At 56.2% G+C, this 54,669-nt stretch carries 58 protein-coding genes, 1 tRNA gene, 1 other RNA gene and 2 pseudogenes (1 of these 62 only partly in view); 33 read left to right on the forward strand and 29 right to left on the reverse strand.

The genetic code is table 11. From position 1 onward, the window contains the following. Positions 1 to 449: pseudogene (locus tag ACVWY8_RS00005) on the reverse strand (photosystem II D2 protein (photosystem q(a) protein)); the annotation flags it as partial. Between the two features lie 477 nt (positions 450 to 926). On the opposite strand from ACVWY8_RS00005, the gene petM reads away from it, so the two are divergent. The 6 genes from petM to ACVWY8_RS00035 all read left to right on the forward strand — a co-directional run bounded on the left by petM (position 927) and on the right by ACVWY8_RS00035 (position 5,378). After that, complete coding sequence (gene petM / locus ACVWY8_RS00010) at positions 927 to 1,034, forward strand: cytochrome b6-f complex subunit PetM (protein ID WP_414329137.1); 108 nt, start codon at positions 927 to 929, stop codon at positions 1,032 to 1,034. A gap of 113 nt (positions 1,035 to 1,147) precedes the next feature. Then, on the forward strand, positions 1,148 to 2,122 hold the full coding sequence (locus ACVWY8_RS00015; RefSeq protein ID WP_457392665.1) for a ketopantoate reductase family protein: 975 nt from the start codon (positions 1,148 to 1,150) through the stop codon (positions 2,120 to 2,122). Positions 2,123 to 2,318: 196 nt separating this feature from the next. Further along, the gene (locus tag ACVWY8_RS00020; protein WP_457392662.1) at positions 2,319 to 3,086 is read left to right on the forward strand and encodes an SDR family oxidoreductase; all 768 of its coding nucleotides are present in this window, start codon (positions 2,319 to 2,321) and stop codon (positions 3,084 to 3,086) included. Positions 3,087 to 3,158: 72 nt separating this feature from the next. Then, positions 3,159 to 4,418, forward strand: a complete 1,260-nt coding sequence (locus ACVWY8_RS00025) for a sensor histidine kinase (RefSeq protein WP_457392659.1) — start codon at positions 3,159 to 3,161, stop codon at positions 4,416 to 4,418. A gap of 154 nt (positions 4,419 to 4,572) precedes the next feature. Continuing rightward, entirely contained in the window at positions 4,573 to 4,836 is a 264-nt protein-coding gene (gene pedR / locus ACVWY8_RS00030) for a photosynthetic electron transport-dependent transcriptional regulator PedR (protein ID WP_011432496.1), read from the forward strand. Positions 4,837 to 5,117: 281 nt separating this feature from the next. After that, a complete protein-coding gene (locus tag ACVWY8_RS00035; RefSeq protein ID WP_414343320.1) occupies positions 5,118 to 5,378 on the forward strand; it encodes a hypothetical protein in 261 nt (86 codons plus the stop codon). Positions 5,379 to 5,457: 79 nt separating this feature from the next. Here the strand turns inward: ACVWY8_RS00035 and ACVWY8_RS00040 are convergent, their stop codons facing one another. Further along, complete coding sequence (locus tag ACVWY8_RS00040) at positions 5,458 to 6,342, reverse strand: acyl-CoA desaturase (RefSeq protein WP_414421965.1); 885 nt, start codon at positions 6,340 to 6,342, stop codon at positions 5,458 to 5,460. Between the two features lie 370 nt (positions 6,343 to 6,712). Between ACVWY8_RS00040 and ACVWY8_RS00045 the strand changes: the two genes are divergently transcribed. Next, complete coding sequence (locus tag ACVWY8_RS00045) at positions 6,713 to 7,930, forward strand: RNA-guided endonuclease InsQ/TnpB family protein (RefSeq protein ID WP_457392656.1); 1,218 nt, start codon at positions 6,713 to 6,715, stop codon at positions 7,928 to 7,930. A 36-nt stretch (positions 7,931 to 7,966) separates the two neighbouring features. After that, on the forward strand, positions 7,967 to 8,668 hold the full coding sequence (locus ACVWY8_RS00050; RefSeq protein WP_414329131.1) for a TetR/AcrR family transcriptional regulator: 702 nt from the start codon (positions 7,967 to 7,969) through the stop codon (positions 8,666 to 8,668). A 200-nt stretch (positions 8,669 to 8,868) separates the two neighbouring features. Here ACVWY8_RS00050 and rnpB read toward each other — a convergent pair. From rnpB to ACVWY8_RS00065, 3 genes are all read right to left on the reverse strand, one after another. Then, positions 8,869 to 9,298: RNase P RNA component class A (gene rnpB, locus ACVWY8_RS00055), an RNA gene on the reverse strand. Positions 9,299 to 9,330: 32 nt separating this feature from the next. Beyond that, entirely contained in the window at positions 9,331 to 10,554 is a 1,224-nt protein-coding gene (locus tag ACVWY8_RS00060) for a C45 family autoproteolytic acyltransferase/hydolase (protein ID WP_457392653.1), read from the reverse strand. Between the two features lie 21 nt (positions 10,555 to 10,575). Then, entirely contained in the window at positions 10,576 to 10,929 is a 354-nt protein-coding gene (locus ACVWY8_RS00065) for a rhodanese-like domain-containing protein (protein WP_414343313.1), read from the reverse strand. A 220-nt stretch (positions 10,930 to 11,149) separates the two neighbouring features. Here ACVWY8_RS00065 and ACVWY8_RS00070 point away from each other — a divergent pair. Both ACVWY8_RS00070 and ACVWY8_RS00075 read left to right on the forward strand, forming a co-directional pair. Next, positions 11,150 to 11,550, forward strand: a pseudogene (locus ACVWY8_RS00070) (BMP family lipoprotein); the annotation flags it as partial. 249 nt (positions 11,551 to 11,799) lie between these two features. Continuing rightward, the gene (locus ACVWY8_RS00075) at positions 11,800 to 13,353 is read left to right on the forward strand and encodes a right-handed parallel beta-helix repeat-containing protein (RefSeq protein WP_457392650.1); all 1,554 of its coding nucleotides are present in this window, start codon (positions 11,800 to 11,802) and stop codon (positions 13,351 to 13,353) included. A gap of 583 nt (positions 13,354 to 13,936) precedes the next feature. Here ACVWY8_RS00075 and ndhI read toward each other — a convergent pair. From ndhI to ACVWY8_RS00095, 4 genes are read right to left on the reverse strand one after another with little or no spacing between them, the layout of a single operon-like run. Continuing rightward, on the reverse strand, positions 13,937 to 14,560 hold the full coding sequence (gene ndhI, locus ACVWY8_RS00080; RefSeq protein WP_414344323.1) for an NAD(P)H-quinone oxidoreductase subunit I: 624 nt from the start codon (positions 14,558 to 14,560) through the stop codon (positions 13,937 to 13,939). Between the two features lie 38 nt (positions 14,561 to 14,598). Next, positions 14,599 to 15,720 (reverse strand): NADH-quinone oxidoreductase subunit NuoH, encoded by a 1,122-nt coding sequence (gene nuoH / locus ACVWY8_RS00085; protein WP_414331864.1) that lies wholly within the window; start codon positions 15,718 to 15,720, stop codon positions 14,599 to 14,601. 56 nt (positions 15,721 to 15,776) lie between these two features. Further along, entirely contained in the window at positions 15,777 to 15,980 is a 204-nt protein-coding gene (locus tag ACVWY8_RS00090) for a hypothetical protein (RefSeq protein ID WP_457392648.1), read from the reverse strand. A 39-nt stretch (positions 15,981 to 16,019) separates the two neighbouring features. Next, on the reverse strand, positions 16,020 to 17,204 hold the full coding sequence (locus tag ACVWY8_RS00095) for an NAD(P)H-quinone oxidoreductase subunit H (RefSeq protein WP_041437160.1): 1,185 nt from the start codon (positions 17,202 to 17,204) through the stop codon (positions 16,020 to 16,022). 169 nt (positions 17,205 to 17,373) lie between these two features. Here ACVWY8_RS00095 and ACVWY8_RS00100 point away from each other — a divergent pair, with 169 nt between their 5' ends. Then, a complete protein-coding gene (locus ACVWY8_RS00100) occupies positions 17,374 to 17,697 on the forward strand; it encodes a DUF3288 family protein (protein ID WP_414424124.1) in 324 nt (107 codons plus the stop codon). Positions 17,698 to 17,754: 57 nt separating this feature from the next. Here ACVWY8_RS00100 and ACVWY8_RS00105 read toward each other — a convergent pair whose 3' ends face one another. Together ACVWY8_RS00105 and ACVWY8_RS00110 are read right to left on the reverse strand one after the other, a co-directional pair. Beyond that, positions 17,755 to 18,312 (reverse strand): carboxymuconolactone decarboxylase family protein, encoded by a 558-nt coding sequence (locus ACVWY8_RS00105; protein WP_414331869.1) that lies wholly within the window; start codon positions 18,310 to 18,312, stop codon positions 17,755 to 17,757. Positions 18,313 to 18,476: 164 nt separating this feature from the next. Next, positions 18,477 to 18,731 (reverse strand): hypothetical protein, encoded by a 255-nt coding sequence (locus tag ACVWY8_RS00110; protein WP_041436298.1) that lies wholly within the window; start codon positions 18,729 to 18,731, stop codon positions 18,477 to 18,479. A gap of 59 nt (positions 18,732 to 18,790) precedes the next feature. On the opposite strand from ACVWY8_RS00110, the gene ureG reads away from it, so the two are divergent. From ureG to ACVWY8_RS00135, 5 genes are all read left to right on the forward strand, one after another. Next, positions 18,791 to 19,453 (forward strand): urease accessory protein UreG, encoded by a 663-nt coding sequence (gene ureG / locus ACVWY8_RS00115; protein WP_011432513.1) that lies wholly within the window; start codon positions 18,791 to 18,793, stop codon positions 19,451 to 19,453. Then, a complete protein-coding gene (locus ACVWY8_RS00120) occupies positions 19,450 to 20,253 on the forward strand; it encodes an urease accessory protein UreD (RefSeq protein WP_457392646.1) in 804 nt (267 codons plus the stop codon). The genes ureG and ACVWY8_RS00120 overlap by 4 nt, the downstream gene beginning before the upstream one ends. A gap of 51 nt (positions 20,254 to 20,304) precedes the next feature. Continuing rightward, a complete protein-coding gene (locus tag ACVWY8_RS00125; RefSeq protein ID WP_457392645.1) occupies positions 20,305 to 21,819 on the forward strand; it encodes a hypothetical protein in 1,515 nt (504 codons plus the stop codon). 58 nt (positions 21,820 to 21,877) lie between these two features. Then, a tRNA-Leu gene (locus ACVWY8_RS00130) sits at positions 21,878 to 21,957 on the forward strand. A gap of 216 nt (positions 21,958 to 22,173) precedes the next feature. Beyond that, on the forward strand, positions 22,174 to 22,785 hold the full coding sequence (locus tag ACVWY8_RS00135; protein WP_414343408.1) for a Ycf51 family protein: 612 nt from the start codon (positions 22,174 to 22,176) through the stop codon (positions 22,783 to 22,785). On the opposite strand, the gene ACVWY8_RS00140 is transcribed toward ACVWY8_RS00135, so the two are convergent. Beyond that, positions 22,713 to 23,630 (reverse strand): alpha/beta fold hydrolase, encoded by a 918-nt coding sequence (locus tag ACVWY8_RS00140; protein ID WP_457392643.1) that lies wholly within the window; start codon positions 23,628 to 23,630, stop codon positions 22,713 to 22,715. The genes ACVWY8_RS00135 and ACVWY8_RS00140 overlap by 73 nt on opposite strands. 30 nt (positions 23,631 to 23,660) lie before the next feature. Next, positions 23,661 to 24,326: a Crp/Fnr family transcriptional regulator gene (locus tag ACVWY8_RS00145; RefSeq protein WP_011432518.1), complete on the reverse strand. Its 666-nt coding sequence runs from the start codon at positions 24,324 to 24,326 to the stop codon at positions 23,661 to 23,663. Positions 24,327 to 24,742: 416 nt separating this feature from the next. Here ACVWY8_RS00145 and surE point away from each other — a divergent pair, with 416 nt between their 5' ends. Then, a complete protein-coding gene (gene surE / locus ACVWY8_RS00150; RefSeq protein ID WP_414328916.1) occupies positions 24,743 to 25,522 on the forward strand; it encodes a 5'/3'-nucleotidase SurE in 780 nt (259 codons plus the stop codon). 22 nt (positions 25,523 to 25,544) lie between these two features. Here the strand turns inward: surE and ACVWY8_RS00155 are convergent, their stop codons facing one another. The 3 genes from ACVWY8_RS00155 to hisH are packed head-to-tail and all read right to left on the reverse strand — an operon-like array spanning position 25,545 to position 26,887. Then, positions 25,545 to 25,754: a pentapeptide repeat-containing protein gene (locus ACVWY8_RS00155; protein ID WP_414328915.1), complete on the reverse strand. Its 210-nt coding sequence runs from the start codon at positions 25,752 to 25,754 to the stop codon at positions 25,545 to 25,547. After that, complete coding sequence (locus tag ACVWY8_RS00160) at positions 25,751 to 26,224, reverse strand: EVE domain-containing protein (protein WP_457392641.1); 474 nt, start codon at positions 26,222 to 26,224, stop codon at positions 25,751 to 25,753. The genes ACVWY8_RS00155 and ACVWY8_RS00160 overlap by 4 nt, the downstream gene beginning before the upstream one ends. Positions 26,225 to 26,230: 6 nt before the next feature. Beyond that, positions 26,231 to 26,887 carry an imidazole glycerol phosphate synthase subunit HisH gene (hisH, locus tag ACVWY8_RS00165; protein ID WP_457392638.1) on the reverse strand — a complete coding sequence of 219 codons (657 nt, stop codon included), beginning with the start codon at positions 26,885 to 26,887 and terminating at the stop codon, positions 26,231 to 26,233. Positions 26,888 to 26,955: 68 nt separating this feature from the next. On the opposite strand from hisH, the gene hemW reads away from it, so the two are divergent. After that, positions 26,956 to 28,173 (forward strand): radical SAM family heme chaperone HemW, encoded by a 1,218-nt coding sequence (hemW, locus tag ACVWY8_RS00170; protein WP_457392635.1) that lies wholly within the window; start codon positions 26,956 to 26,958, stop codon positions 28,171 to 28,173. A gap of 187 nt (positions 28,174 to 28,360) precedes the next feature. Here the strand turns inward: hemW and ACVWY8_RS00175 are convergent, their stop codons facing one another. Further along, positions 28,361 to 28,852, reverse strand: a complete 492-nt coding sequence (locus ACVWY8_RS00175; protein WP_011432526.1) for a YajQ family cyclic di-GMP-binding protein — start codon at positions 28,850 to 28,852, stop codon at positions 28,361 to 28,363. A gap of 117 nt (positions 28,853 to 28,969) precedes the next feature. Here ACVWY8_RS00175 and ACVWY8_RS00180 point away from each other — a divergent pair, with 117 nt between their 5' ends. Together ACVWY8_RS00180 and ACVWY8_RS00185 are read left to right on the forward strand one after the other, a co-directional pair. Further along, the gene (locus tag ACVWY8_RS00180; RefSeq protein WP_414328908.1) at positions 28,970 to 29,806 is read left to right on the forward strand and encodes an SDR family oxidoreductase; all 837 of its coding nucleotides are present in this window, start codon (positions 28,970 to 28,972) and stop codon (positions 29,804 to 29,806) included. A 117-nt stretch (positions 29,807 to 29,923) separates the two neighbouring features. Then, positions 29,924 to 30,289 (forward strand): FHA domain-containing protein, encoded by a 366-nt coding sequence (locus ACVWY8_RS00185; protein ID WP_457392632.1) that lies wholly within the window; start codon positions 29,924 to 29,926, stop codon positions 30,287 to 30,289. Here ACVWY8_RS00185 and ACVWY8_RS00190 read toward each other — a convergent pair. Further along, a complete protein-coding gene (locus tag ACVWY8_RS00190) occupies positions 30,276 to 31,544 on the reverse strand; it encodes a lipopolysaccharide biosynthesis protein (protein WP_457396697.1) in 1,269 nt (422 codons plus the stop codon). The two genes, ACVWY8_RS00185 and ACVWY8_RS00190, sit on opposite strands and share 14 nt — an antisense overlap. Before the next feature lie 125 nt (positions 31,545 to 31,669). On the opposite strand from ACVWY8_RS00190, the gene mrdA reads away from it, so the two are divergent. The 5 genes from mrdA to ACVWY8_RS00215 all read left to right on the forward strand — a co-directional run bounded on the left by mrdA (position 31,670) and on the right by ACVWY8_RS00215 (position 37,210). Then, positions 31,670 to 33,571 carry a penicillin-binding protein 2 gene (gene mrdA / locus ACVWY8_RS00195; RefSeq protein ID WP_457392626.1) on the forward strand — a complete coding sequence of 634 codons (1,902 nt, stop codon included), beginning with the start codon at positions 31,670 to 31,672 and terminating at the stop codon, positions 33,569 to 33,571. Positions 33,572 to 33,886: 315 nt separating this feature from the next. Continuing rightward, positions 33,887 to 34,192, forward strand: coding sequence for an HU family DNA-binding protein (locus ACVWY8_RS00200; protein ID WP_414352206.1), 306 nt, complete (start codon positions 33,887 to 33,889; stop codon positions 34,190 to 34,192). 35 nt (positions 34,193 to 34,227) lie between these two features. After that, complete coding sequence (gene cobD / locus ACVWY8_RS00205; protein ID WP_457392623.1) at positions 34,228 to 35,361, forward strand: threonine-phosphate decarboxylase CobD; 1,134 nt, start codon at positions 34,228 to 34,230, stop codon at positions 35,359 to 35,361. Positions 35,362 to 35,386: 25 nt separating this feature from the next. Then, positions 35,387 to 36,046 (forward strand): hypothetical protein, encoded by a 660-nt coding sequence (locus ACVWY8_RS00210; RefSeq protein WP_457392621.1) that lies wholly within the window; start codon positions 35,387 to 35,389, stop codon positions 36,044 to 36,046. 282 nt (positions 36,047 to 36,328) lie between these two features. Next, positions 36,329 to 37,210 (forward strand): hypothetical protein, encoded by an 882-nt coding sequence (locus ACVWY8_RS00215; RefSeq protein ID WP_414424117.1) that lies wholly within the window; start codon positions 36,329 to 36,331, stop codon positions 37,208 to 37,210. Positions 37,211 to 37,664: 454 nt separating this feature from the next. Here the strand turns inward: ACVWY8_RS00215 and ACVWY8_RS00220 are convergent, their stop codons facing one another. Beyond that, the gene (locus ACVWY8_RS00220; RefSeq protein WP_414343432.1) at positions 37,665 to 38,468 is read right to left on the reverse strand and encodes a PIN domain-containing protein; all 804 of its coding nucleotides are present in this window, start codon (positions 38,466 to 38,468) and stop codon (positions 37,665 to 37,667) included. A gap of 26 nt (positions 38,469 to 38,494) precedes the next feature. After that, positions 38,495 to 39,157, reverse strand: coding sequence for a phosphoribosylglycinamide formyltransferase (gene purN, locus ACVWY8_RS00225; protein WP_457392618.1), 663 nt, complete (start codon positions 39,155 to 39,157; stop codon positions 38,495 to 38,497). Positions 39,158 to 39,558: 401 nt separating this feature from the next. Here purN and ACVWY8_RS00230 point away from each other — a divergent pair, with 401 nt between their 5' ends. The 3 genes from ACVWY8_RS00230 to ACVWY8_RS00240 all read left to right on the forward strand — a co-directional run bounded on the left by ACVWY8_RS00230 (position 39,559) and on the right by ACVWY8_RS00240 (position 41,245). After that, positions 39,559 to 40,011 carry a hypothetical protein gene (locus ACVWY8_RS00230; protein WP_457396699.1) on the forward strand — a complete coding sequence of 151 codons (453 nt, stop codon included), beginning with the start codon at positions 39,559 to 39,561 and terminating at the stop codon, positions 40,009 to 40,011. Positions 40,012 to 40,028: 17 nt separating this feature from the next. After that, on the forward strand, positions 40,029 to 40,607 hold the full coding sequence (gene aat, locus ACVWY8_RS00235) for a leucyl/phenylalanyl-tRNA--protein transferase (protein ID WP_457392612.1): 579 nt from the start codon (positions 40,029 to 40,031) through the stop codon (positions 40,605 to 40,607). Positions 40,608 to 40,744: 137 nt separating this feature from the next. Continuing rightward, the gene (locus tag ACVWY8_RS00240; RefSeq protein WP_011432541.1) at positions 40,745 to 41,245 is read left to right on the forward strand and encodes a low molecular weight protein-tyrosine-phosphatase; all 501 of its coding nucleotides are present in this window, start codon (positions 40,745 to 40,747) and stop codon (positions 41,243 to 41,245) included. 359 nt (positions 41,246 to 41,604) lie between these two features. On the opposite strand, the gene ACVWY8_RS00245 is transcribed toward ACVWY8_RS00240, so the two are convergent. The 7 genes from ACVWY8_RS00245 to ACVWY8_RS00275 form a co-directional block, all read right to left on the reverse strand. Continuing rightward, a complete protein-coding gene (locus tag ACVWY8_RS00245; RefSeq protein WP_414347213.1) occupies positions 41,605 to 41,877 on the reverse strand; it encodes a hypothetical protein in 273 nt (90 codons plus the stop codon). Between the two features lie 47 nt (positions 41,878 to 41,924). Beyond that, on the reverse strand, positions 41,925 to 42,176 hold the full coding sequence (locus ACVWY8_RS00250) for a HepT-like ribonuclease domain-containing protein (protein ID WP_457392609.1): 252 nt from the start codon (positions 42,174 to 42,176) through the stop codon (positions 41,925 to 41,927). Continuing rightward, positions 42,112 to 42,264 (reverse strand): HepT-like ribonuclease domain-containing protein, encoded by a 153-nt coding sequence (locus ACVWY8_RS00255; protein WP_457392606.1) that lies wholly within the window; start codon positions 42,262 to 42,264, stop codon positions 42,112 to 42,114. The genes ACVWY8_RS00250 and ACVWY8_RS00255 overlap by 65 nt, the downstream gene beginning before the upstream one ends. Continuing rightward, the gene (locus tag ACVWY8_RS00260) at positions 42,254 to 42,544 is read right to left on the reverse strand and encodes a nucleotidyltransferase family protein (protein WP_414329506.1); all 291 of its coding nucleotides are present in this window, start codon (positions 42,542 to 42,544) and stop codon (positions 42,254 to 42,256) included. The genes ACVWY8_RS00255 and ACVWY8_RS00260 overlap by 11 nt, the downstream gene beginning before the upstream one ends. Positions 42,545 to 42,747: 203 nt before the next feature. Beyond that, positions 42,748 to 43,083, reverse strand: a complete 336-nt coding sequence (locus ACVWY8_RS00265; RefSeq protein WP_414329508.1) for a putative toxin-antitoxin system toxin component, PIN family — start codon at positions 43,081 to 43,083, stop codon at positions 42,748 to 42,750. Further along, the gene (locus ACVWY8_RS00270; protein WP_414329510.1) at positions 43,073 to 43,297 is read right to left on the reverse strand and encodes a hypothetical protein; all 225 of its coding nucleotides are present in this window, start codon (positions 43,295 to 43,297) and stop codon (positions 43,073 to 43,075) included. The genes ACVWY8_RS00265 and ACVWY8_RS00270 overlap by 11 nt, the downstream gene beginning before the upstream one ends. Before the next feature lie 136 nt (positions 43,298 to 43,433). After that, on the reverse strand, positions 43,434 to 44,633 hold the full coding sequence (locus ACVWY8_RS00275; RefSeq protein ID WP_457392603.1) for an alpha/beta hydrolase family protein: 1,200 nt from the start codon (positions 44,631 to 44,633) through the stop codon (positions 43,434 to 43,436). Between the two features lie 220 nt (positions 44,634 to 44,853). On the opposite strand from ACVWY8_RS00275, the gene ACVWY8_RS00280 reads away from it, so the two are divergent. From ACVWY8_RS00280 to ACVWY8_RS00290, 3 genes are read left to right on the forward strand one after another with little or no spacing between them, the layout of a single operon-like run. Then, positions 44,854 to 45,276: a heavy metal-responsive transcriptional regulator gene (locus tag ACVWY8_RS00280; RefSeq protein ID WP_457392712.1), complete on the forward strand. Its 423-nt coding sequence runs from the start codon at positions 44,854 to 44,856 to the stop codon at positions 45,274 to 45,276. Between the two features lie 41 nt (positions 45,277 to 45,317). After that, positions 45,318 to 45,560: a thioredoxin family protein gene (locus tag ACVWY8_RS00285; RefSeq protein ID WP_457392600.1), complete on the forward strand. Its 243-nt coding sequence runs from the start codon at positions 45,318 to 45,320 to the stop codon at positions 45,558 to 45,560. Between the two features lie 15 nt (positions 45,561 to 45,575). Next, a complete protein-coding gene (locus ACVWY8_RS00290; RefSeq protein ID WP_457392597.1) occupies positions 45,576 to 46,568 on the forward strand; it encodes a permease in 993 nt (330 codons plus the stop codon). Positions 46,569 to 46,857: 289 nt separating this feature from the next. On the opposite strand, the gene ACVWY8_RS00295 is transcribed toward ACVWY8_RS00290, so the two are convergent. Then, a complete protein-coding gene (locus tag ACVWY8_RS00295; protein WP_457392594.1) occupies positions 46,858 to 49,041 on the reverse strand; it encodes a DEAD/DEAH box helicase in 2,184 nt (727 codons plus the stop codon). Positions 49,042 to 49,176: 135 nt separating this feature from the next. Further along, complete coding sequence (locus ACVWY8_RS00300; RefSeq protein WP_457392591.1) at positions 49,177 to 50,310, reverse strand: putative CRISPR-associated protein; 1,134 nt, start codon at positions 50,308 to 50,310, stop codon at positions 49,177 to 49,179. 178 nt (positions 50,311 to 50,488) lie between these two features. Here ACVWY8_RS00300 and ACVWY8_RS00305 point away from each other — a divergent pair, with 178 nt between their 5' ends. Further along, positions 50,489 to 51,469: an integron integrase gene (locus ACVWY8_RS00305; protein ID WP_414343089.1), complete on the forward strand. Its 981-nt coding sequence runs from the start codon at positions 50,489 to 50,491 to the stop codon at positions 51,467 to 51,469. A gap of 218 nt (positions 51,470 to 51,687) precedes the next feature. Then, positions 51,688 to 54,669, forward strand: partial view of a magnesium chelatase subunit H gene (locus ACVWY8_RS00310; protein ID WP_457392589.1) — the 5' portion only. 981 nt of this gene lie beyond the right edge of the window; the window shows 2,982 of its 3,963 coding nt (coding positions 1-2,982); the start codon lies at positions 51,688 to 51,690; its stop codon lies beyond the right edge, outside the window.

The raw sequence follows: 54,669 nt of genomic DNA on the forward strand, positions 1-54,669 counted from the left end.
ATCGGCGCGCTAAACGCAATGGCGTTGTAGGGCCGCACCCCCACCAGCCGGGCAATCTCAAATTGCCGCAGCATAAAGCCAATCAGCCCCAGCGCTCCGTGCAGGGCCACAAAGGTCCACAGCCCCCCAATCTGGCACCAGCGGGTGAAGTCCCCCTGGGCTTCCGGGCCCCACAGCAGCAGCAGGCTGTGCCCCATGCTGTCGGCGGGGGTGGAGACGGCTACGGTCAAAAAGTTGCACCCTTCCAGGTAGGAGCTGGCCAACCCGTGGGTGTACCAGGAAGTTACAAAGGTGGTGCCGGTGAGCCAGCCGCCCAGGGCTAGGTAAGCGCAGGGGAACAGCAGCAGCCCGGACCAGCCGATAAACACGAATCTGTCGCGCTTGAGCCAGTCATCGACGATGTCGAACCATCCTCGCTCCTGACGCACGCGCCCTACCGCTATGGTCATCTGAACTACTCCTTAAAGACATCTAAATGAATGAGGACGTTAATGAAACTACAAAGTTTGCTTCTTCGAAGCAAGAGCGGAGCCTAGGTATAAAGACTCAACTCCTGGGTCTTTTGCCTCAGTTTCCTTGAACGGCTCTTTGGCAAGAACTGCTCAGGAGTTTCCCGTTAAGTCAGGATCCCTAGCGCTTCAAGACCCTACTTAGAACCGTTTCCACAACTCGCGAGGCCCAACGGGCCATTCGAGAGCCAACAAACAAGCTTTACGGCTGTAGGCATTACAATTTAGCCTATGCCGGTAAAGACTTGTAAATTGCTTTCATTATAGAGGCGGATAGCCGGATCTCATCAAGTCTGGGAGAACGACTGTTTTTCGAGGAGTTGGGTTTGGGCCGCTACACCCTTGGAGTGAAGGCCAGGGCTTGGGATCCGATATCCTGAGAAGGCGATGTATCCCATTTGCGAGGAAGCTGAATCTATGGCTGGCGAGATCTTCACCATTGCTGGACTCTGCATTGTGCTGACCCTGGTGGGCGTGGCACTTGGATATGGGATCCTAAGGGTGACCCAAGGGGGGGCAGAGTAAAGCTGTCGAGGATTTCTCCCGGGCCCGGTATCGGGCCTTGTTACAGCTCCATGTCAATTCCATGTCAATTGGCCACCTGGATATGAGGTGGGTGGCGGAAAGATGATAAACTCATGAAGATTTGTATCGTTGGCGCTGGGGCGGTGGGAAGTCACTTGGCCATATGCCTGGCTCGGTCTGGCTTTCCCGTCAGTGTCGTGGCCCGTGGAGCTCACCTGCAGGCCATCCGCACCCAAGGTCTAAAGCTGATCCGGCAGGGGGATCCCTCCCAAACCTGGGTAGAGCGGTTGACAGCCACCGACGATCCGGCTGCCCTGGGCCCACAGGACTGGCTGATAGTGACGGTCAAGGCCCACAGCTTGCCGCAGCTTGCCCCTCGGCTGGGATCCCTGTGTGGCCCCGACACCCCCATTGTGATTGCCCAGAATGGTATCCCCTGGTGGTACTTTTACCGGCATGGGGGCGAGTTTGAGGGGCATTCCCTGACTTCCGTGGATCCAGAAGGGGTTATCGCTGCTCATTTGCCGATAGAGCGGGTGATCGGCTGTGTGGTGTATATCGCCGTGCAGTTGGCAGAGCCAGGAGTGGTCTTGCACACAGGGGGTGGGCGCTACATTCTGGGGGAACCGGATGGATCTCTGTCAGGGCGGCTGCAGTCCTTGGCCGCCATCTTTGAACAGGCGCAGCTTTCCACCACCCTCACCTCGCAGATTCGGGCCGAGATCTGGCAGAAACTGTGGGGCAACGCCGCCTTCAATCCCATCAGCGCCCTCACCCGAGCTGCTCAAGATGAGATCGCTCAGTACCCACCCACCCATGCTTTGGTTCGGTCGGTGATGCGGGAAGTTGAGGCTGTGGCCCAAGCTCTGGGGATCCGGCTGCCGGTCTCTTTGGAAGAGCGGCTAGAAGATGCAGCCCGCGTGGGATCCCATCGCACCTCGATGCTGCAGGATGTTGAGCTGGGGCGACGGACGGAGATCGAGGCCATTGTGGGAGCCATCACCGAGTTGGGGCGTTTGGTGGGGGTGCCCACTCCCCATTTGGATACTCTGTATGCTTGCGTCAAGCTGCTGGAGCGCTCTCTTTAAGGAGCTTTTGCAGGAAGCGGTAGCGTCGCTACCGAACAGCAGCGAAACGATTCGTTTGCTGGATCCCAGACTCCCCTTGGGGAAGTGGCTCGAACTCCTAGAATGGCTGTAGCCTCCCACTGAGGAGGAAGCTGGGGGCGGCTGTCCACTTTTCGCCGACTGCACTCAATTGAAATCACAGCATTTGAATTAGCAAATGATGATCGAAAACTCCATCGTGCTCATCACCGGAGCCAGTAGCGGCATTGGGGCCGCTTGTGCCACCCTTTTTGCCCGTTCTGGAGCCCGCCTGATTCTGGTGGCCCGCCGTCAGGATCGGCTGCAGGAACTGGCTGGGGAATTGCAGCAGGCTTACGGCACTCCTTCCTACCTGCTGGCTTTGGATGTGCGGGATGGGGCAGCCGTGCAGCAGGCGCTTCAATCTTTGCCCTCGCCGTGGGCCAACATCGACATCTTGATCAACAATGCCGGTTTAAGTCGTGGCTTGGACAAGCTCCACATGGGGGCCTTGCAAGATTGGGAAGAGATGATCGATACCAACCTCAAGGGTCTGCTCTATGTTACCCGCGCCGTTTTGCCCGGCATGGTGGAGCGAGGTCGAGGCCATGTGGTGAACATCGGCTCCATTGCCGGTCGGCAGACCTACCCAGGTGGCGCTGTGTATTGCGCTTCTAAGGCCGCCGTGCGGGCCATCTCCGAGGGGCTGAAGCTGGATTTACTGGGCACCCCCATTCGCGTCACCGAGATTCAGCCGGGCCTGGTGGAAACCGAGTTCAGCCAAGTGCGCTTCCGTGGGGATCGCGCCCGTGCGGCAGCAGTGTATCAGGGCCTCACCCCCTTGACGGCGATGGATGTGGCTGAAGTGGTGGTGTTTGCGGCAACCCGTCCCCCCCACGTGAACATCAGCGAGATCTTGCTTGTGCCCACCGACCAAGCCAGTACCACCCTCGTACATCGTCGATAAGAGGCCGGCAACCGGGCTTTCGCCTCCACTCTTGCTTCCCTGAGCGACAATGGCAGCAAAGGTGGTGGGAACATGGGACTGGAAGCCGGGATCCTGATCGGGTTGGGAATCGGTTTGCTTTGCACGTTGCTCCTGCTGTGGCAGACTCGGCGCCGTTTCAGATGCGAATTGCAGCGGTTGGGATCCCTGGTGCATCTGGCCATGCCCCTCCACTCCCTGGAACAGATGCTCAGCTTGCTCAGCCGTTATCTTCGCCAACAAGATCTGGATTGGGCCAACCAAAAACAGCAACTGCAAAACTGGCAATACCTGAGCCAGCGGCTCCCTTGGGGATATCTGCGGGTAGACGAAAACAACGTGGTGCTGGAGTGCAATCCTGCCGCCCAGCGCCTGCTGCGCATCAGCCAATGGCAGCCGGGCATCAAGCTCTTGCTGGAATGGGTGCGCTCCTATGAGTTGGATCAGCTCATCGAGGCTACCCGCCGACAGGAGACCGCTGCTCCTGTCCAAAGTCGCGAATGGATTTTCTACCCTTCCGGTGGGGATGGCAAACCGATTCCGCTGCGGGCTTGGGGGTTGCTCCTGCCGCAAGCGCACGTGGCCATTTTTTTAGAAGACCGGCTGGAAGCAAAAATGCTGGCCCAACAGCGGGATCGCTGGGCTTCGGATGTGGCTCACGAGCTGAAAACCCCCCTCACCTCCATTCGCTTGCTGGCCGAAACTTTACAAAGCCGGGTCGATGCCGCTCAAGCAGTCTGGGTGGAACGATTGCTAAATGAAACTCTGCGCCTGAGCCATTTGGTTCAAGACTTGCTCGAACTCAGCGCCCTCAATTTGGGAGCCGCATCCCGCTCCCAATGGCGTTGGGTGGATCTGGCAAGTTTGGTGCGCGAGGCCTGGCAAAGTGTAGAGCCGTTGGCCAAGCCTCGACACCAGGAACTGCACCTGAGCGGATTGTCCCAGATTTACCTCTGGGGAGATGAGCAACGCCTATACCGCCTCATCCTCAATCTCTTGGACAACGCCGTCAAGTATGGCAAGCCCGACTCTCCTATCCATGTGGTGCTTTCGGAGCAGGGATCCCAGGTGCGGCTAGAGGTGTACGACCACGGCCCCGGCCTGCCAGAGGATCAATTTGAGTTGGTCTTCCAGCCCTTTTACCGCACCGACACTGCGCGGGCCCGCAGCAAAGGCGGAACTGGCCTAGGGCTGGCAATTGTGCGACAAATTGTCGAAGTTCACGGGGGCACCATCCAACTGCGCAATCACCCGCAAACCGGTGGGCTGTGGGTTCAGGTGGAACTGCCCCGGAAGCACCTGGATCCCTTGTGAAGCCTATCCGAAAACGCTCGCATCAGTGGCCTGCAGCCAGAATCTGGACGAGAATCGCCTAAGATTTCCTTTCTTCAGGGCTGTCCATCTCAGGGGTGATCCCCTAGAATTGGGGTAGGTAATCTTTACAGTTCATCTTAAGCAGGCATTCGGAATGGGTACTGACTATCATTCCGCAGACTTGTTGTCCGAACGGGAGCTGCAGGTCATTGAGTTGATTGCAGCAGGACTGACCAATCAGGACATCGCGGAACGCCTAGAGATCAGCAAGCGCACCGTTGACAATCACATCAGCAATATTTTGAGCAAGACCCGAACGGCAAATCGGGTGGCCTTAGTACGCTGGGCCTTGCAGTGGGGAAAGATTTGCCTGGATCAGGTAAACTGCTGCACTTTGGTCGATGACAAAATTGCTTAGTCCCATCCCATTTTGCCGGTCAAGTGTCCAGCAAAGAGTGTTGAGCGGGGGGGTTTTGGTGACTGTATTGCCCAGAAGTTATAGTCATTTCAATGAGGAATGAAACTGTTCCGTTGCAGTGCTTCCTAGCTCTTCTCTCTCTTAGGGAGAGGGATTGGGGGGCTCGCGGAAGTGATGCGGAGCATTTGGGCGACACCACGGAGTAGTTAGGAAGCGTCTTAATCTAACTTGAAGTGACTATACTTGAGTTGTTTTGAGCTACGTTGATTGGGTTGTCATACGTGAGCGTCCCCAAGCTGAAACGCTACGCTGTTCGCTACGATTCTATGCCCCTGATGGTTTATCGGGAATTGGCTGCCCATTTGGCTTGTGTTTCAGGGGTGAAAACGGAGCTGGAGTGGAAAAAAAACTCCACCTTCCGCTACCAAGACAGCCAAATAGAGGCATTGCATATTCATCAAGAACCCGATGCCGACATAGAACAAATTAAGCGTATTCTTGACCACTATGGAGCGTGGCAGTATAGCCCCTTAGAAGACTAGCTCTCTCTGCAACCCAAAAGGGATCCCTAGGGATAGGGATCCCCGGATGATTCCTCTGCAAGGTCTGGGAAAAACCAGTTCAGCGAGCAGCTTGGCCTTGGGCAGGCAGGTGCAGCTTACGAGCCAGGCCCAATCTCGCCAACAGCCAAATGGCCCAGTAGGTCATGTCGATCTCCCACCAACGCAAACCGGCCTTAACGCACTTCGGGTCGGCATGATGGTTGTTGTGCCACCCTTCACCATAGGTCAGAATCGCCGCCCACCAAAGGTTACGAGCATTGTCATTGCTCTCGAAAGTCCGGTAACCCCAGAAGTGGCTGGCCGAGTTGATTAACCAGGTGCAATGCAGTAGCAGCACTGTCCGCACGAAGATACCGTACACGACGAATGACCAGCCCCCCAGCAGGTAGAGTATCGCGGCCAATGGCAGCTGCAGAAGCAGGGCGTACCTATCCAGCCAGCGGTAGAAGGGATCCCGAGCCAAGTCGGGCGCAAAGGCAAAATACTTCTCAGGGTTAAAAAATTCTTCGCGGTGGTAGATCAGCCAGAGCACATGGCTCCACCAAAAGCCCTTACGAGCAGAATAGGGATCCTTCTCCTCGTCTTCGGTGAAGGCGTGGTGCTGACGATGGCCGCCCACCCAAAAGATCGGCCCCCCTTGAACGGCCAGGGCACCGAGAGTCGTGAAGACATATTCCAGCCACTTGGGCACCTGGAAACTACGATGGCTGAGCAGGCGGTGGTACCCCAAGCAGATGCCTAAGCTGCCGAAACACCAGTGGAGAAATAGGGCTACTCCCAGAGCGGGCCAGGAGAAGAAGAAAATGCCTCCCACCAAAGCCACCACGTGAAAAATGGCAAAGAAGAGCACATGTTCCCAAGCAAACCGAAAGGACTCTTGGGGCTCGGGCCGATTGAGCGGAGCGGGATGATTCAGCGATTGGCGAGAAAAAGAAGTGGTCATGAACCCACAAAACCTCAGAAGAAGAAGTAGACTAGACTGACTAGGAAAGAGCCAAAACACAAAGCCCAAGTTAAGGCCGCCGGATAACAGCGGCCCAACGTGAAAACGGAGTCAAACCCCTGAAGACACCGCCATAGCCAGCGGTGACTTGCTATGTGCTCCGCTGTGATGAACTTGGCTACACAGGAAGAAGAGGAGCAGAGGCAACGCTGCCGACATCCTCTCGCTTGACATTAAGCCTAGCGGTATTCCACCGTAAATGCAAGCGTCACTTGCAGCCCGCCGCAATTCTTCAGCTAGAAATCGCAGGAGCCCCGCACTGTACCCGTAGGGTCAGTGCCGGGAGGAATGCGGAAGTTATGATAGAACCATGACCCAAGTCCTGACCGTCTCCTGCAAGCTCAAGGCGTCCCAGTCGCAGGCCGCCAAATTGGACGCGACTTTGGAGGCTTTTGGCCAAGCCTTGAATTGGGTCAACCAGAACACACCCGAGAAAGTCGCCAACGCCGTTAAGCTCCAGTCTCTGTGCTACCGCGAAATCCGCGCCCGGTTCGGCTTGTCCAGTAACTTGGCTCAGCAGGTCTGCAGACGGCTGGCCGGCGCCCGTAAAGTTGCCCGACAGAAAAACCGCCCCGTCAAAACGTTCAAGGGTGGCTTCGCTACCTACGATGCACGTATCTTTTCGTTCCGCGAGAAAGACTGGACGGTGTCGCTCACCACGGTGGAAGGGAGAGAACGCTTTGAACTGGCCATTGGCAACTACCAGCGTGGGATGCTGGCTGGCTCTAACCCCAAATCGGCCACCCTGGTCAAGCGCAAAGATGGCTCCTACTACATCCAGATTTGCGTAGAGAAAAAGCCACCCAAGCAACAAGATACCGACAAGGTGATCGGGGTGGACTTGGGAAGGACAGATATTGCCCATACGTCAGAGGGGGACAACTGGAATGGACAGCAGTTGAACAGAGTCCGCGACCACTACTCCCGGTTGAGGGCGGTACTCCAACGCAAAGCCAGTAAGGGCACACGCAGTTCGCGGCGCAGATGCCGTCAACTGCTGCAACGGCTGTCTGGCAAGGAGAGACGCTTTCAGTCGCGTCAGCGTTGCATAGCAAAAACGTGGGTCAATCATCGCATCTCTAAAGCTATTGTCTCCAGGGCAAAGGCTACCAACAGCGCTATCGCCCTGGAAGACCTGACAGGGATCCGGGAAAGGGTCAATCAACAGCCGCGCAGCAAAGCCGAAAGGCGCAGGGCCAACAGTTGGGCGTTCTACCAACTACGTCAATTTCTGGAATACAAGGCGAGGGTTGCAGGGGTTTCTCTGGTTCTTGTGCCGCCTGCTTACACGTCGCAGACCTGTCACAAGTGTTTACACATCCATCCCGACCCTGCGCAATCCTACCGCAGTGGTAAGTCGTTCAAGTGTGGGCACTGTGGATGGGAAGGGGATGCGGATTTGAATGGTGCGAATGTGATTGCGCTCTTGGGGGCTGTCGTAAACCAGCCTAGAGGTTCGGGCCTGTTTTGTTCTCTGGTAGGGCAGAGCAGGCTCAGGGCTACTGAAAGCCCGCTCCGTACCGCTTAGCGGTCGGAGCCGGGTAGTTTACGTTTTCTCCTCACTATGGCACGTCCTTCTTCTCGGCAAAGGCTGCTGAATGCGGCTCGGGAGCTGTTCGTTCGTCAGGGCATCACCCAGACCACCACCCGTCAAATTGCGGATTTGGCCGGAGTGAATGAGGTCACCCTGTTTCGGCACTTCGGCACCAAGCAAGGGTTACTCCTGGCCGTATTTGGGGAGCTGGGGGTCTTTTCCGGCATAGCCGATCTGCCCCTGAAGGCGGATCCCGCCCCCTCTCAAGGTTCTGGGTTGCAAGCCATTCTCCTGCGCTATGTCCACACCTGTTTTCGGGCTTTGGCCGATAATCCTGAACTGGTGCGCTCCCTGGTCGGGGAGGCTGGCCTTTATTCTGAGGAACATCGTCGCGCCTTGCGGATGGGTTTTTCTCAGGCCCAAGAACAGCTGACAGAGTATTTGCGGCGATTTCCCAACTCTGAGTTGCAATCTGTCGAGCCAGATCGCCTTTATGCAGCCGTTGGGGTTTTGCATGTAATGATTTTGGGAGCAGCAATGTTGGCGGTAACTGCCGAGTTGCCTTCCGTTGGCGCCGACGGAACCGAGCCCTCTGTTGAGGGGCAGCTATCGGATGAAAAATCTAAAAAATCAGAGAAAGGCGCCGAAACCGCCAGGATCCCCCCCCTTCTGCAAGCCTGCGTGGAGCTGTGGATGGCAGGCGTGACCAGAATGACAGAACCTACGCCGTAGCGCAGCCACCCACAATTGGACAAGGCTCTCCAAGTGCCCTAGGTGGGCATGCGATACAGCTTCTCCCAGCGACACACTGACTACGGCCAATAAATAGCCCCAGACCACAGGGATCCCGGCAACCTGCAGAACTCCCGTGAGCTCAGAACAAACTCTCTCTGTGTGCAAATAGATGTGCAAACAGGTAGATGTGCAAGTAGAAAAGAGAGGAGGTTGTAAGCCGGGTTCTGTAGTGCAGAGTTGCACTGGCGATCATCCATCTGGGAGTGATGTTGCCATCACCCTCTAGCGGCTCACCACCATCGAGAGCACCCTTCCCCGCTTTGGGTACCGTGATCTCGATGCAGCCAACAGGGGCGAAGAACAGCCATGATCCTGCGGCTGCGGCCTTGCTTTCCACCGGGGTTTACCGAGCCAACGCCTCACGACGTTGCTGGTGGGCTCTTACCCCACCTTTGCACCCTTACCTGTGCTGGGATCCCAGCCATCGGCGGTATGTTTCTGTGGCACTATCCTCGCGGTTACCCGCACTGGGCTTTCCCCAGCGGTGTGTTCTTCTGAAAGCCCGGACTTTCCTCATCCCGCTGTCTGGTGGCGACAGCAAGGACGCGATCGCCTGCCCCTCCTCTCTCTTCAGCTCGATCCTACTGCATCTTCCAAACCTAGAAAATCCCGGAAATCGGTACAAACTCCACTTGATCGGGAATGTTGGGGGCCACATGCAGGATTTGTTGGTTCAGATCCATCACCACAGCCGCTACGCTTTCGGTGCGATCCCAGGCGGGCAGATGGGGATCCGGATAGCGGCAGATGCAGTGGGGGGCATTCGTCCGGTCCTGTAGGATTTTTTGAAGAGTGACCGCCTCTAGGGTTCCCGTTTGAGCACTCTGGCGAAGCAAATGATAGGCCCGTTCTAGCCTTGTGGAGGATCCTATATGGGGGGGCAGCTCATCTTCTCGCAAGGCCGGATCCAGGAAATGATTGGTGTGGGCGAGGATCCCTCCTTGAGGGAGATGCAGGCCAATTCCTCGTGGACTGATTTCAAAGCTGATTGCACTAGCGGGCTGTAGGCCTACCGCCTGTCCTGCGGTACCCGCAACGCTGACACAAGAGGACGCGGTGTAAGGATAGGATCTCACCCTCTCCACAGCTTGCTGCCACTCCTCACACTCCAACAACAAGCGCAATAGCAAATGCACCGGCATTCCCTCGGTTTGCCCATCTAGGGTAGAGCGCAAGAGGTTGAGGGCCACGGCCAACCCTGCTCGGTTGAGGCCGATTTTGGCCAGGATCCCAGCTTCGGTCAGGGTGAGGTAGGCAGGGTGGTTATCGGAGCGAACGCACAACAGCACACAGGCCCTGCGCTGCTCCCCAAGCCAATCCCAGGTTTGGGCCAAGTAGGTGTGGTGGGTGGAGGTAACCTGGGGCAAGGCCGCCAGGGTGGTGCATTCTCCCCCATCCGGGTTGGCTTGGGCTGGATCGATGAGATCAATCCCCTTGAATTCATGAGCAGGATCCGGTGGGTGCTGGGGCACCCCGTTTTGGAGATTGTGTTCCAGAGCAGCGGCGCAGTTGGGATGGGATCCCCTGGGAACCGATCTGGATAAAATTTCGGTGCGCAAATTGAGGGCCAGAATCTCGGCGAAACGAAAGCCACTCCCCGCAGCAATTCCTTGGATTTCTTCCAGCAGGTGGGGCACGTGGCGCTCTAGCCAGGGCAGGGATCCCTCTGCTTGGGTCTGGGCCTGCTGCCAGGTGAGACCACAGCGGTAGGCAAATTGGCGGGCGTAGCTGGCAATGCTGTGGCGAATGAGTTGGGCCGCCTGGGATCCATACTGTTGGCCTCGTTGTTGGGGATCCCCCTGCAGATGAAGAATGGGGAACATGGTGCTGGTTTGCCCGTGACCTCAATAGGTGGGCAGGGAGGGATCCACCTCACAAGCCCAAGCGTGAATGCCGCCGCTGATGTTATGAACCTGAGTGAACCCGTTGGCCTGTAGCCACTGGCTCATCTGGGCAGAGCGGAGGCCATGATGACAGAGCACAAAAGTTGGCTGATCTGGATCCAGCTCTGTGAGGATCCGTTCCCTCCATTCCTCGTACTGGCTCAAGGGGTAGTTGCGAAAGCCCAGGGCATTTAAATTCACCAGCTCCAGCTCTGCCGGTTCCCGCACATCGATCAATTGCAGAGGGCCGGCCTCGGGATCCTGTAGGTATTGGGCCATCTGTTGTGGTGTAATGGAGCGGATGGAGAAGGACATCGCCAACTCTGGTCTACAGGGATCCCTTTTCAAGATACACCGGCTCAGCGGCTGCCCTGAGACTGCCCGCAAAGGTTAAGATGTCACCCTGATTTGGGCTTAGCCTGGGTATGGCTGTGCAACGCTTTTTGATCGACACGGATACGGCGGGAGATGATGTTACCTCGCTGCTCTTTGGGCTGCTCTGGCCCAACAGCATCCTACAGGGCTGCCCGCCGGGGTGAGTTTCATTCGAGATCCCTTTGCGGAAGTGCCCAAACCCGCCGATTATGCCAGCATCTGCAGCGGAGATACCCGTCCGCTGTTCTTTATCGGTGTGGATGCTAACCAAAACTACCTGGGGGATACCGATAACAACCCTGCCACCCTCAACCACGGTCTCACCTCGATGCTGAAGCGGGTGGATATGGCCACCTATGAAGTGATTCGCAGCGTGGTGGAAGGCAACTTTAAGGCAACTTTGTCGGCGGCATTCAAACCTTTGGCCTGGAGAACGAGGGTGTGGGCTATGCCCTGGATGAATACAACCAAGCCTTGCTCTCAGCGGATTTGGTGGCTGCTGTGGAAGCGGTGAAGCAAGACATCCTCGCCGGAACCCTCGAAGTACCTGAAGAGCGCTAGATTTTTGAGATTTTTGTTGCCGATTGATTGCGGATCCCTGGCGAAGCCTTGACTAAACAGAGGATCCATCAGAGGATGCTTTTGCTGAGGGCATTGGATCGCAACTTGGCCACCTGCACTTTGACCTCGTGGCAGTTGCTTGTTGTTCTTGTTTGTTGCTGTAACAACCTTAACCGCTAAGCGCTTGTAAGGAGCTTTCCACCTATGCTTGGCCAAGTATCCAAGTCTGGTTGGGGGATCTGTTCAGCCTTGCTGCCTCTGTTGGCAGGGATCGCTTTCGGCTGTGGAGGAGGCACAGGCAACTCTCCCCCTCTGCCGTCGCCAGGTAGTGGATCTGTCGTCCTGCAAGTGGATCCGGCCAGGGGCCCCTTTACCAAGGTGGCTGATGCCGTTGCAGAAGCGCAGCGGCTGCAAAATGCCACAGCAGGACTAGAGGTGCTGATCCAGATTTTGGGGGCGGGCAAGGAGAGACTGGAGAAGAACCTCGCCCTGGATGGAGGTGACGGCACCAATGGCGGGCGGATTCGGATTACCAGCTCTGCTGCCTACGAGATCCTAGCGGGGTTGTTCGATGTGGTTGTAGCCAGCCAAACTAGCCTGCAAGGGGTAGAGGTCGTGTTGGAAGGTGGAAAGATTCAGGTCAACGGTGGCACCTTTCAGCCGAGCAAGGTCACCCTCAACGACCCTCGCTCCAACATCTTGGTCAACGGCAATGCTGCGGTTCTAGAGGGAGCCTTGAACCAATTGGCCGAGATTTTGTGCCAGCAATTTTTGGATCCCTGTGTGCAGATCTCCGGAAACAGTCGAGTCAGCGGCATTTCGTCAATCGTTAGCAAAACAGGCGGGGTGGGCATAGGCACAACACCAGGAAGTAACCCAACCCTCGAGAACAACACGATTCTCTTACAAGCTTTAGGGACTTTGGCTGTTCGCTACAGCGACAACTCCGGCGGGATCTTCCGCAACAACCAAATCGAAGGGGATCCACCTACCGCTGGGGCTGGCTTAGTGCTGCAGGCTCGGCAAGCAGGTAGGAGCGGCACTACCGGGATTCAACTGGATGGGGCAGGCTCAATTCCATCCATTCAATCCAACAGGATCGGCGTGGGTGGGATAGCCGGGAGCGTCGGCATTCGCATCTTGCAAGGAACACAAGCCCGTACCCTTTCTGGAAATACATTTCTGGCTCGGGGCGAGGGCAGAGGGATAGCAATTCAAGCGGCCCCCGGCACCCCAGATGTGGTGATTGCAGCCTACCTAGCCGGCAATGCCTTCCAGGGGAACTTTGCTGAGAGAGTTGCTGTGGGACTCTTCACACCCACACCTGAGCCAACGCCTTCTCCCACCCCGACACCTACACCCGTGCCCACACTTAGGCCGACGCCTTCTCCCACCCCGACGCCTACACCCGTGCCCACACCTGAGCCAACGCCTTCTCCCACCCCGACACCTACACCCGTGCCCACACTTAGGCCGACGCCTCCTTCCACCCCGACGCCTACACCCACGCCCATACCTTCTGGCCCAAGGATCACAATCCCTAGCTTACCTGCAGCTGCAACGGTAACTATTACTCAGGCAGACGGCACAGTTATTGCCACTTCCACATCGGTGTCTGGGGATGTCGTCACCTTCCCGGCTCCGTTTATCCTTCCCTTTGGCGGTCAGGTTCGTATCACCCCTGCTGTCCCTTCCCCAGCGCCCATCACAGTGGGAACCATCACCCTTAGCACCTTCGACAACACAACTAACCCTGGCAGCACGACTTATTTCAACCTTGGACCTAGCATTCCCGTAAACTAGCTTTTGTCTGTGTTTAGGCGATTGGTTTTCCTTTGGCTCAAGGTTGCTCAGGCGTGGAAGGCTACCCTTTTGAAATGTGAGGATGCTATGGGTATTTCTGCCGTTTCTTCCCCTGGAGACTTAGCAGTTGCCCTGCCGCCGGGTTTTGATGTCCCTTTGGGTACCTACCATATGGGTGACCCTGCCTTTCGGTTTCCCTGAAGGGGGGTTGGCAAACCTTGCAAGCAGCTTTGGCTCTTAATTTCGTTTTCTTGTTAGAGATTTGCGATGGCTACCTACAACCCTAGTTGCAGCCAGCGTTCTTCGCTAGCCTCCGTGCTTCCAGCCTCCTTCCTAGTAAGAGGGGGCGGCTGCCTGTTCTTTTTCTTCCGAACCCTATGATGAAACTGTTTGAACGTTGCTCCCAGTCAACTGCTTCCATTCGCTTTACCATAACACTTCGCAAACAGTTCGCAGGAGCGGAATTGTCGCCCAAGCCTTTAGCGGGTTAGCCGCCTCAGGGGAATCTGCGGGTAAGTTCACACTCTCTTTGCCCCTAGGGATAGGTCTCTCCACCAGCAATCTAGGCCGTTGGCTGTTCCGACTACTCCACTGCAGCTTTGGCTTCCTTCTCTTTGGCTGCCTTGGCAGCGCGCATTTCCGCCAAAATCTCTTCGGGTCGTTTACCGGCACGCTGGGATCCAGCAGGCAAGTCGTGGGGATCGATTACCCCTTTGGGCAGATAGGCAAATTCTCGCAAGGGGGTCACCATCGGGTCTTCGGTAACTTTAGAGGGCAGACGGCCCATCGCCACTTGGTGGTAGTTGAGGTCATGGCGGTCGTAAGTAGCCAACTCATAATCCTCAGTTACCGAGAGGCAGTTGGTGGGGCAAAACTCCACACAATTGGCACAGAAAATGCACACCCCAAAATCAATGCTGTAGCTGTAAAGCTCTTTTTTCTTCAGCTCTGGGTTGTAGGCCCAATCCACCACCGGCAGATCAATGGGGCAAACCCGAACGCAGATCTCGCAGGCAATACACTTATCGAACTCGAAGTGGATGCGTCCCCGAAAGCGCTCAGAGGGGATCAGCTTTTCGAAGGGGTATTGCACGGTTACCGGGCGCCGACCCATGTGGTCGAAAACCACTCCCATGCCTTGGCCGATGTACTTGGCGGCTCGAAAGGCATCACCCACATATTCTTTGACACGCTTGAGAAACGTCATGGCCTCTGTTCTCCCTCTCTTGCCTGTTTACTTCTCATTCAACCCCCAAAAAAGGTGGGGAAGGCGAGCTTTAGGGCTGCCGTCAGCAGCAAGTTAACAAAGGATACGGGCAGCAAAAACTTCCACCCCAAGTCCAGCAGTTGGTCAATGCGCACCCGCGGCAAGGTCCAGCGCAGCAGGATGGCCAAGAAGATGAAGATAAAAGCTTTGACCATCGTCATGACAATGCCTAAGGCCGCCGCGCCGATCTGCAAGAAAGGGTTATCCAAAGGAATCCCGGCAAGTGCAGCAATCGTTTCCACCGGCACCACAAACGACCAGCCCCCCAAGTACAGCACTGCCGCAATCAGAGAAGCCAGCAGCAAGTTGGCGTAGGATCCCAGATAAAACAGGGCAAACTTCATGCCGGAGTACTCCGTTTGGTAGCCGGCCACCAGCTCTTCTTCTGCTTCCGGCAGATCGAACGGGATCCGCTCCGTTTCCGCCAGCGCCGAGATCAAGAAAATCACAAAGCCAATGGGCTGCCGCCAGACGTTCCAGCTCAGGATGCCCAGGCCACTCTGTTGCTCGACGATCCCCACGGTGTCCAGGCCATTGCTCATCAGCACCACGGCCAACACCGACAGGGCCAACGGCAGCTCATAGCTAATCGACTGGGCCGCCGCGCGTAGCCCCCCCAGCAAAGAGTACTTGTTGTTGGAGCCGTAGCCGGACATCAACAGACCGATGGGTTGCACGCTGGAGGTGGCGATCAGGAAGAACACACCGATGGCAATGTTGGAGATCAACAGGTTTTGGCCGAAGGGAACCACCAGGTAGCACAGGAAGACCGGCAGGAAAACCAATATCGGCCCTAGTGTGAACAAAACCGGGTCGGCCAAGATGGGCAGAACATCTTCTTTGGTCAGCAGCTTGATGCCATCGGCAATCGGGATCAGCACCCCCTGAGGGCCGGCCATGTTGGGGCCAATCCGCTGTTGGGCTGCTGCCGAGATCTTGCGCTCCAGCCAAGTCATGACCATCACCCCCAAGGTGGCGGCGATGATCAGCAGCAACATGGGCAGGGGCATCCAGAGAGCATGGGCTGCACCCGCTCCCAAGCCCAAGTTCTGTAGAGCAGTCTCAAAGCCAAGCTGTAGGTCGATACCGGCGTTTGTCATGGGGGTGAGTAGCTCCCTAGAGACGGTGGGTCAGGTAAGGTTTGGGATCCCTGTAACTAGGCCTTCCCGTTGGGATCTGACTGGGGAGGGCGGTTACGGCGGCGTAGCTCCTGCTGGATGATGGCCTGAAGGCGAGCATCGGATAGCTCTTCCGCGCGGCGGCGCCTTTCCTCTTGGTACTTAGCCCATTGCTTGGGGCCGATAATCGCAGCAATGGTAGACACAATCAACAGCGGCAGAATCAAGATCGCCCAGGCCATCGCCTTTGTCCTCACGTTCCGTAAGCATCTTAGCGATTCCTAGCGATCCACCTCGCCCATGATGATGTCAATGCTGCCGAGGATGGCGATCATGTCGGCTACCTTCATGCCGCGAATGAGCTGAGGCAACACTTGCAAATTGACAAAGCCGGGGGGGCGGATCTTCCAGCGCCAGGGGCAAACGTTGTCGTCTCCCACGATGTAAATGCCCAGCTCTCCTTTGGCGCTCTCCACCCGCACGTAGGCTTCCCCCTTGGGGATCTTGAAGTTGGCCGAAGGCTTTTTGCTGATGAACTGGTAGTCGCCTTTGTTCCACTCCGACTTCGGCCCCTCCAGCATGCGCTTGGCTTCTAGGTTTTCAAAGGGGCCGCCCGGCAGAGCCTTCACCGCTTGCTGCACGATCTTGCAGGACTCGCGCATCTCTTTCATGCGCACCCGATAGCGGGCTAGGCAATCCCCTTCGGGATAAACGGCCACCTCCCAGTCGAAGTCGTCGTAGCATTCGTAGTGATCCACTTTGCGCAGATCCCAGTTGACGCCGCAGGCCCGCAACATGGGGCCGGACAGACCCCAGTTGATGGCGTCTTGCTTGGAGATGGCTCCCACCCCTTCCAGCCGTCGGCGGAAAATCGGGTTGTCGGTAACCAGCCGCTCGTATTCATCCACTTTGGGCAAGAAATACTCGCAAAAGTCTAGGCATTTTTCCGTCCAGCCGTAGGGCAAATCCACTGCTACGCCGCCTACCCGGAAATAGTTGTTGTTGATCAGGCGCATGCCGGTGACGGCTTCAAACAAGTCTAGGATCCACTCCCGCTCCCGCATGGCGTAGAGGAAGGGGGTTTGGGCGCCCAAATCCGCCAAGAAGGGACCAAACCAAAGCAGGTGGTTGGTGATGCGGGTCAGCTCCAGCATGATCACCCGTAGGTAGCTGGCCCGTCTGGGCACGCTGATCCCGGCCAGTTTCTCAACGGCATTGACGGTGATGGCCTCGTTGAACATGCCGGCCCCGTAGTCCCAACGGGAGACGTAGGGCAGGTATTGCACCACCGTGCGGTTTTCGGCGATTTTTTCCATGCCGCGGTGCAAGTAGCCGATCACCGGTTCGCAATCGACGATGTTTTCGCCATCTAGGGTGACCAGCAAACGCAAAACCCCATGCATAGAGGGATGGTGCGGCCCAAAGTTGAGCAACATCCGGTCGGTACGGGTCTCGATCATGGGCATGGGCATAGCCGCCGCCTCCGCAACTGAAGAATGTTCATGGTCTGCAACATTTGCAGTATAGCGGTTTTCTTCTGCCTTCTCGGGATCCCATGCCATCAGGGATCCCAATCCTCGATATTGAAAGTCTCCAGGGGAACTCAGCTAGAGTGAGAAAAAAGGAGGGAGGCCGATGGCTGTATCCCGTTCACCCGCGAATGGCTCATCCCGACGAGAGCAGCAACATCCGCAATATGCCACCGACCGAGCTGCGCTCGATGAGCTGATGGTGCAGGCTCAGGAGAGGCCCCTCTCCGAGTGGGTGCTGGCGGAAGTCGCCCGTTTGCGCATCCGTTACCACGGCTTCCCCGGCGCCTGGGATCTGCAGCGGGATTTGGATCAAATCCTGGAACAGTGGGGCCTGAGCGAAGAAGAGCTGTTCGCCCAGACCCGCCAGATCCATGCCCGCGGCCAGGTGTACGACCGCAGCTTTAGCACGCGAGACGACTGGGCCTAGTGGAGGGTTTGGGTCGGGATCCCTTACCCCCCTGAGAGAGGGGAGTTTGCCGGTTGTTCATGAGACGTGAAGCTGCTCGGCAAAGATGGGATCCAAAGGCACATCCAGGGCGGCAATCACCTTAGTCCAGAAGTTCATGAAGCCAATCCAAGCCGATAGCTCCACCAGATCTTCATCTGACCAAATGGCTTTTAGCTGGGCAAAGAAGCTGTCGGTCACCACCATGCTGGGCACGGTCATCCGCTCAGCGTACTCGATGGCCAGCTTTTCCGCCTCGGTGTAGAGGGTGCTGGTACGGGCCTGGGCCACCGCCGCAATTTTGGCAGGGGAGGCGCCGTACTTTTGCGCCTGCAGGGTGTGGTAGGGAAGGCAGTAGTGGCGGCAGCCGTTGATTTGGGCAATGCGGATGCTGACCAGCTCCTTCAGCTCTTCAGGCAAGTTGGGGTTTTGGGTGTGCAGCGCCCCGTAGAGGTTCATCACGGCTCGCATCAGTTGGGGCTTGTGGGCCATCACCTGCAGGGGGTTGAGGGCGGTGCCGTAGGTTTTCTCCAGGCTTTCGTAAACCTTTTGCAGTTGCTTATCGGCTTTCTCTGGGGTAACAGGAGGGATCCGCATGGACAGTCTGTAAAATTGCAGCATTCTCGACTTTAGCGCGTCTGGGGGATCCGCCCAAGCCTAAGGGGGATTCACAGCCTTGGTGAGTGATCCCTTCTCCCGTTGAGAAGGGGGCCTTGGTCTTTTGGTTTCGTTCCAGACACTCCTGCAGGGCTTGCAACCTGTCAAGGATTGCCCAAGGATTGCTCAACGGCTTCCACCTGCTGCTGGGTGGCGGTAGCCCCTTGGTTGAGGGTTTGCTGGATCTGTTCCCGAGATTGGTAAATCTGCAGCGGCCCACCTTGAGGGATCCCTTGCTGGGCAGCTTCTGGGCTGGCTTGCTCTGGTCTCGGCTCCGAACTCAGCGGGTTGCGATAGAGGCGGTTAACCAGCAAAAATCCCACCAGCACCACAGCAGTTGCCACCAAAAGCCGAACCATACTCGGATCCCTTGCAAGCATCTGGTTCTAGAATGCCCAAAAAGAGGAGCAGGTATCCGATGTCGGGCAAAGTTGCGCAAACTTCCCAGCCGGTACGGGTTGGCATTGGCGGCCCGGTGGGATCTGGAAAAACCGCTTTGGTGGAAAAGCTCTGCTTGGCGCTGCGGGACCACCTGTCTTTGGCGGTGGTGACCAACGATATCTATACCCGCGAGGATGCCGAGTTTTTGGTGCGGGCCAAGGCCCTGGAGGCAGAGCGGATCATTGGCGTAGAGACCGGCGGCTGCCCCCACACCGCCATTCGGGAAGATGCCTCCCTCAACCTAGACGCCATTCAGGAGCTGGAGCGCCGCTTTTGCCCCCTGGATCTCATCTTGGTGGAATCGGGGGGGGACAACTTGGCAGCTACCTTCAGCCCGGAGCTGGTGGACGCCTGCATTTACGTCATCGACGTGGCCGAAGGGGACAAGATCCCGCGCAAAGGCGGGCCGGGGATCACCCGCTCCGACCTGCTGGTGATCAACAAGATCGATCTGGCTCCCTATGTGGGAGCAGACTTGGGGGTGATGGAACGGGATGCCCGTCGCATGCGGGGAGATAGGCCCTTTGTCTTTACCAACCTGCGCACGGGTGAGGGGCTGGAGCAGGTTCTCAGTTGGCTGGAGCGGGAGGTGCTGTTTCGCCCCATCAAGGCCGACCCCCCCTCGGTGAGCCGCCTGTGAACTTCGGTAAGGCCATCTTGAAGGCAACCCGCCGAGGCGACCATACCCACATTTGGGAGTATTCTCAGGCTCCCTTGCAATGGCTGGGATCCCCTGGGGAGCCACCTGTGTACTACCTGCGCAACCCCAACGGCGGCCTGCTGGGTGGGGATCGCCACCGGATCGAGATCGGGCTGGGGCCAGGCTCGGCGCTGGAAATTCGCACCCAAGGGGCAATGCGGCTACATCCCGGCTTGATTCGGCAACAGGTCAAGGTCAAGCTGGCCCCCACCAGCCAGTTGATCTGGATCCCTCACCCGACCATTCCGGGGGCAGGGGCAGACTTTCGCCAGCAGGTGCAAATTGAGCTGGAGCCCACAGCCCGCCTGGCCTATGCCGAGATCTGGACTGCCGGACGGCTGGCCATGGACGAACGCTGGCAGTTTGAACATCTTGCCAACTGCTTGCAAGTTTGGGTCACTGCTGGGATCCCATGCTCCCCCGAGGGGAGAAAACTCTGGCTGCAGGAACACATAGACCTGCACTTTCCCCATCGGCAGGTCTCTGCCGCGTCAGTGCTGGGATCCCATCTCTGTTGGGGATCCCTGTACTTGCTGGGGGATTGGCCGGAACCCACTTGGCTGACCGTTCACATCAGCGGAACGGAGTCCCCATACTGGCTGGTCAAGTCTCCGGATCCCATCTGTAAGGGTTGGATTCTGCGCCAGGTGGGGCCACAGGCAGAGGCCATTTGGCGGCATTTTGGCCAGGTTGCACTACAGCTTGCTCAAGCCAAGGGTGGCTCACCCCAGGGGTGGTAGACTAAGGCTGACTCAAACCAACTGGTTGACCCAAGGCTGGGACGGAGTCCTTTGAACGCTGCTCAACGGATTCTCAGACGCTCTGTCCTCAGGGGGCGAAGTCGCTGGCTGCTCCTCTACGAGAAGGGGATGGCCCTGCTGGCCCTGAGCAACCTGTGCTTGGTGCTCTTCGACATGAGCTATGTGCCTGGGCGAGATTTTTGGCTCCAGGGTCGGGTGCAAATTTTTGGCGCCTTTGGTCCTCCCATTCCGCTGCCGATTCTCTCCGAAGAAACCAGCCGTTCCCCGGTGACCGACCTATACGATCCCATCAAAGGTATCGAGCCCAACCCCGAAACCCAGCGCTACTTGGCCTTGGTGGATGAGCTGCGCCAGGTTACCCTGCGGTTTGGCGTGGAGTCGGAAGCGGCAGCACCAATCCTGGCCCGCTTGCGGGAGCTCAGCGACGAGATGATCGAGACCAATCCCTTTCAGGGCGCCAACAAAACTGGCCAGTTTGTGCGTATCCTCAATTTGATGCGGGAGCACATCCCAGAAGCCGACTCTGCCAGAGCCGCCTTTGCCCGCTTTTGGACTGCTGAGTACTTGGCCAGCGCCGATCCCGCAGATGGAATTGAATTTTTCCAGACCCGGCTGCGCCCCCTCTTTGAGACCAACTATTTCCGCCCCATTGGTGAGAGCGGTAACCCTGTTGACTTTTTCCCGGTGCTGGATTTTCCCTTCGTGCTTCTGTTTGGGCTGGAATTTTTGCTGCGCACGGTGGCCATCAGCCGCCGCTACACCGGCGTCAATTGGCTGGATGCCATGCTCTGGCGTTGGTACGATGTGCTGTTGCTGCTGCCCTTTTGGCGCTGGCTGCGGGTGATCCCCGTCACCATCCGGCTGGGACAAGCACAGTTGCTGGATCTGGAGCGGGTACGCGCCCAGGTGAGCCAGGGCTTTGTTACCAACTTCGCCGAGGATCTGACGGAAGTCATTGTCGTGCGGGTGATCAACCAAATCCAGGTATCCATTCAGCGGGGATCCCTGCCCCTGCTGCCGGCAGCGCGTACCCAGCGCGACTACATTGATATCAACAACACCAACGAGCTGGAGGCGATTGCCAACCTGGTTTTTCGCATTGTTCTCTACCGCGTTTTGCCCCAGGTGCAACCGGAATTGCAACAACTGCTCCGCTACAACCTGGATGGCCTGCTCAAGCAGTTGCCTGCCATGCAAACTCTAGAACAGCTTCCCGGCCTGGGATCCCTGCCTGGCCAACTGACGGAGCGCCTGGCCAACGAGCTGACCACCACCACCTACAAAACCCTGACGGGCAGTTTCGAGGATCCCGTCGGCTCCAAGCTGGCAGCGCAACTGATGCAGCGGTTTGGTGAAGTCTTGGCACGAGAACTCACCCAGGAGCACGCTTTGGAGGAAATTCGCTCTCTCCTGCAAGACTTGCTGGAAGAGATCAAAATTAACTACGTCGAGCGGCTATCCCACGAGGATCTGGAGGAGGTGATGGAGCAAACCCGCCAGCTTCGGCAAAAGGCCCAGCAACTGGAGAAAGACCGCCGCAACTAGGGTTGGGAGGATTGGTTGACGAGGTTTCGCCAGTTCAGTAGGATAATGTTTCCAGGTCGGGCGAGTGGCGAAACTGGTAGACGCACCGCACTCAAAATGCGGCGGGAAACCGTGTCGGTTCGAATCCGACCTTGCCCATGATTTTTAGTCTGCTGTGACGAGCTGTAAGGCTCGCTGCTTTCTGGGTTTGGTAGGTTGATCCGTCTTGCCTCTTCTCACAGGGGTTTGGTGATAGAACCAGCCAAGCCCTTCTGGAGCAGGGTGCCAGCGGGACGGAGTCCTTAGATAGGGCAGCCAGAATCGGGCTCATCCTGCATCCTAGAGATGAAGCTCTAGCCGCTAAACTGGGGAATCATGGATGCAACTTTGGAATCTTTCTTTGCCTCTGCCACCCAAATTGGGCTAGGTCTAGCAGGCTTGCTGGCTGTGCTCACCCTGCTGGCCTGGATCCGCAATTGGCCCTTGAAGTTTGCGCTGGTGGGCTACACGGCGTTTGCGCTGGTTTTAACAGCGGGATGTTTTGCCCTCAGCTTGGGGCCGATCTTTCGCTCCCGCATTCCCGGTGCTGCCCCCTACACCACCGTCTATGACCAAGGGGCGGATCGAGCGGTTATTGCTGTCAGCCCGGATATCACCCCAGAGCAACTGATCCTCACCCTGAAGCAGGCGGCCAGCGATTTGGGATCCCCGGGCCGCTTCTCCACCGGTTCGCCGGTGTTCACCTTGCGGGCCCGCACCGTCATCCATCCCGAGCCGGGAGTTTCCGAGCCGTTGCTCTTGGGCACGCTGCAACAGCCGTTGGGAAAGCGCCTGCGCACCCCAGAAGAACAACAGCAGCAGCAGATCCATCTAGAGGAAGAGGCCTTTGCCCGGCTGCGGAAGTTGGCCCAGGGTCAGGCTTCTGCCGCCTTGTCTGCAGAGGGAGCGGAAGAGCCAACCACCGGGATCCCACTTGCCCAGTCTTGAGCGCTGAGCCAGCGGCGCAGATCCTGTCCCACCCGGTCGGGGATCTCCCAGGGAAAGAGATGAGCCACGTTGGGATAGACAATGCAGGTGCAGTGGGGCAGGGCGCGGGCTGTGGCCAGGCTGCTGTTGGCGGTGATGTGGCGATCCCGCTCGCCGGCCATAAGCAGTACCGGGATGCGAATTCGGTGCAGATCTCCCTCGCGGTTGTAGCCCCGTTGCAAAGCGGCGCGCAGAGCTTGGCGAGCCTGGGGGGAGGTGTGCAGATAGGCGGGCAAGGCCATGTGCGCCAAATACCGATAGGCCGTTGGGGTCTGTTGCTGCATCAGGTAGCGGTAAAGGGAGCGACGGCCAAAGGTCTCGATGTTCCATTCCCAGCCGGGCCAAAGCCAGTTGAGCAGCGAGGCAATGCCGGTGTTGACCTGATCCCAAAAATCGGTGGGGGGATGGTTGCTGCGGGGGCAGGCGGCACTGGCCACCAAAACCAAGCCTTTTACCCGCTGCGGCAGCCGCAAAGCCAACTCCAGGGCCAGGATCCCGCCCAAAGACCAGCCCAGAACCAGACACGCCTGCCAGCCCAGGCGATCCAGCAGCCGCTCCAAGTCCTCTAGGTGATCCTGCATCTCAAAGGGATCCACCACCTGCGAACGTCCATAGCCGCGCAGATCTGGCGCCACACAGGGGTGCATTCCCGCCACTGCCTCTGCAAATACCGCCATGCAGTCGGCATTGCCCGGATGGCCGTGGAGCATCAAGATTGGGAGGGAGGGGATCCCTTTTCCCCAAGTACGGTAGTGGAGCTGCAGGCCCATCGCGTCAGCAGTGCAGTTCCCGACTGCTGTAGGCATAACACTCTGGATAGCATCTAGACAGCAGGGTTAGGCGCTGGCCGCCTTCTTCGGAGTGGGCTGGAGCTTTACCCCGTTGGGAATGCAAATTAAGTTTTGATCCAGCACCTGCACAAACCCTTTCGAACGCAGGGATCCCAGAAGACGAGTCACCGTCACGCGGGTGGCCCCAATGGCATCCCCAATCTGGGCATGGGTAAGGGGCCAGGGGAGATACATCCCTTGTTCACAGGGCTGTCCATACTCTTCGATCAACAGGCTCAAGAAGCCCTTGAGGCGATCGATGGCGCGCCGTTGGCCCAGATTTCCCAACCACAGCAGCTTCCGTTGCAGTTGCTGGCGGAAGTTTTCCTGAATCTTCTGGTGCAGATAGGGCCACTGCTCCAGATCCTGCCAGTAAAACCACATCACCGTGGTGCGATCGGCGTGGGTGCAGGCTTTCAACTCAAAGCGCTCTGGGTTGCTCAGCTCAAAAGGAAATCCAGCCGTGATGAACCCAACAAAGACCTCCCGCCGCTCTGGAGTTTGGCTGACCAGGCGCACCACTCCCTCTTGGGTGATGTACACCAATCCCGGACGAGTGGGAATGCGCACGTCTTTGGGAAAGGTGCGACAGCGGTAGTGCTCCTCGGCCCACTGGCAAAGCTCACGCCATTCCTGAGCCTCTGTTGCCGATGTGATGGAAACAAGTGACATGAGATCAACTTCCTGTCGCTCGAGCGACCTGATGGGTTTTACAGACTTTCCAGCTTTACCCGGCTGTAGGCTATGCAACGCTTCCGCGTTCGCGCCGGCGGTGCGGAGCACCTACACGTCAACGGGACGGAGTCTTAGGAAGATGGGGATGGAGAAACAGCAAGATACACACAAGAAGGCAAATACAAAGAGGAAGGAAACCGCAGGGTTTACTTTACCTTAGCTTCATAATGGCACTTGACCTCATAGGGTGACATTGTGTTCCTACTGATATTGTTCAAAAGGCTACGTCCAATAATAACCCCAAGAAGCCGTAAATTTTCAGATTCTGCCGCTGAACTCGGCTACCTGGGGGATCAGCGCAGATCATTGGGTCAGACTGGTGTATGTCTAAGGGCGGGTGTGGGGTGGCTGGGATGAATATTCTCATCAGCAACGACGATGGCATCCAGGCGGCAGGGGTGCGGTGTTTGGCGGCAGCGCTGGCCCAGCTGGGGGGGCACCAGGTAACGGTGGTCTGTCCGGATCGGGAGCGCTCGGCCACCGGCCACGCCCTGACGTTGCACAAGCCGCTGCGGGTGGATCCGGTGCGGGAGGGATTTCCTCCAGAAGTGCAGGCCTGGGCCTGTTCGGGCACCCCTTCCGACTGTGTCAAGTTAGGTCTGGACGGGCTATTGGATCGTCCTCCCGATTGGGTGATTTCCGGCATCAATCAGGGAGCCAATCTGGGCACGGATGTGCTCTACTCCGGCACCGTCTCGGCGGCAATGGAAGGGCTATTGGAAGGGATCCCTAGCCTGGCAGTAAGCTTGGCCAGTTTTACCCATCAGGATTTTCAACCAGCGGCCCAGGTGGTGCTGAAGCTACTGGAGAAACTGAGCCTGAAACCCCTGGGGGAGCCGATGCTGTTGAACATCAACGTGCCCCCCCTAGCGCTGGCTGAAATACGCGGCATGGTCTTGGCCCGCCTGGCCTGGCGCAAGTACACAGATCTCTACGAGAAACGGGTGGATCCGCGCGGCAAGGCCTACTACTGGCTAGCTGGAGAGGTGGTGGAAGAGGAGGTGGATCCCTGTTCGGACGTGCGGGCGGTTGCTGAGGGCTATGTGTCGATTACGCCCCTGCAGCCGGATCTAACGGCCTACGCGGCCTTCGATAGCCTACAGCGCTGGGGCCTCTCAGCCTTTGGCTCATGAATTTTAAGCCGGTGAGCTGGGGTCAGCGCCGAACAATGTCATCCCCTCCAAATTTTGGGTCGAACTCGGCGGGAAAGCGGGTGTTGGCACTGTAGATTGCCCCTTCCAGAAAAGCGCTCTTTAGGTTGTCCATCGACAGATTGGCCCCTCGCAAATCCGCCCCCGTTAGATCCGCCCCACTTAGGTCGGCGCCACGCAAATTGGCCCCACTCAGGTTGGCCTCGCCCATCATAGAGGAGACTGCGTAGAAACTCCCGTCAGCGCCAGCAATCGTTTCGCCACCCCTTCGGCAACCGGCATGACCGACAGTCGCGTGCCCCGTCGTACTACTTCCAGCTCCTCTGGGGTGAAGGTGTCTCGCAATTCAGCCAAAGGGATCAATCGCCCAAAGGCTGAGACAAACCGCACTCGCACCGTATGCCAGCGGGGATCCTCGCGGGTAGATTTGGGATCATAGTAGGGGCTGGCAGGGTCGAATTGGCTGGGATCCACCACGTGGGTTTCCAGGATCTCCATCAAACCGGCAATTCCGGGTGGCTCGGCATTGGAATGGTAGAAAAAGGCGCGATCCCCAGGCTGCATTGCCTTCAGATAGTTGCGGGCTTGGTAGTTGCGCACGCCATCCCAGAGGGTTGGGCCTTCCCGCTGCAGATCCCAGATGCTGTAAACGCTGGGCTCAGATTTCATCAGCCAGTAGTTCATGGGGCACTAAGCTCTGGGAGCAGATAAAAGGGAGCAACGGGCAGCAAACTCGACAAAGTTTTGCAACATCTGCAAGCCAACAGGGCCCGACTTTTCGGGGTGAAATTGGGTAGCAAACAAGGTGCCGCGGGCAATAGCGGCTACACAGGTTTGGCTGCCGTGTTGGGTGGTAGCAGCCACCCAGCTTGGGTCATTGGGCACTGCGTGGTAGGAGTGGACAAAGTAAACCCAGCTTTGATCCGGGATCCCTGCCCAAAGAGGCGATTGGGGTTGGGTAAGGTGCAACTGGTTCCAGCCCATGTGGGGGATACGCAAGCCCGGCTCCGGTCGAAAGCGCTGCACCCGTCCGGGCACGATGCCCAGCCCCGGTTCCACCCCCTCTTCGCTGCTCTCAAACAAAACCTGCAAACCAATGCAAATGCCCAAGAAGGGCTGCTGCCGCTGCACCGCCTCCCGGATGGGATCCACAAAGCCTCGCTCTCGCAACTGCTGCATGGCCGGATCAAAAGCCCCATCTCCCGGCAGGATGATCCCGTCGAAACGCTCCAGCCCGACCGGCTCTGTTACCAGATGCACCTCTGCCCCGGCACGCTCCAAGCCTTTGCAAGCCGAATGCAAGTTTCCGGCATCATAGTCGATTACCGCCAGGCGCACAGCTCCCATGGGATTCCTCCTCGTGAGGAGTTTCGGAGTCTATCAGTATAGTGGTTCTAACCCGTTTGAGCTGACTCATGGCTGTGGCAACGGCTTTGCACAATCCCACTCCGACCGATACTGCTCTGCAATGCTGCCGCGACCAGGTTGATTGGCCTGAGGCGGCTTACCTGCACATCCCTTTTTGTCGGCAACGCTGCCACTACTGTGATTTTGCCACCGGCCTGGGCACCCGCAAGTTGATGGAAACCTACGTGCAGATGCTCTGCCGGGAGATCGGCGGCGCCTACCGCTACCGCCATCTGGCCGGGGATCCCAGACCGTTGACCAGCATTTTTTTCGGGGGTGGCACCCCTTCTCTGCTGACGGTGGAGCAACTGGGGCGGATCTTGACTCAATTGAGGGAGAGGATCCCGTTTCATCCCGACTGCGAGATTTCTCTGGAGGCCAACCCCGGCACCCTGACGCGGGAGCAGTTGGCGGGCTACCGGGAGCTGGGGGTCAACCGCATCAGCCTAGGGGTACAGGCATTTCAGCCAGAGCTGCTGGCCGCTTGTGGTCGCCTGCATGGAGTGGAGGAAGTTTACGAAGCCGTGGCCGACTTGCAGGCGGCGGGCTTTGAGAATTTCAACCTGGATTTGATCTTTGGGCTGCCCTACCAGACTTTGGAACACTGGCAGCAGTCTCTACGAGCTGTTCTTGAGATTAACCCCACCCATGTCTCCGTCTATGATCTGACGATTGAACCGGGAACCCGCTTTGGTCGGATGTACCGACCGGGAGCAGCACCTTTGCCCAGCGAGGAAACCACAGTTGCCATGTACCTAATGGCGCGGGAGCTGCTCACCGAAGCGGGCTACATCCACTACGAAATCTCCAATTTTGCCCGCCCCGGCTACGCCTGTCGCCACAACCGAGTGTACTGGGAAAATCGCCCTTACTTTGGCTTTGGCATGGGATCCGTCGGCTACGAGGGGGGACGGCGCATTCAGCAGCCCAAAACCCTTTACCACTACTTCGAGCAGGTGAAAGTCGGAGTCCACCCTCTCCCTCCTGAAGCATCCCCAGAGGAAGTTTGGATGGATACTTTGATGTTGGGGTTGCGTCTAAAGGAAGGTCTGGATTTGGGCCATTTACAGGAGCGTTTTGGCCACCCAAAGGTCGAGCAAGCTTTGGAGAGGCTGGATCCCTATTTTGAGAAGGGATGGGCCAGTTGTGAGGCAGGCCGGCTACAGCTGATTCCGCCCGATGGCTGGCTATTTTCCAATGAGATTCTCAGAGACTTGCTGGCTTGATTCCGACGGTTACTTTCACAAGATTTCTCACCAGAGCCCCCTATCCCAATTGGCCGAAAACTCAAGCTTTGAGGAGCGTAGGCCATCACCATTTCCAGCAGCCATTAAACCCAACATTTCACAGATCCTGAGATCTCTAATCTTGCAAGAGGGGTTGAGGGGAAAGATACGGAAGCCCAGAGGATCCCTATCGATAGTTGACAAATTGCAGCGCCACTGGGTAGTCCTGCTGCCTAAGCATTTGAATGACCGCCTGTAGCTCGTCTTTATCCTTGCCGGAAACGCGCACCAGATCCCCTTGAATGGCAGGCTGCACTTTCTTAAAGTTGTCGCGGATTTGCTTGGCAATCTGTTTGGCCAGCGTGGCATCAATGCCCTTTTTCAGGTGAACCACCTGGCGCACTCGGTTGCCACCGGCGCTCTCCGGCGGTTGAAAGTCGAAGATCTTCAGGGATAGACCCCGCTTGGCCGCTTTGGTAAGAAGCAGATCCCGAATGGAGTTGAGGGCCATGTCGTTGGCGGTGGTGATGGTCAGGGATCCCTCCTCCAGCTCAATTTCCGTCTGAGTATCCTTGAGGTCGTAGCGCTGTTTGATCTCCCGTCGGGCTTGATCCACAGCGTTCACCAGTTCCTGCCGATCGAAATCACTGACGATATCAAATGAGTAGGTAGAGGCCATAAACCTTATCTTCGCTATCGTTCAGTATCTTAAGCCCTCAGCCAAGCAGGGATCCCTAACTCTCGGAGAAGCTACAACAGGTAGAGGGATCCCAGTCCAGATTTGCGGAGAAGCAGGATGGCCGATGTTGTTTTAATTACAGGCGCCTCTGAAGGCATCGGCAGAGCTACTGCCTTTGCCTTTGCCCGTGGGGGTTACCGATTGGCGCTGGCTGCCCGCACTGCCGAAACCCTGAAGCAAACTGCCATCGACCTAGAGCAAAGCCTCAACGCCGAGGTCTTGGCCGTTCCCACCGATGTCACGCAGCCAGAACAGGTGCAAAACCTGGTGGAGAGAACTCTGGAACGCTATGGCCGCATCGATTGCCTGATCAACAACGCCGGCATCTGCATGAGTGGCCCTTTTTTGCAAACTACCCTGGAACACTGGCAGGCTTTGATGGCGGTCAACTTTTGGGGCTACCTCCACACCATCCGAGCCGTGCTCCCCGACATGTTGAAGCGCAAAAAAGGCCAGATCATCAACGTGGGATCCATTGGCGGCAAAATGCCCCTGCCCCAGATGAGCGCCTATTGTGCCAGCAAGTACGCGGTCAGTGGGCTGACAGAAGCGCTGCGTCTGGAACTGCAACCCCAAGGGATCCAGGTAATTGGCGTCCATCCGGGCATCGTCAGCAGCAATTTCCTCAAGCGAGCCATTTTTCTGGATGAGGTGGGGCCAGAGTCCTCTCCCGATGGCCACTCCCAAACCTCAGGTGGCAAAGCCCGCGAGCAAATGCAACAGGCGCTGGAGAGTTTCTGGGCCAGCCAGCCGGAAGAAGTTGCCGAAGCCATTTGGGACGCCGCTCGCCAGTCCAAGTCAGAGGTGGTGGTGGGCATGGCCCAATGGGCGGTAGGAGCTTACACCCTCTTCCCCGGATGGGTCGGCTCACTGCTCCAGAATGTTCCTCGCTAGGTCAGGTTCTTGGGTGCTGGATAATAAGCGGTTTTGCAGACCCAGCGATAGCAGGAAGAGGGCTAAACTTGTGTATAGTTTGAGGTACCGTTAAACACTGGTATTGGCAGCGGAAGTATGGTTGAATCTGCGCCTTCTCCTTCCGGTACCCACCAGCACATCTTGATCGTGGAAGACCGAGATGGCCGCCGTACCCAGGTGCTGGGATCCGCCAAATACTTCATCGGTCGGGACTTGGCGAACGACATCTGTCTCAACTCTCAGTATGCCTCCCGCTACCACGCCATGCTGCTGCGGATTCCCGCCGAGCGAGAGGGAGAATATTGCTACCGCATTTTGGATGGGGATTTGGAGGGTCGGCCCAGCACCAATGGCTTGTTGATCAACGGCCAGAAATTGACCACCCACCAGCTCAAGTCGGGGGATGTGATCACCTTTGGCCCCGATGCCAAAGCCACCTACAAAATTGTTAAGGCTCCCTAGGCCCAGATCTCTGCAGAGCGTGTAATCGCCCCCCAATCAACAGCAGCAAAGCCAGCACCAAGGCCATCTCCGACAGCAAGGTCGCTAGGGCCGCCCCCTGCCAACCCCACCTTGGGATCCAAGCCCCGTTCAACAGCCCATTCAGCCCCAGAGCCATCAGTTGCAGACGGCTGCGGGGCTTTTGCAACCCTGCCCCGGTGAGCAGGTGAGACAGCAAAAGGTGGATCCCTTCCAGCAAAATGACCGGGCTGAGCCAGCGCAGGATGAGGGCCGTTTCCCGGTAAGCCGATCCCAGCACCCAAGGGATTCCGTAGGATCCCAGGGCCAGCCCCAGAGCAGCCAAACTGCCGTAGCCCACCACCCAAGGGAAAAGCTGCCAGGCGTAGCGCCAGCCTTGCGGAAGGCCCTTCTGCCCTTGGCGGCACAGCTCGGCAAAATGGCTGGTGAGCAGGGCGATCATCGGCGTTTGCGAGAAGTTGATCACCCGATAGGCAGCGCTGTAAAGACCCCCCGCCGCTGCTGAGGCCAAACGGGGCAAGAGCAGCTTATCCAAATCGGTGAAGGTTTTCACCGCGGCCAGCCCCACCGCAAAGTCCCAGCCCGCTATCAGCCGTTCCCGCAGATCTCGCCAGCTCAGGGCCAAGGGGGGAGAAGGCTCGCTCCACCGCCCCATCCCCCTCGCGATCAGCAGCAGCACGACCAACACCATCAGGCCGTACAGAACAGCCCATTGCACCAGGGATCCCCAGCCTAAGGCCACCGCCAACAACACTGCCCCCAATCGCCCCAGCGCCATGCCCGTGTCGATGAGGGCTACCCCAGCAGCCTGCTCTCTCCCGATCAGGATCCCCCTGTACACCTCTGGCACCGCGATGAACAGCAGATCGCTCAAAAGCAATACCCCCACCACCGCTGCCGGCGTCCCGGCCAGCCAAACGCTCAAGAGGGGCCACAACACCAGCGCCATCCCCCCACAGCCCAATCCCGCCAACCATAAGCTGGGGCCAACCCCCTGGGTGCAAGTCGGGGATCCCTGCCGGCTGAGGCGCTGGATCAGCAGTTCCGATTGGCCCAAATAGCCAAACGGGGCGGCCAGGTTGCTGCAGGCCAAGATGGCGGAGAAAACCCCGAAGGCTTCCGGCCCCAACAGACGGGCCAACAGGATGAAATAGGCCCCGGACAACCCCAGGCGCAGGCCATTGCCCACCATCAGCCAGGCAGCCTGGCGCAGCCGTTGTTGTTCTGCTCTATCCACGCTGCCACTCCTGGACGAGGCTTGCCGCAGCCAGGGATACTGGATGGATGCTGAGACTGCCTGCTCGAGAGCGGGCATCTCCTCTCGATTTTGGGTGTATCGGTTGCAATTCTTCTGGCAATTTCATGGCCAAACTCTACCCCGTCAGCAACGCCGCGCGAAGCCCCCACACCTTGGCAGGACGGGATCCGCAAGCCCTGTTCTCCCCCCATTCCAGGCCGCCTGCCCCTCGCCGGGTACTTCCCCCACCCCTGCCGGACGGCGGTAGTCCTCGTTGGCTGGGATCCGCATCGGCCAAAACGGTGGGGCAGGGCTATCGGGCCGTTGTCTTGCTCTTGCTGACCAGTCTGCTGCTGTTTGGAGGGCTGGGATCCCGTCTGGCCTACCTGCAGCTAGCGCGCACCCAGTATTACCGCCAGCTGGCCGATACCAACCGCATTCGCCTGTTGCCCCAGCCGCCAGAACGCGGACGCATTGTGGATCGCAACGGCGTATTGCTGGCGGGCAGCCAATTGTCCCACTCGGTCTTCCTCTGGCCTCTGGTGCAGTCGCGGCAGCGCTGGCAGGAGATGATCCCCAAGTTGGCAGACTACTTGAACATCGCCCCTGAGGAGATCGCCCAAAAGCTAGAACAGGCTGGATATCGTTCCCCTTTTCCCGTGCGCATCCTGCGCAACGCCAGCCCCCAGGTGGTCATTCAACTGGAGGAGATGAGCCGCGAGCTGCCGGGGGTGATGGTGGAGGCGGAGACGGTGCGGTTTTATCCCCACGGCGACTTGGCCGCTCATCTGCTGGGCTATACCGGCGAGATCCCCCTAGAGCAACTGCGGGCCGACCCTAGCTATCGCCTGGGGGATATCGTTGGCCTGATGGGAGTGGAGGAATTGTTCGAGAACCATCTGCGCGGCCAATGGGGCGGGCGACAGGTGGAGGTGGACGCTATGGGGGAAGTGCTGCGGGTGCTGGGAGAACAAGCGCCCCAACCGGGCAACACCCTGCAGCTCACTTTGGATGTGCGCCTGCAGCAGGCGGCAGAGCGGGCGCTGGGCCAACGCAAAGGAGCGGTGATCGCCATGGATCCCAGCGATGGCTCGATCCTGGCCATGGCCAGCTATCCCACCTTTGATCCCAACCTCTTTTCCAGCCGCATCACCCAAGCCCAGTGGGAGAGCCTGCAGCAGCAGGATTTTCCCTTCCTCAACCGCGGCCTGCGGCCCTATCCCCCCGCCAGCACCTACAAAATCATCACCACTGCTGCCGGGATTGAGTCGGGAGCCTTCCCCCCGAATACGGTGCTGCAGACCGGCCCCTACATCCAGGTGGGAGGGTGGCGCTTTTGGGACTGGAACCGGGCCGGCTTCGGGCGGCTGAACTACCGGCAGGCGATGGCCTACAGCAGCGACACCTTTTTCTACCAAATCGCCCTCGGCACCAAGGCTGCCCCTTTGCAAGAATGGTCGCGCCGCTTTGGGTTGGGACAACTGACCGGGATTGGCCTCAAAGGGGAAGCCGCGGGTCTGGTGCCGGATGCTGAGTGGAAGCAGCGCCACTGGCGCGAGCCCTGGTATGTGGGCGACACGGTCAACATGTCCATCGGCCAGGGATTTATTACCGCTACGCCGCTGCAAATGGCGGTGGTAACGGCGGCAGTGGCCAATGGGGGCTGGCGGGTGCGCCCCTTGCTCTCGCACCAGGTGATCCCGGAAAGCCCTGTGCCGCTGCGCCAAAAGGTAGGTCTTTCCCCTGCCACCCTGGAGATCCTGCAGCAGGGGCTGCGAGATGTCGTGGTTTACGGCACTGGCGGCAACGCCAACCTGGGGCCAGGATTTCCCCCAACGGCTGGTAAAACCGGCACCGCAGAGGATCCGCCGCGGCGATCCCACGCTTGGTATGTTGGCTATGCTCCCTACGACCGGCCCGAATTGGTGGTCGTGGTCTTTCTGGAAAACAGCGGCGGTGGGGGTGGATCACGGGCCGCTCCCATCTTTCGAGAGGTGATGCGGGCCTACTTCCGACCCGAGTCGTGAGCCCTAGCTTTCTGTCGGATCCGAGCCAACTGGGTATATGCAGTCTCTTGTCTCCCAGAAAATTGCGTTAAGATCCCCTAAAACCCCTTGCCCAGCAGGCTTCTGCCCTAACTTAGCTGTAGAATATGTCAGTGATTTGGAGCTCAACTGCCACAATCCTGCCATTCGCGCCAGTGGCGCCTTGGCGCATTGCAGGGCAAGCCCCGCTCCCACACACTGAGAACACTCTGGGCCGTGGCCGCTCTGCAACGCCTGAGCGAATCCGCGATCCAGGGAACGCTCTAACTTTATTGCCTAACTCAAAAGGAGATCAGGATGAACAAGGCAGAACTTGTTGATGCCGTCGCTCATCGCGCCAATGTAACCAAAAAAGAAGCGGAGGCTGTCATTTCCGCCGCACTGGAGATCATTGTCGAAGAGGTCGCATCCCGCGATGAAAACGGTGAACCCAAGGGGAAGGTGACCCTGGTGGGCTTCGGCTCCTTTGAGGCTCGCAAGCGCAAAGAGCGGGAAGGTCGCAACCCGAAAACCAACCAAAAAATGGTGATCCCAGAGAGCATCGTCCCCACTTTTAGGGTGGGCAAGTCATTCCGCGAAGCAGTAGCAGGGGGGAAATCTTAATTTCGCCGGGTTGGGACTCGGCTGCTGGGTAGGGCGTGGAGCAGCCTCGACATGGTGGCAATTGGGCTTGGGGAGCAGCAATCGCTGGCTGCTCTCCCCAGGAGATTCTGGATTTTTCGGCCAGCTTGAATCCGCTGGGCCCACCGGAATCGGTCTTGCAAGCTCTGACTCAGGCGCTGTCTGCAGCAGACCCGGTTGTAATCAGCCGCTACCCGGATCCCGACTATCGGGACTTGCGCATCTGTTTGGCCAACCATTGGGCCGTCGATCCTGAGTGGATCTTTGTGGGCAATGGGGCAGCGGAGTTGCTCACCTGGGCAGCCCGGGATGCGCAAGGGCGGGAGGTATGGCTGCCCCAGCCTGCTTTTGGGGATTATGCGCGGGCTCTGCGGGCAGCAGGGGTAACCATCAAGCCGCTGCCTTTTTTCCCCGGCCAGGGATCCGCCGGTTTTACCCTTCTGCAGGAACCCCTTCCGGTGGCAGGCAAGGGAAACCGGGTGCTCTGGCTAAACAACCCCCACAACCCGACGGGCTGGCTGATCCCGCAGCAAGATATCCTGCCTCTCCTGCCCCAGTTCGACCGGGTGGTGGTGGACGAGGCTTTTATGGACTTTTTGCCGGGGGAGCCCACCCTGAGCTTAAACTCCAGCTCGTCGGCAATGCCCCGCAGCCAAACTTTGATCCCCTACCTGGCGGCTCATCCCAACACCATCGTCATCCGTTCCCTCACCAAGTTCTTCACACTGCCCGGCTTGCGCATTGGCTTTGCGGTGGGGCACCCGGATCACTGGCAGCGCTGGCGACAGTGGCGGGATCCCTGGAGCGTCAACGGATTGGCGGGAGTGGCAGTGGCGGCAGCTTTGGCCGATGAGGACTTCCGCCGGCGCACCTTGGCCTGGCTACCCGTGGCCCGAGAGCATTTGTTCAGGGGTTTGCAAGCACTGCCCGGCTGGGATCCCTGGCCTGGTCAAGCCAATTTTGTGTTGGTGCGCTGCCCTGGCTCTGCCACGCAAATTCAGCGGGCGCTGCTGCAGCGGCACCGGATTCTGGTGCGGGATTGCCTGAGTTTTCCCGAGCTGGGAGATCGCTACCTGCGCATTGGCCTGCGCACCCTGCCGGAGCAGGAGCAGTTGTTATCCGCCTGCCGGGAGATCCTGGAGAATAGCTAGGGATTTTTCTGCGGGAGAAATTCTCATGCCCGAAGCTACCGCCTTTTGGCCGGAATGCAACGCCCCTATCGTGCGGGGGGTGGCCCATTACAGCGATCTGGAGTTGCTGCGGGCCTTTCAACGGCAGCCGGAGGTGGCGCGCTACTTCATCGGCCTGTTTTGCCGCTACTGCAAGTGGGTGGACGGGATCCTTGCCGAACATCTGCCGCCCGAGCAGTGGGCTGCCTATCGAGAGCAGGTTTGGTTGCGGCTTTACCCGCGCCTACAGCGCCTAGATGTCCACAGCCTTGTGGAAGAAGCGGCTGGCGAAGGGGATCCTGTGCTGCGACCCTGGCTGGCGGAGCAAACCCGTGAGCTGATCCAATCCTTGGATGGGATCCCCACCCACCCTCAAGCTTCTTGCAGTCTCGACTCCACCAGAGGCGGGGCGAAGTCCTCTCTTTCACCGGCACTGGCCTGTTATTTGACTGCTGGTTTGGATACCCTGCCGGGAGATCTGCGCTTCATTCTGCTGCTGCGGGATCGCTTTGGCTGGTCACCGGTTCGCATTGCCGACCAACTCAAGGCTGACGGATACTACCTTGCTCCAGAAGATGTGGATGCCATCGTTGCCTCTGCCCGTCAGATCTTGCTTCAGAACCTACCGACAGATGTGCGTGCCCTCTATCTGGAGGCAAAGCCCTAGAAGACTGCCATAGCCCTGTGGCATGGTGGTTTATGGCAAGGTATGGGGCGCTGGCAATCCTTGTTCCCAAGGTGGGTTCTCCTGTTAGGCTGTTTCCGGCTGTAACAGTGGATCGGCATTGTTTGCTCTCCGACTTTACATCAAGTTGAGTGTGGGCTGTCTATGAGTCCTTCTCCGCTTCCCCCAGACCCTACCCAACCCCTGTCTCCGGCACAGCAGTCCCATTCACATCCAGTTCCTCAACTTGCTCTTCAGGAGGCGCTGAGCCATCTGCATTTGGATGTGCTGAAAGAACTGGAGCGATTCCGCCTCTGGCAGCGTTTGCAGCGCATGGACTCTGTCCCGCCCCCACGAGCAGGTCAGCTTGGGAATACCAGCTCTGTACAGCGCCCTTCACCTGTACTCATTCAAGAGGTGGTGGAAGACTTGGAAGAGGAAGAGATGCCGCGGCCCTCCGGGGCCTTTTCGCCCCTCTGGGTCTTGCTGCTGTGGGTGCTTTCCTGCGCGGGGATTGGCTTTGGGGTGCGCTGGCTGATCTGGCCGGAAGAACTGTCCCTGCCCCAAAGTGCTGCCAGCAGGGCGGAAGAAGGGATCCCTGCCCAGCTGGATTTGGCCCAGTTGCCCCTGATCCCACTGGAACCGGTGGAAGGGCAGGTGGGAGAGGAGTTCTATTCCGGTGGCTTGGATCCGGATCGGCTGGCGCTGGGCTTGACGGCCACCCCGGACTTGAAGGACGTACAGGTGGATCCTCTTCAAGGCGTTCCTAACCTGCTGGACAGCCTGCAGACCGACTTGGCCTTGGCTTCCAAGGAACCCTCTCCCCCCAGCTTGCAAACGGTGGAGCAGTTGGCAGCCAGCCTGGAGCGCCCGTCCCAACCTTCATCGCCTACTTCTGCGGGATCCCAGAACGTGGTGCCCCTAAGCGACAACAGCGTAGACTCTCTGGGGCCGAACCGCGGCGAGGGAACCTTCTTGGTGCTCACTACCTACTCGGGAGATGAGAGCTTGGCACGTGCTCGAGAAGTTTCTGATGGGGCCTTTGTCAAAGATGTGAATGGCCAGAAGTTTGTGCAGTTGGCAGCATTTAAGCAACTGGAGTATGCCCGCTATCATGCGGAAACCCTGAAAAATAAGGGCTTTAACGTTACGATTGCTGAGCAGTAACTTTGGCCATCCCGTCACTGCTGACCTGCGCCAAAACCCAATTCATCCTGGTTGGCAGCAAACTTTGTATTTCAGGGATCCCATCTTGGGAGAAGAGCTGGAGTCGATCCCATTGTAGTCATTTCAAGTTAGGTTAAGACGCTTCCCAACTGCTCAGCGGTGCCGCCCAAGCCTTCCACGCCGCTTCCGCGACCACCCCTAGGCAATGCGACGGAACAGTTTCATTCCTCATTACGGTCGTTTCATTCTAACTAGGACACTGCACTCACACCTAAAACAACACTAAAACAAACGTTAAATGCACAGGGCCAGAGGGCTTTTCAAGGACTCCGTCCCGCTGGCGCGATCAGCAGCCCAGGAGTCTCACCCTAACCTGAAATAACTGAAACGACTATAAAATGACTGCGGCCGGCTGAAGACCGGAAAGGGTCTTAAGTTGGTTCGGAATAACTGGCTATAGATCCCGAATCCAAGGGATCCGAGAGAGAGGTAGCCGCTGCCAGATCCCTTCACTTCCTTCTGGATCGAGCAGGCGCCAGGCCAGCAACCCGGTTGCCGAGAGGAAAACCAGGGCCAGCAACAACGCAAGGGCATTCTGTAGGCTTTTCAAAAAGGGCCAGAGGCGGGCTGTACTCGGCCCCACCTGAGCAGCTCCAGACCGCTGCCGCGCCTGGGCGGGGGGGTTCCCGGAAGCTGGAGAGGAACTCAAGGGACGGGCAGGTGGAGCGAGGGTAGAGGACGTCAACTGGGCGGCAGGAATGGGTGGCCCTGGTAACCGATTCAAAGCCATAACCACAGCCTGAGGGCGCTGCTGCTGACGCATCCACCGGTTCAGCTCTGCCAGAGAGATGGCACAGAGGTTGTTGAGACCCAGACCCTGAATTCGCCCCACCAAAGGCCGGTCGTTGCTGACCAAAACCACCAGCGTTCCCGGCTGCTGCTGGGCCAGGGCATAGGCGCATTCGGCAATCGCTTCTTCCAAACGTACCCTCATGGACTGATCGCCGGCACCAGCACCACCCACCAGGGCACGGGCTTCTGAGACGGCAAACCCTAGACTGGGCCAGTGGCGCAAAAACTCGCGGGCTGTCGATTCTTCTTGGGGATCAATAGCCTGCCGGGTCAGGCGTTCCAACTCGGCCATCACTGCCTGTGGCAGCACACACACCCCAAACCGTGCCCACTCCTGCCATAGAGCCAGACGACCGGCCAGGATCACCGGGCTATCGAAGACGAGGAGAGGCGGGATCTCGGCCATGGGATGCGCCAGCGTTGGACTTAACCTCAATTGTGCAGCTTCCCCGAAGACTTGGGTAGCAGGGATCCCTCTGCCAGGCAGAGGCGGATGGCCAGTGGGTAGAGGCGGTGCTCCTGGGCCTGGATGCGCCGGTAAAGGGATTCCACGGTATCTTCGGGCAGAACCGGCACGGCTGCTTGGGCCACGATGGGGCCACTGTCCATTTCCAGGGTGACCCGATGGACAGTGCAGCCGGCGATTTTCACACCGCACTTCAGGGCTTGTTCAACGGCACGCAGGCCCTTGAAGCTGGGCAGCAGGCTAGGATGCAGGTTCAGGACGCGATCCGGGTAGGCGGACAACAACACCTGGGTAACCAGGCGCATCCACCCGGCCATGATCACCCATTCCACGTGATGCTGCCAGAGCACTTGGAGGATAGCTGCATCCAGGTCTTCGCGACAGGGGTAGTCTCGGTGGTCGAGCAAGACGCAAGGGATCCCTCGCTTTTGGGCCCGCTGCCGCACGTAGGCTTTGGGGTTGTTGGTGATGACCACAGCAATCTGGGCCTGCAGTTCCCCAGCCTCAATGGCTTGGGCAATAGCTTCGAAATTGCTGCCATTGCCGGAAGCCAAAATGCCGAGGATCCCCGGTTGAGAGGGCGCTGGGATCCCGTCGGGATCCGGCCAGAGTAAGCTGGGCGAGTTCATGAGCGCTTGGTGGGAAAGTCTGCAGCCCCGCTATTTTAAACCCAGACAGCCTCCCCTCTGGTTCTGGCCGGGTTCAGCTTGAGAGGGATCCAAAAACTTGACCGTCGCCGGCTTTGACAGGCGCACCCGCGCCATCGAGCGCTGCACGGATCAAGCCCAAGAGGAGCTGCGGGAGATGCCTCAAGAAATGCGGAAAATGCAGCAGGAGATCCGCGATCTCTCAAGCTCCTCCAAAAATAGGCCAAGTCGATCAAGTCGATCCCAGCAGTTGAGGCCGGATCTTATGGACTCCGTCCCACTGTGGCGAGCGGCCACCTGATCTAGAGTGGGAAAGCATGGGCAGTGGGTGTGAGAGCATGGCTCCTTTGCAACGACGACGCCGGCGGTTTTGGATCTGGAGCATGGTAGTCATCCTGTCCGGGTTTATGGGATCCCTGCTGGCGGGATCAGCGCAGAACCTGAGAGCACAAGCCCAGCAGGGCCTGACTCAAGCCCAACTGGAGCAAGCTCAATATGTGCGCAGTTGTGGCAGTTGCCATGTGGCGTTGCCCGCCCAAGTGTTGCCCACTGAAACCTGGCGACGGCTGCTGCAGGATCCCAACCACTATGGCCAGCAGATCCAGCCCCTGAGCGGCGTGGCTTTACAACTGGCCTGGGGCTATTTGCGGCCCAACTCCCGGCCCCTGCGACAAGGGGAACAGGTGCCCTATCGCTTGGCAGATTCCCGCTATTTCCGCGCTTTGCATCTGCAAGTGGAGTTTCCCACTCCTGTGCGGGTGAGCGGCTGTGTGGATTGCCACCCCAGGGCTAATGGGGGAGACTTTGCCAGTCTCTCTCCAGAATGGCAATCTTGAGGAGCGCAACTGAGGCGATGCAGGTGGATCTGGCCACCATTCTGGCAGGCTATGCCCAAGGCTACTTTCTGATGGCCGACGAAGAGACGGGATCCCTGGCCTGGTACGGCACCGACCGGCACGCGGTGATCCCCCTCGATGAGCGATTCCACTGCCCCCGTTCATTGCGGCCCTTGGTGCGCAGCGGTCGCTTTCAGGTGCGGCTGAACTGCGCTTTTGAGCAGGTGGTAGAGGGCTGTGCCGCTCGTCCCCAAACCTGGATCAGCCCTGAGCTGAAGCAGATTTACGCAGCTCTGCACCGGTCTGGCTTTGCCCACAGCTTTGAAACCTGGCAGGGAGAGACCTTGGCAGGCGGGATCCTGGGTATTGCCCTTGGAGCGGCGTTTATCGGCGAGTCGATGTTCTACCGCATCCCCAACGGCTCGAAGGTGGCCTTGGTGAAGTTGGTGGAGCACTTACGGGAGCGGGGCTTTCGCCTATTCGACGCTCAGTTGATGAACCCGCACCTGGCCCGTTTTGGTGCCTTTCTCATGGAGGGACAAGAATACCTGAAGCTGCTGCAGCAATGCCTGGGGATCCCTTGTCGGTTCAATTAAATCTGCAATGTTACGATAGCCGCCGACAAAACATTGCAGCGGCTCTTGGTGGAAAATAGAAAGGGAATCCGTCCCGTTGTTGCAGGCGGATACATCCTGTGGTGGGCCCACACATGGGATCCGATGGGGAGGTTGCCATGAGCCAAAAGCTTCTGTTTGTCTGTCTGGGTAACATCTGTCGCTCTCCCACTGCTGAGGGCATCACCAATCACCTTTTGCGCAGCAGCGGCCATAAGGAAGCAATTATCTGCGACTCAGCAGGTACGGCAGCCTATCACATCGGCAGCCCCCCAGATAGGCGCATGCAACAAGCAGCCCGATGCTATGGCCTAGAGCTACAAGGCAAGGCCCGCCAGATTCGACCTGCCGACCTGCGCGAGTTTGACCTGATCCTGGCTATGGATCGACAAAATTACCGCGACATTCTCAGCTTGGATCCCCAGGGAAAATATGCCGAGAAAGTGCGCCTGATGTGCAGCTATTGCCGCTCTCATTCTGACGAAGAAGTTCCGGATCCCTACTACGGGGGTGAGGCTGGATTCCATTACGTGATCGAGCTGCTCTGGGATGCCTGTAGCGGCTTGCTGGAATCCCTGGTTCCCGGGATCCAATGCCCACCGTTGCCCCCCCGTGCTTGAGAGCTTGTGTGTTTATTTTATTTATAGTCAATTCAAATGGCGATGAGACGGTAGCCAGTACAATAGCTCCGTTCGCGATAGTCATTCCGAATAAGTCTGGGACATTTGCCCTGCCTTCGATCTCTAACCGGCCAACACAAACATACCCCTTATCTGTCTCCCAAAGCAGACTAGGGGAACCTGGGATCCCCAAGTTGCTTTCCTGCAGTCTGAAACAACCATATATCCTGGCCCAGAGGGATCCTCATCTAACTTAATTGCCTCTATTTCCGATGCTGCTCCGGCAATTTGTCGGATTCATCCTCATCAGCGTTTTGTGCAGATTGGGATCCATATAACTCCAGACACCGCGCCTTTGCTTAGGTACGGGCTGAGAAGGGAACTTCCGGCTCCTCCGAGCCAACGATGTACGGGTCGTCTCCAAACGAAGTGTATTCGCTGTAGAGCTCGTCAGCAGTCATGCTGGGCCGCAAAGCCTCAATCAAAAACTCGTCGACGATACGCTTACAAGCGGCAATTGCGGCTTCGAGGGTCTCAAACTTTCCGTACTCGTACTCTTTATATTTCTCCACATAGTGGAAGTTGTCGGCAACCACCACAGTAAATGGGCGCGCTGGATCGGAGCCGGGCATGAGGTGAGGTCTAATGCTGCTGTTACTTCCGACATTATACATTTCTCTTAAGGGTTTATCAATTGTCGAAGAGAGGTTTCTAATAAAATAAGATCTTCTTGAATCGTTTGCCAGATGATGGACAAACTCACTTGAAAATACTCATGGATCACAATATTCCGCATTCCCCGCATTTCGTCCCATGGAATTTCAGGATGCGAAGCCTCCACCTCTGGTGGAATGCCGCGAACTGCTTCACCAATTAATTGCAAGATTATACAAAACTGCCCCAACTGTCTTTCGATCGACTTGAAATTCATCGAACGTGATGTCTTTTATAAACTCTCGGATCTCTTCAATCGCAGCTAGCACGTCTCTTACTCTGTTCTGCCAATCTCTAGAAGGCACGAACCACCTCCCGGAGAACGGATTCTTGCAGATAGGGCTTGAGGGAGTCAGGCGTACCTAGATCAACCGGACTCTCTAAAATTTCCTCTAGATATCGTTTCAAGCGTACAAAAGTGAACAATCCAACTGGACGGTCAAACTCTACTAGCAGATCGATATCACTGTCTGTTTGCGCTTCATCCCTTGCTACTGAACCAAAGAGCATTAGAGACTTTACGCCAAAGTCCTTCAGAGTGTTCTGGTGATTTGCCAGTAATGTAAGGACTTCCTGTTTTTGCATTACCCAACCTGCAATGAAAAGAAAAGTCCATTAGGAATTATAGCTCACCTATTTCCTCTCAATTACGACTCAAACAAAGATTCATAACGCTTTGCAGGTCGCAGGCACAGTTGAGCCGAGGCACACCTTGCAGAGGACAGGGATCCCTGGGTTCCCGCAATGAGGGCATTTGAGCTTGCTCATCATCTTGTCTCTGGGTACATCTAACGGCACGCACATCTTGCCTTGCCATTAACAGCCAGTTCAAGAAACTTGTCGTCTTTGGGATCACGACACGTCGCCACGCGCTCTACAATCTCCACCAAGACGCCATCTCTAACAAAAGTGCTCAAGAACTCCATCCGTTCTTCCTCGGTTATATACCTTTCAAATCCTTTGCGCCGCAGGACATCGCTCAATTCTTCAACGGTCACACGTGAGATAAGCAATTTGCCTCTCTGTGTTGCCCTGTCAAAGACTTGACGAGTGACAGAACATCTCAACAGGAGCGCACTGATAACAACATTGGTATCAAAAACAAAGCATGGTTCATTCGACATTCAGCAGAGATTCCAGTATCTCAGGAGTTAAGCCACGCTCCTGTGCTTTTTGGCTGATTTCATCTATGACAACCTGAAGGGGACGCGGTGGTACGATGAGGTCGCGTAGCCAAAGGTTAAGTAACAACTGAAACTTTCTTTGCAGGTCAGCAGGAATTTGACTGTAAAGTCTCGCTGTATCTGCATCCAGAGGAATGGTAATCACTGTGTTCATCTTTCCAACTCCTCGATGTTGGATATTATTACACTTGAGATTAAGTCGCGCTGGCTAACGGCTTGCGCTTCACCTGCGCCGCGAAGCGCAGCGGAGCGGCGTCAGGCGCAAGCGCAGGTTGGGCGGCACTTTGACGCTACATTAGAACCTCATCTAACCAATCAAACAGCGTTTGATTAGAAAGACTCAAGTTGTTCACCTGGCAATGGGCGTCGGCACCTTCTTCGGGGGTGAATACGCGGATAGCTTTTTGCCCTCGCAGTCGGTCGTAACACTCGTGCGTTTGCCGAATACACTCTACTGGATCAGCAGTACCAACCATGCATAGCAGGGCACACTCGATATTCTCCACCTCAACGCGTGCCTCGCTGACTTTCATCATATATTCAGTAATTCGGTCAACGCCCGCCGACCAGAGAAGTTTGCTCAATGCAAGCCGCGCCACGGGATTTCGGCGGGTAAGAATTCCCAGCACCATCTCCTTGACTGTATTTGGGGCTTTCTGGAAGGCACCCCATTCCGACTGCAAAACGCGCGGAAGATCAATGATCGGCGGATTAGCAATACATGCCTTGATTCGCTTCTCGAAAGCGGCGGCTCTTGTGACCGCATAGCCGCCGCCGCTAATCCCGTAAATCGCCAGGCGCTTACCGTCTACTTCGGGCAACTCTAATGCAAAGTCTACAATCTGTCTTGCAACTACTTCGGTGTCTAGACGAACGGTCATTCCATCCAGGATTGCCTGACCTTGTCCTGGCCCCTCAAACATCAAGACATTATAACCGCGCCGAATGCCAGCTAAGCCACCGAAGAAATACATATCTTCGGCCACACCTTCGCCGCCGCTGACTGCCAGCAAGGTCGGGCGCTTCGTGCCCGACATAGCGGGTCGCATAAAGTAACCCGTGAGCGTCTTGCCCTCAAAGGGTATCTGAAGCGGGGTGATGGGTGGATTGGACAACTCGGCCACCTTGCGAAAACACTCCCTCATCCTTTGCCAGGTTGCAGGCAAATCGGGGTCTTGAGGAGGTTGACAAACGGAGGCGAAGCGGTAGTAGGTCATCGCGCGCAGGTAGGTTTCATGGGCACTCACTAGGTGACCCTTGGTCTGCACAACCGCAGCCACTTGTTCCAGGTGAGCGGCCATCGTTTTCCATGCTCTTACCCAGCTTGCCAGATCACTCTCGTTGATTTGTGATGCAATACGCAAGCATTCTCCAAGTTCAGCCCCTTGATAGGTCGAGAAGCCCATTGCCCATACCAGGTAGAAATCAAGGTCTTGACTCTTGAAAAAGACGCGTTGCTGGTGTCTTTGGAATACTTTTTCTTGTCCCATATTACCCCTCCACTATGGCATTCCTGTCGCCCAACGGTGAAGTTGTGTGGCGGCAGATAACCTTGAATACCCACCAATAACCTCTGTTCCGTCCGCACCAACGCAGTGTTAGATGCCTGACAACCTGACAACTTTAACAAACTTTACCTGACGACCCTTGACCTTATATCAAAGTATAAGGTTTACTATGAGCTTATCAGGCTGTAATGGAGTGATGTCAATGTTTCAAGTGGGGGAAGTCTCGCGTCTGTTAGATATTAATCCACAAACCCTTTACTTTTATGAGCGAATTGGGTTAATTCCATCCCCACAGCGCACAGAAGCAGGGTATCGGCTATTCAGTCAACAAGATGTGGAGCGGCTTACCTTTATTACACGGGCTAAATCTTTGGGGCTTAGTCTAGATGAAATTAAAGACATTCTTGCGTTAAAGGATGGGCGATCGCTCACTTGTCAGGCGGTTTATGAACGTCTCAGCAAAAAAGTTAATGAAATTGAAGATACGATTCGCCAATTACAAATTCTTCATAATGAGCTAACACCACTGGCTCAACAGTGCTATGCCAATTTGCACAATTTGCAAAAAAATGATCAAGAATGCGTTGTCCTAGATCAGTTTCAAGTCAAGCCTTTGAGAAATTAATGCTATTGCGATCTGACGTAAACATTGGGAGGAAAATTCTTATGAAACCGATCACAGTTGAAGTACTGGGAACAGGCTGCAAAAAATGTCAGCAACTAGAAGCTAATGCCAGAGAAGCGATCGCTGCACTTAACCTAGAAGCAGAAATTTTTCACATTACTGACCCCATTGAAATTGCCAAGCGAGGAGTTATGTCTACACCTGCACTGACTGTTAATGGTAAGGTCGTGGGTAAAGGTAAAGTGATGACCAGTGAGGAAATTCAGCGACTCTTACAGATGTAGAAGAGAGGACAAACAATGTTCGATCCGTTTTATCCATTCGACTGGCTGGCAACACAGATCGTCACTCGTCTATTAGGACTGTCAGTTAAATCTCATCTCGGAGCTAGCTTGCATTTTTTCCTTTACGATGTCCCCAAAGTTTTGACCTTATTGATTGTTATTAGTTTTGTTGTGGGAACATTTCAGAGTTTTTTGCAACCTGAAAACGTGCGGCAATGGTTAGAAGGTAAGCGCACTTTGGGCGGAAATATTCTAGCGGCGATGGTGGGGATTGTCACACCTTTTTGCTCTTGTTCTGCCGTACCCCTATTTATTGGTTTTTTGGAAGCAGGTATCCCTCTGGGTGTGACATTTTCTTATTTGATTTCTGCCCCAATGGTAAATGAAGTAGCTGTTGTACTGTTGTGGGGGTTATTCGGGTTAAAAGTCACACTTCTATATATTGGCTTTGGGGTTGGATTAGCGATCTTAGCTGGTTATATCATCGGATGGCTCAAGTTGGAAAAATGGGTTGAATCTTTTGTATGGCAATTTCAAAAAGCCCACCAAGACAATGCTCAAGAGGACAACCTTAACGCCAATCATGTCACTTGGAAACAGAGGTTTCAGCAGGGATGGTTTCAGTCCAGTGAAATTGTGCGATCGGTATGGCTTTATGTCGTTGTCGGTATTGCGATCGGTGCTGGAATTCATGGCTATGTCCCAACCACTTTAGTTACACAATTAGCAGGGTCTAGCAACCCATTCGCTGTTCCTGTTGCTGTAGTGTTGGGTGTACCTCTCTATGCAAACATTGCTGGTGTTATGCCAATTACCGAAGCATTGGTTAACAAAGGAATGCCGATGGGTACTGTATTAGCGTTCACAATGGCTGTGACGGCTCTCTCATTGCCTGAGATGGTCATCCTGAGAAAAGTTCTTCGCCCTCAACTTTTAGCTGTGTTTATTAGCCTAATGACTTTTGGAATCATCAGTATCGGCTACCTGTTTAATGCACTCCTTGTCTAACTACCCCTTTGCTCTCAATCAGGACTGGGAGGATAGCCACAACCAGGGAATAAGGGCATCTAACGGTTGAACTCACCCGCCACCAGTATAGCTAAGCATACAAAGGTTGGCATGATATGGGTCGCTGGGCGTAGCCCCACATTGGTTTCCCAGAATCTTAAGGCGACAACCTTAACCTACCTAGCTATAGTTTTGGGTAATGACTAAAGTATAGCTTCAAGTCGGGTGCAGTGATTTGTTATGTTGCACTTACAATTGGTAGCAAATATTGATACGAGTTTCTAATTTGCTATTCAAAATCTTCATCATTAATCCTTTTCAATGAGGATTGATTGAATGCTTTAAAGGTTAGATTTGGGTACTGTTGCACAATAGCTCTCAATTCTTCAAAAACTGGGCTCGCACCCTCAACCCCAGTTACAACGCACCAGATACGCGCTCGTGTAAGTGCAACAAAGGCTTCGTTACGCTTCTGTAGTTCTGACTCTCCTCTCCAAGCTAATGGCTGGGTAGCACAATGAAATCTGCAAGCATAAACCTTCCACGCCTCATTGCCCTTGGCTCGGAAAATTGTTGAGATCGTGATGCAGTTATCCATGCGAAAGATATCCAGATTTGTATCAACACCTGCAATAACGCTTTGGATACCTCGCCTTGAGAGTTTAGATTTTATTGCTTCAAAGTACTGCTGTTCTTTATCACCAGTGGGGCAAGTAATCAACAAGTCCCAAGGGTCGAAGCCTAACTTCAGATCTTCCTCCACTTGTTGAGCAATCCATTCCTGCTCTTCCAACTCATCCGAAAAAGTCTGGATGCGTAAAGGTGAGCCTAAAGCGTCCTTGTGAGGAAAATCATCACTGTCTATGGGGTGAGGGCTGTTTTTTGCCTCGCGCGTAACTGTGACTGTTTTGCCAGCTTTGACACTTGCATCTGAAAAATCTCCATCCAGAACAGTGTAACCTAGTTTTTCCCAATCCTCTTTGTTACTCACTCCTTGCAAACAACCCTCTTGTCGCAGTAAGCCCATGTTGATAGCGTGAGCAGCCATGAGAAGCATTTTAGGTGTTCGGTAGCATCGGTTTAAATTGTGTGCCTTGCGCAGTCCTCCTTCGTAGGTAGGGCTGGTTATGGTTCCATCAGGAAGTTTGTTCCCACCTAAATCTACTACTGGTGTTCCATCTGGATTAAGCCCAAAGATATGCAAAGGACGAGGTACCGTCAGGGTTCCAATCCCCTGTGCTTCGTCGTATGCCCAATAAAGTCGTTTTGGGTCAGATAAACTTTTATAAGCTAATCGATAGAAGGATGGGGGCAAATCCTGTCCTTCGTCTATCAAGATCGCATCAAAAAGTACAGGTATGTTCGGCACCCTTTTCTCTAGATCATCGCAAACATACTCAAAAGCCTCTGATGGAGAGCAGTTGCGCCCCATCCTCTCTCTTACATCCTTGACACTCAGAGGACGTATTCCCGATTTTTGGGCTAAGTTACGGTAGAAACCGTTACGCTCTCTTGAACCCCAAGCATGTAGTACTTGTACATTGTGCCAGTTTGGCTCTACATCTCCTTCATCCTGCCGAACCATTTCACGATAGTAAAGACTGATTAAACCTATGATTTGGTCGTAAAGTGCCTGTGTAAAAAACACAAAAGCAATTTTCCAGTCAGGGTGCGCGGCATGGATTTTTGCGGCTCTCTTGGCAAATAGAACGGTTTTCCCTGTTCCTGCTAATCCTCTAACACGCTGAGGGCCATCTGGAACCTCAAAAGCTACCTTTTGCTGTTGATCGTCCAGAAAACGAAGGCGAGATTCCAGATAATGGATGACTCTTACAGGATTTTCGGGTGGCGTTCCTGTGGGTATGGCTCTAGGTTCTTGTCTTGGTAGCGAACCGCCCAGTAAAGCAACTATGTTTTGCCACTGTTCATCAGATAGAGGACGCTGTGGATTTTCGCAAGCGCCCAACTGTAGTTTTTCTCGGAGAGTCGATGGCTTCAGATCCTCCTCTAGCAAAACAACGCCATGGGTACACGGCAAGTCAGAAAATCCTTTATCTTGCCATTCTTGCTCTTTAACAAAGGGTAATACCACTCTGTAGTGTGAGGCGACCAGTCCTCGTGTTTCTCTTCGTTCTGTGAGTTTCGCACTTATTGCAAACATGCCATCCTCAGCTTGAAGCATAGGCAATTCCTCTTCCCTATGCCAATTGGTCATTTTCCACTGATGCCCTTCGATACTTTCAATGTTAGCGATACTGCACCCTTTACACTCAAATACCCACAATCCTAAATCTCTGTGCATAAAGATAACGTCAGGTTCTCTGGTGAGATTGCCTGTGCGTTTAAAAATTGGATACCTAAAGTAAGCTACGCATGGCTCATTCTGAAATGTCTTTTTGAGGCATTCCCAAAACTTTTTCTCTGCTGTGTTTGGGTTAAGTGGAGCATAGTTCTGGAACTTACCTTCTGACATGCTGTTTCCAAATGACTAAACTAAATCTATTTGACTAATAAGACAAGCAATATAACGGCCTGCGCTTCACCTGCGCCGCGAAGCGCAGCGGAGCGGTGTCAGGTGGAAGCGCGTGTTGGGCGGCGTAGTTGTTGTTCATGGTCTGTACTTCTGGTTTAAGGTGTCTGCCGCCCATGCTAAGGCGATTGAAGATTCATCGGTAACATGAATCCAAAACCTTGCGCCAAAATTATCTTTATCTTGGAACGTTCCTATAAGCCGTTTTTTGCCATCTTCTTCTCGAACATAGAATCCAATACCCTTAATTGATTTCTGCTTGTCGTAAGGCAATGAGTTCGCTGTTACTATCCATGGGTTTTCCCGCCAAACTTTTTCCACGAAATCTCTAAACCCAATTGGGTAATGGTCATCTCTAAACGATGGCTCTTTTTTATTTTCGGCTGGTATTAGTCTTACCGGCTTTGGGTTGCGGATACGAAAACCTGTTAAGTAAATCTGCCCTATCGGACTTAATTCGTAAACAGACTCCCCATCAACAACAATCTCTGCCAATAAAACACGAAACTTTTCGTCAATTTCACCTAATTCACTGCGCGAAAACGCTCCGCCGCGTTCAAAGTCTGTTAGTACATCTGCATTTTGTGCAAGAATTTCGTAGTCGAATGATATGGGCAACGGAGGAAAATCTATAATTTCCGAAAATCTCTCGTGTTTATAAAAAACAGGTATGTTCAATGCCTGCCCAACAATAACGGCTATTGCTATTTGCGCTTTGTATCCGCCAGTTGCGTCAATGGCGACATATTCAGCACCACCAAATCTTTGTATATATTCGCCAGCTTTGCGAACAAGATTTCTTAAGCCGTGAACTCTAAAATCTGTGGGGCGCTCATCTTGAAGATTATCAACAGTTTGATATTCGAGATTTCGTAAATTGAGGTCGGTACGTCGTTCAAAATAGCGCTTTAGAAATTCTCCTGTGTTTTTTCCTTTAGGAGTATCCGAAACAAGAAAAATTAGATTTTCAAGTTCAAGCCAGCTTTTTCTTCGGGCTTCTTCTATTGTGTTGATTTCAGCGCCGCACACTCTGTCGGTTGGCGAGACTCTAAGCATCTCTTCAGCTAAATTTGTCCAATTTTGTTCATCATAAGCCTTGCGAATATTTTCCCAATTTGATGGCACATTAGGTATAGTTGCTGACAAACGACTTAAGTTGCCTTCAAAAAGACTTGTTCCAACCGTGCATATCAAAGTATTTCTCTGGGGCATAAAATCTCTCCCAACTTGAACTTAGGCGAAGCCGCCCAACATGTGTTTCTGCAGCTAGATGACTGATAATCACCTAAGAAGCAGACTTTTCCATCGCCTAGTGTAATGCTACCCTAATTTGTCTGTATAGTCAACATTTTGAGCGATAATTACCTCCAAAGGGTTTTTATCTGGCTGAATGAGCATCAACACACCCATACCTAGACCCAGAAAGCTCCTGGAGCAAGTCAGTGATGCCCTCCGGGTCAAACACTACTCCTACCAAACCGAGAAATCTTATCTTCTCTGGATCCGTCGCTTTATCTTGTTTCACAACAAGCGACACCCCAAGGAGATGGGCGGCGAAGAAATCAACGCCTTTCTCACTCACCTGGCGGTGGAGGGTAAGGTTGCCGCTTCCACCCAAAACCAGGCTCTCAGTGCGCTGTTGTTCCTTTACCGAGAAGTGCTGCATCTGGAGCTAGACCTTGACCTAGACGCCGTGCGAGCCAAACGGTCACGCTATTTGCCTACGGTCTTAACCCCTGAGGAGGTCAAAGCCATCATTGTGCATCTATCCGGGATCCATCGCTTGGTGGTGCAGGTGCTGTATGGCAGTGGCTTGCGATTGGCGGAAGCCCAGCAGCTCCGGGTCAAAGATGTGGATTTTAACCAACGGCAACTGGTGATTCGCAATAGTAAAGGGATGGAGAGCCGGTTAACGATGCTGCCAGAAACCTTAGTGGAACCTTTGCAAGAACACTTGCTCTGGGCAAAGCGACAACATCAGCAGGATTTGGAACAAGGATACGGCTCAGTCTATCTGCCATTTGCTTTGGAGCGCAAGTATCCCAATGCGGAGCGGGAGTGGAGCTGGCAATATGTCTTTCCGGCAGAAAGGTTATCTCAGGATCCTCGCACTGGCATCACCCGCCGCCATCATTTGCATGAGTCTGGATTACAACGGGCGATTAAACAAGCTGTCCAAAAAACCGGGATCCCCAAGCGGGTCAGTTGCCACACCTTCCGCCATAGTTTTGCCACTCATCTCCTGCAAAACGGCTACGACATCCGCACCGTCCAAGAATTGTTGGGCCACAAAGATGTCAAAACCACCATGATTTACACCCATGTGCTGAATAAAGGCGGGCGCGGGGTGAGAAGTCCATTGGATCCTTAGAAGGGGACGCTCTCTGGGGAAGGGATCCTCTTCCCCTTTACAGTACCTCAGCGATCATTGCGAATTATTACGACCTTGCCGTCATACCCTCAGCAGGGATCCGTTTCTCTGGTAGAACGGGAAACAGACAATAGGGGATCCTGCCTATCGCGTCAGCGGGACGGAGTCCTTTCCCCAGTTCACCCCATCTTTTGCATTGCACGACGGAGAGCGACCGCATGTTTACTCTGGTTAAGCCCATCACCCGCCACGTTACCCCTGCCGAGGTAGGGGATCGCCGCTTGATGAAGGTGGTGTATGTGGTGTTGGAGCCGCAATATCAGAGTGCCCTGACCGCAGCAGTGCAGCACATCAACGCCCACAACTCCAAGCTGGCGGTGGAGCTGTCCGGCTATCTGGTGGAGGAGCTGCGGGATCCCGCGGGCTATGAGGCTTTTCGGCGGGATCTGGAAACGGCCAATGTCTTTATTGGATCCCTGATTTTTATCGAAGACATTGCCCAGAAGGTGGTGCAGGCGGTAGAACCCCTGCGGGAACGGCTGGATGCGGTGGTGGTGTTTCCCTCCATGCCGGAGGTGATGCGCCTGAACAAGATGGGATCCTTTTCCATGGCGCAGCTAGGCCAGTCCAAGAGCGCCATCGCCCAGTTTATGCGCAAGCGCCAGCAGGGATCCAACTTCCAGGAGGGGATGTTGAAGCTGCTGCAGACCCTGCCCAAGGTGCTGAAGTATCTGCCCTTCGACAAGGCGCAGGATGCCCGCAACTTCATGCTCAGCTTTCAGTACTGGCTGGGGGGATCCCGCGAGAACCTGGAGAACTTTTTGCTGATGTTGGCGGATCGCTACCTGCCGGGGATGCGGGGGCAGCTCTCCTTTGCCGAGCCGGTCACCTACTTGGAGATGGGCATCTGGCACCCCTTGGCGCCGCAGATGTTTGCCAGTCTGGCGGAGTATTTGGATTGGTACAACGCCCGCGAGGATCTGCCGCAGGACGTGAAGGATCCCTTGGCTCCCTGCGTGGGGTTGGTGTTGCAGCGCACCCACCTGGTGACGGGGGATGATGCCCACTACGTGGCCATGGTGCAAGAGCTGGAGTCGCGCGGGGCGCGGGTGGTGCCGGTGTTTGCCGGGGGTCTAGATTTCTCCAAGCCAGTGAACGAGTTTTTCTGGAACGCGCAGAAGACAGCGCCCATTGTGGATGTGGTCGTGTCGCTAACCGGGTTTGCCCTGGTGGGAGGGCCGGCGCGGCAGGATCACCCCAAGGCGGTGGAAGCGCTGCAACGGCTGAATCGCCCCTACATGGTGGCGCTGCCCTTGGTGTTTCAATCGACGGAGGAATGGGCTGCCAGCGACCTGGGGCTGCACCCGGTGCAGGTGGCTCTGCAGATTGCCATTCCCGAGCTGGACGGGGCCATTGATCCCATCATCCTCTCAGGGCGGGACGCGGCCACCGGCAAAGCTCACGCAATGCAGGATCGGATCGAGCTGATCGCGGCGCGGGCCATTAAATGGGCCAATTTGCGGCGCAAGCCCAAGCTGGAGAAGAAGATCGCCATCACCGTCTTCAGCTTCCCACCGGACAAAGGCAATGTGGGGACAGCAGCCTACTTGGATGTATTTGCCTCTATTCACCGGGTGATGCAGGCCCTGGCCCACAACGGCTATGACCTCGGCCCCGAGCTGCCCAAAACCCCGCAGGAGCTGATGGAGTCCATCCTGCACGATCCCCAGGCCCAGTACGCCAGCCCGGAGCTGAATGTGGCCGCCAAACTGTCGGTGCGGGAGTACGAGGCGCTGACACCCTACGTGAAAGCCATCGAGCAATACTGGGGGCCAGCGCCGGGGCACCTGAATACCGATGGGCAAAATCTGCTCATCTACGGCAAGCACTTTGGCAATGTGTTCATCGGGGTGCAGCCCACCTTCGGCTATGAAGGGGATCCCATGCGGCTGCTTTTTTCCAGGTCAGCCAGCCCCCACCACGGCTTTGCTGCCTACTACACCTACCTGGAGAAAGTTTGGGGGGCGGATGCGGTGTTGCACTTTGGCACCCATGGATCCCTGGAGTTTATGCCGGGCAAGCAGATCGGCATGTCGGGCGAGTGCTATCCGGATAATCTAATTGGATCCCTGCCCAACCTGTACTACTACGCCGCCAACAACCCCAGTGAGGCCACTATTGCCAAGCGGCGGGGCTACGCCTGTACCATCAGCTACCTGACGCCGCCGGCAGAAAACGCCGGCCTCTACAAGGGGCTGCAAGAGCTGCGGGAGATGATCGGCTCCTACCAAACCCTGCGGGAGGGGGCGCGGGGCATCGCCATCGTCAACGCCATCTGCGACAAGGCGCGGCTGGTGAACCTGGACAAGGATGTGGAGTTGCCCCAGGGGGACGCCGCCCAGTTGAGCTTGGAAGAGCGGGATAGGGTGGTGGGCAAGCTCTACGCCCAGCTGATGGAGATCGAGTCGCGGCTGTTGCCCTGTGGTCTGCACGTCATTGGAGCGCCCCCCACGGCAGAGGAGGCGATTGCCACCCTGGTGAGCATTGCCAGCATTGACCGCCCCGAAGAAGGGATCCTCGGCCTGCCCCGCATTCTCGCCCAAAGCCTGGGCCGGGATATCGATGAGATCTACCGCAACCGGGATCGGGGACACCTGGCGGATACGGAGCTGCTGGATCGCATCAACAAGGCCTGCCAGAAGGCGGTGGCGGCGCTGGTGCAGGAGCAGACCGACGCCCAGGGCCGGGTCGCGCGGGTGGCCAAGCTCAACTTTTTCAACATGGGCCGGCAAGCCTCCTGGTTGGCAGTCCTAAAAGAAGCGGGCTACCCCCAGGTGGATCCGGATCTTTTGAAGCCCTTGTTTGAATTTCTGGAGGAGTGCCTCAAGCAAATTACGGCAGATTATGAGCTGGGATCCCTGCTGCGGGCCTTGGAAGGGGAGTACATTTTGCCGGGGCCAGGAGGGGATCCCATCCGCAACCCCAATGTGTTGCCCACGGGACGGAACATCCATGCTTTGGATCCCCAGTCCATCCCCACGGCAGCCGCCATCCAGTCGGCGGAGATGGTGGTGGAACGGCTGCTGGCCCGCGAGATGAGCAGCAACGGCGGCAAGTACCCGGAGACCATCTCGGTGGTGCTCTGGGGCACCGACAACATCAAGACCTATGGGGAATCCCTGGCGCAGGTGCTGTGTTTG

The organism is Thermostichus sp. OS-CIW-32 (assembly GCF_054060415.1).

Coding starts and splice junctions, on each gene's coding strand:
- ACVWY8_RS00050 (WP_414329131.1), top strand. CDS start 7,967: ATGGCACGTCCTTCTTCTCGGCAAAGGCTGCTGAATGCGGCTCGGGAG.
- ACVWY8_RS00200 (WP_414352206.1), top strand. CDS start 33,887: ATGAACAAGGCAGAACTTGTTGATGCCGTCGCTCATCGCGCCAATGTA.
- ACVWY8_RS00265 (WP_414329508.1), bottom strand. CDS start 43,083: ATGTCGAATGAACCATGCTTTGTTTTTGATACCAATGTTGTTATCAGT.
- ACVWY8_RS00220 (WP_414343432.1), bottom strand. CDS start 38,468: ATGGCCGAGATCCCGCCTCTCCTCGTCTTCGATAGCCCGGTGATCCTG.
- ACVWY8_RS00230 (WP_457396699.1), top strand. CDS start 39,559: ATGGTAGTCATCCTGTCCGGGTTTATGGGATCCCTGCTGGCGGGATCA.
- hisH (WP_457392638.1), bottom strand. CDS start 26,887: ATGGGAGCTGTGCGCCTGGCGGTAATCGACTATGATGCCGGAAACTTG.
- ACVWY8_RS00245 (WP_414347213.1), bottom strand. CDS start 41,877: ATGCCCGGCTCCGATCCAGCGCGCCCATTTACTGTGGTGGTTGCCGAC.
- ACVWY8_RS00095 (WP_041437160.1), bottom strand. CDS start 17,204: ATGCCCATGATCGAGACCCGTACCGACCGGATGTTGCTCAACTTTGGG.
- ACVWY8_RS00275 (WP_457392603.1), bottom strand. CDS start 44,633: ATGGGACAAGAAAAAGTATTCCAAAGACACCAGCAACGCGTCTTTTTC.
- ACVWY8_RS00285 (WP_457392600.1), top strand. CDS start 45,318: ATGAAACCGATCACAGTTGAAGTACTGGGAACAGGCTGCAAAAAATGT.
- ACVWY8_RS00145 (WP_011432518.1), bottom strand. CDS start 24,326: ATGTCACTTGTTTCCATCACATCGGCAACAGAGGCTCAGGAATGGCGT.
- hemW (WP_457392635.1), top strand. CDS start 26,956: ATGGCTGTGGCAACGGCTTTGCACAATCCCACTCCGACCGATACTGCT.
- ACVWY8_RS00185 (WP_457392632.1), top strand. CDS start 29,924: ATGGTTGAATCTGCGCCTTCTCCTTCCGGTACCCACCAGCACATCTTG.
- ACVWY8_RS00300 (WP_457392591.1), bottom strand. CDS start 50,310: ATGCCCCAGAGAAATACTTTGATATGCACGGTTGGAACAAGTCTTTTT.
- ACVWY8_RS00210 (WP_457392621.1), top strand. CDS start 35,387: ATGCCCGAAGCTACCGCCTTTTGGCCGGAATGCAACGCCCCTATCGTG.
- ACVWY8_RS00025 (WP_457392659.1), top strand. CDS start 3,159: ATGGGACTGGAAGCCGGGATCCTGATCGGGTTGGGAATCGGTTTGCTT.
- ACVWY8_RS00040 (WP_414421965.1), bottom strand. CDS start 6,342: ATGACCACTTCTTTTTCTCGCCAATCGCTGAATCATCCCGCTCCGCTC.
- ACVWY8_RS00305 (WP_414343089.1), top strand. CDS start 50,489: ATGAGCATCAACACACCCATACCTAGACCCAGAAAGCTCCTGGAGCAA.
- ACVWY8_RS00100 (WP_414424124.1), top strand. CDS start 17,374: ATGGCTGTATCCCGTTCACCCGCGAATGGCTCATCCCGACGAGAGCAG.
- petM (WP_414329137.1), top strand. CDS start 927: ATGGCTGGCGAGATCTTCACCATTGCTGGACTCTGCATTGTGCTGACC.
- ACVWY8_RS00270 (WP_414329510.1), bottom strand. CDS start 43,297: ATGAACACAGTGATTACCATTCCTCTGGATGCAGATACAGCGAGACTT.
- nuoH (WP_414331864.1), bottom strand. CDS start 15,720: ATGACAAACGCCGGTATCGACCTACAGCTTGGCTTTGAGACTGCTCTA.
- ndhI (WP_414344323.1), bottom strand. CDS start 14,560: ATGACGTTTCTCAAGCGTGTCAAAGAATATGTGGGTGATGCCTTTCGA.
- ACVWY8_RS00155 (WP_414328915.1), bottom strand. CDS start 25,754: ATGATGGGCGAGGCCAACCTGAGTGGGGCCAATTTGCGTGGCGCCGAC.
- ACVWY8_RS00140 (WP_457392643.1), bottom strand. CDS start 23,630: ATGCCTACAGCAGTCGGGAACTGCACTGCTGACGCGATGGGCCTGCAG.
- ACVWY8_RS00110 (WP_041436298.1), bottom strand. CDS start 18,731: ATGGTTCGGCTTTTGGTGGCAACTGCTGTGGTGCTGGTGGGATTTTTG.
- aat (WP_457392612.1), top strand. CDS start 40,029: ATGCAGGTGGATCTGGCCACCATTCTGGCAGGCTATGCCCAAGGCTAC.
- ACVWY8_RS00260 (WP_414329506.1), bottom strand. CDS start 42,544: ATGCAAAAACAGGAAGTCCTTACATTACTGGCAAATCACCAGAACACT.
- ACVWY8_RS00240 (WP_011432541.1), top strand. CDS start 40,745: ATGAGCCAAAAGCTTCTGTTTGTCTGTCTGGGTAACATCTGTCGCTCT.
- ureG (WP_011432513.1), top strand. CDS start 18,791: ATGTCGGGCAAAGTTGCGCAAACTTCCCAGCCGGTACGGGTTGGCATT.
- ACVWY8_RS00015 (WP_457392665.1), top strand. CDS start 1,148: ATGAAGATTTGTATCGTTGGCGCTGGGGCGGTGGGAAGTCACTTGGCC.
- ACVWY8_RS00290 (WP_457392597.1), top strand. CDS start 45,576: ATGTTCGATCCGTTTTATCCATTCGACTGGCTGGCAACACAGATCGTC.
- ACVWY8_RS00295 (WP_457392594.1), bottom strand. CDS start 49,041: ATGTCAGAAGGTAAGTTCCAGAACTATGCTCCACTTAACCCAAACACA.
- ACVWY8_RS00020 (WP_457392662.1), top strand. CDS start 2,319: ATGATGATCGAAAACTCCATCGTGCTCATCACCGGAGCCAGTAGCGGC.
- ACVWY8_RS00250 (WP_457392609.1), bottom strand. CDS start 42,176: ATGAATTTCAAGTCGATCGAAAGACAGTTGGGGCAGTTTTGTATAATC.
- ACVWY8_RS00160 (WP_457392641.1), bottom strand. CDS start 26,224: ATGAACTACTGGCTGATGAAATCTGAGCCCAGCGTTTACAGCATCTGG.
- ACVWY8_RS00280 (WP_457392712.1), top strand. CDS start 44,854: ATGTTTCAAGTGGGGGAAGTCTCGCGTCTGTTAGATATTAATCCACAA.
- mrdA (WP_457392626.1), top strand. CDS start 31,670: ATGGCCAAACTCTACCCCGTCAGCAACGCCGCGCGAAGCCCCCACACC.
- ACVWY8_RS00090 (WP_457392648.1), bottom strand. CDS start 15,980: ATGGCCTGGGCGATCTTGATTCTGCCGCTGTTGATTGTGTCTACCATT.
- ACVWY8_RS00065 (WP_414343313.1), bottom strand. CDS start 10,929: ATGTCCTTCTCCATCCGCTCCATTACACCACAACAGATGGCCCAATAC.
- ACVWY8_RS00180 (WP_414328908.1), top strand. CDS start 28,970: ATGGCCGATGTTGTTTTAATTACAGGCGCCTCTGAAGGCATCGGCAGA.
- purN (WP_457392618.1), bottom strand. CDS start 39,157: ATGAACTCGCCCAGCTTACTCTGGCCGGATCCCGACGGGATCCCAGCG.
- surE (WP_414328916.1), top strand. CDS start 24,743: ATGAATATTCTCATCAGCAACGACGATGGCATCCAGGCGGCAGGGGTG.
- ACVWY8_RS00060 (WP_457392653.1), bottom strand. CDS start 10,554: ATGTTCCCCATTCTTCATCTGCAGGGGGATCCCCAACAACGAGGCCAA.
- pedR (WP_011432496.1), top strand. CDS start 4,573: ATGGGTACTGACTATCATTCCGCAGACTTGTTGTCCGAACGGGAGCTG.
- ACVWY8_RS00135 (WP_414343408.1), top strand. CDS start 22,174: ATGGATGCAACTTTGGAATCTTTCTTTGCCTCTGCCACCCAAATTGGG.
- ACVWY8_RS00175 (WP_011432526.1), bottom strand. CDS start 28,852: ATGGCCTCTACCTACTCATTTGATATCGTCAGTGATTTCGATCGGCAG.
- ACVWY8_RS00105 (WP_414331869.1), bottom strand. CDS start 18,312: ATGCGGATCCCTCCTGTTACCCCAGAGAAAGCCGATAAGCAACTGCAA.
- ACVWY8_RS00045 (WP_457392656.1), top strand. CDS start 6,713: ATGACCCAAGTCCTGACCGTCTCCTGCAAGCTCAAGGCGTCCCAGTCG.